This is a genomic window from Thermogemmatispora sp. (assembly GCF_019683635.1).
Classification (GTDB): domain Bacteria; phylum Chloroflexota; class Ktedonobacteria; order Ktedonobacterales; family Ktedonobacteraceae; genus Thermogemmatispora.
On the sequence record NZ_JADGIA010000015.1, the window covers coordinates 1 to 45,728 of the forward strand.

The 45,728-nt window shown below is 59.7% G+C and carries 37 protein-coding genes and 1 tRNA gene; 13 read left to right on the forward strand and 25 right to left on the reverse strand.

From position 1 onward, the window contains the following. Positions 1–518 precede the first annotated feature (518 nt). The gene (locus IRZ31_RS03260; RefSeq protein WP_297149494.1) at positions 519–1,439 is read left to right on the forward strand and encodes an NAD(P)H-binding protein; all 921 of its coding nucleotides are present in this window, start codon (positions 519–521) and stop codon (positions 1,437–1,439) included. Between the two features lie 134 nt (positions 1,440–1,573). On the opposite strand, the gene IRZ31_RS03265 is transcribed toward IRZ31_RS03260, so the two are convergent. From IRZ31_RS03265 to IRZ31_RS03305, 9 genes are all read right to left on the reverse strand, one after another. Next, entirely contained in the window at positions 1,574–2,755 is a 1,182-nt protein-coding gene (locus tag IRZ31_RS03265; protein WP_297149496.1) for a hypothetical protein, read from the reverse strand. Positions 2,756–3,073: 318 nt separating this feature from the next. Then, the gene (locus IRZ31_RS03270; protein WP_297149497.1) at positions 3,074–3,514 is read right to left on the reverse strand and encodes a hypothetical protein; all 441 of its coding nucleotides are present in this window, start codon (positions 3,512–3,514) and stop codon (positions 3,074–3,076) included. Positions 3,515–3,519: 5 nt separating this feature from the next. Continuing rightward, entirely contained in the window at positions 3,520–3,915 is a 396-nt protein-coding gene (locus IRZ31_RS03275) for a hypothetical protein (RefSeq protein WP_297149499.1), read from the reverse strand. 49 nt (positions 3,916–3,964) lie between these two features. Continuing rightward, complete coding sequence (locus IRZ31_RS03280) at positions 3,965–5,131, reverse strand: hypothetical protein (RefSeq protein WP_297149501.1); 1,167 nt, start codon at positions 5,129–5,131, stop codon at positions 3,965–3,967. Between the two features lie 137 nt (positions 5,132–5,268). Next, the gene (locus IRZ31_RS03285) at positions 5,269–5,865 is read right to left on the reverse strand and encodes a hypothetical protein (protein ID WP_297149503.1); all 597 of its coding nucleotides are present in this window, start codon (positions 5,863–5,865) and stop codon (positions 5,269–5,271) included. Between the two features lie 73 nt (positions 5,866–5,938). Beyond that, complete coding sequence (locus tag IRZ31_RS03290) at positions 5,939–6,229, reverse strand: hypothetical protein (RefSeq protein WP_297149505.1); 291 nt, start codon at positions 6,227–6,229, stop codon at positions 5,939–5,941. A gap of 72 nt (positions 6,230–6,301) precedes the next feature. Then, positions 6,302–7,357, reverse strand: coding sequence for a hypothetical protein (locus IRZ31_RS03295; RefSeq protein WP_297149507.1), 1,056 nt, complete (start codon positions 7,355–7,357; stop codon positions 6,302–6,304). 21 nt (positions 7,358–7,378) lie between these two features. After that, positions 7,379–9,535, reverse strand: a complete 2,157-nt coding sequence (locus tag IRZ31_RS03300; protein ID WP_297149509.1) for a hypothetical protein — start codon at positions 9,533–9,535, stop codon at positions 7,379–7,381. Next, positions 9,525–10,016 carry a hypothetical protein gene (locus IRZ31_RS03305; RefSeq protein ID WP_297149510.1) on the reverse strand — a complete coding sequence of 164 codons (492 nt, stop codon included), beginning with the start codon at positions 10,014–10,016 and terminating at the stop codon, positions 9,525–9,527. The genes IRZ31_RS03300 and IRZ31_RS03305 overlap by 11 nt, the downstream gene beginning before the upstream one ends. Positions 10,017–10,614: 598 nt before the next feature. Between IRZ31_RS03305 and IRZ31_RS03310 the strand changes: the two genes are divergently transcribed. The 4 genes from IRZ31_RS03310 (at position 10,615) to IRZ31_RS03325 (ending at position 14,676) form a co-directional block, all read left to right on the forward strand. Further along, positions 10,615–12,150 carry a hypothetical protein gene (locus IRZ31_RS03310; protein ID WP_297149512.1) on the forward strand — a complete coding sequence of 512 codons (1,536 nt, stop codon included), beginning with the start codon at positions 10,615–10,617 and terminating at the stop codon, positions 12,148–12,150. Between the two features lie 442 nt (positions 12,151–12,592). Continuing rightward, on the forward strand, positions 12,593–12,976 hold the full coding sequence (locus tag IRZ31_RS03315; protein ID WP_297149514.1) for a hypothetical protein: 384 nt from the start codon (positions 12,593–12,595) through the stop codon (positions 12,974–12,976). A 147-nt stretch (positions 12,977–13,123) separates the two neighbouring features. Next, on the forward strand, positions 13,124–13,675 hold the full coding sequence (locus tag IRZ31_RS03320) for a hypothetical protein (RefSeq protein ID WP_297149516.1): 552 nt from the start codon (positions 13,124–13,126) through the stop codon (positions 13,673–13,675). 479 nt (positions 13,676–14,154) lie between these two features. Next, positions 14,155–14,676, forward strand: coding sequence for a hypothetical protein (locus tag IRZ31_RS03325; protein WP_297149517.1), 522 nt, complete (start codon positions 14,155–14,157; stop codon positions 14,674–14,676). Positions 14,677–14,743: 67 nt separating this feature from the next. Here IRZ31_RS03325 and IRZ31_RS03330 read toward each other — a convergent pair whose 3' ends face one another. Further along, positions 14,744–15,715 (reverse strand): dienelactone hydrolase family protein, encoded by a 972-nt coding sequence (locus tag IRZ31_RS03330; protein ID WP_297149519.1) that lies wholly within the window; start codon positions 15,713–15,715, stop codon positions 14,744–14,746. A 427-nt stretch (positions 15,716–16,142) separates the two neighbouring features. Here IRZ31_RS03330 and IRZ31_RS03335 point away from each other — a divergent pair, with 427 nt between their 5' ends. The 3 genes from IRZ31_RS03335 (at position 16,143) to IRZ31_RS03345 (ending at position 18,678) form a co-directional block, all read left to right on the forward strand. Next, entirely contained in the window at positions 16,143–17,129 is a 987-nt protein-coding gene (locus IRZ31_RS03335) for an ABC transporter ATP-binding protein (RefSeq protein WP_297149522.1), read from the forward strand. Positions 17,130–17,172: 43 nt separating this feature from the next. Then, a complete protein-coding gene (locus IRZ31_RS03340) occupies positions 17,173–17,967 on the forward strand; it encodes an ABC transporter permease (RefSeq protein WP_297149524.1) in 795 nt (264 codons plus the stop codon). A 264-nt stretch (positions 17,968–18,231) separates the two neighbouring features. Continuing rightward, complete coding sequence (locus tag IRZ31_RS03345) at positions 18,232–18,678, forward strand: Hsp20/alpha crystallin family protein (protein ID WP_297149526.1); 447 nt, start codon at positions 18,232–18,234, stop codon at positions 18,676–18,678. 270 nt (positions 18,679–18,948) lie between these two features. Here IRZ31_RS03345 and IRZ31_RS03350 read toward each other — a convergent pair. Next, a tRNA-Arg gene (locus tag IRZ31_RS03350) sits at positions 18,949–19,020 on the reverse strand. 366 nt (positions 19,021–19,386) lie between these two features. On the opposite strand from IRZ31_RS03350, the gene IRZ31_RS03355 reads away from it, so the two are divergent. The 3 genes from IRZ31_RS03355 to IRZ31_RS03365 all read left to right on the forward strand — a co-directional run bounded on the left by IRZ31_RS03355 (position 19,387) and on the right by IRZ31_RS03365 (position 23,831). Continuing rightward, entirely contained in the window at positions 19,387–20,238 is an 852-nt protein-coding gene (locus tag IRZ31_RS03355) for a helix-hairpin-helix domain-containing protein (RefSeq protein ID WP_297149528.1), read from the forward strand. Between the two features lie 34 nt (positions 20,239–20,272). Beyond that, positions 20,273–22,849: a ComEC/Rec2 family competence protein gene (locus tag IRZ31_RS03360; protein ID WP_297149530.1), complete on the forward strand. Its 2,577-nt coding sequence runs from the start codon at positions 20,273–20,275 to the stop codon at positions 22,847–22,849. Between the two features lie 394 nt (positions 22,850–23,243). Further along, complete coding sequence (locus IRZ31_RS03365) at positions 23,244–23,831, forward strand: hypothetical protein (RefSeq protein ID WP_297149532.1); 588 nt, start codon at positions 23,244–23,246, stop codon at positions 23,829–23,831. Between the two features lie 194 nt (positions 23,832–24,025). On the opposite strand, the gene IRZ31_RS03370 is transcribed toward IRZ31_RS03365, so the two are convergent. The 13 genes from IRZ31_RS03370 to ade form a co-directional block, all read right to left on the reverse strand. Further along, positions 24,026–25,045 carry a site-specific integrase gene (locus IRZ31_RS03370; RefSeq protein WP_297149534.1) on the reverse strand — a complete coding sequence of 340 codons (1,020 nt, stop codon included), beginning with the start codon at positions 25,043–25,045 and terminating at the stop codon, positions 24,026–24,028. A 670-nt stretch (positions 25,046–25,715) separates the two neighbouring features. Beyond that, a complete protein-coding gene (locus IRZ31_RS03375; protein ID WP_297149537.1) occupies positions 25,716–26,210 on the reverse strand; it encodes a hypothetical protein in 495 nt (164 codons plus the stop codon). Positions 26,211–26,535: 325 nt separating this feature from the next. Continuing rightward, a complete protein-coding gene (locus tag IRZ31_RS03380; RefSeq protein ID WP_297149539.1) occupies positions 26,536–26,844 on the reverse strand; it encodes an antibiotic biosynthesis monooxygenase in 309 nt (102 codons plus the stop codon). Positions 26,845–27,150: 306 nt separating this feature from the next. Beyond that, complete coding sequence (locus IRZ31_RS03385) at positions 27,151–29,151, reverse strand: serine/threonine-protein kinase (RefSeq protein ID WP_297149541.1); 2,001 nt, start codon at positions 29,149–29,151, stop codon at positions 27,151–27,153. A 101-nt stretch (positions 29,152–29,252) separates the two neighbouring features. Next, positions 29,253–30,263, reverse strand: a complete 1,011-nt coding sequence (locus IRZ31_RS03390) for a tetratricopeptide repeat protein (protein ID WP_297149543.1) — start codon at positions 30,261–30,263, stop codon at positions 29,253–29,255. A gap of 6 nt (positions 30,264–30,269) precedes the next feature. Beyond that, on the reverse strand, positions 30,270–31,619 hold the full coding sequence (locus IRZ31_RS03395) for an AAA family ATPase (RefSeq protein WP_297149545.1): 1,350 nt from the start codon (positions 31,617–31,619) through the stop codon (positions 30,270–30,272). An 80-nt stretch (positions 31,620–31,699) separates the two neighbouring features. Beyond that, positions 31,700–32,719, reverse strand: coding sequence for a hypothetical protein (locus tag IRZ31_RS03400; protein ID WP_297149547.1), 1,020 nt, complete (start codon positions 32,717–32,719; stop codon positions 31,700–31,702). A gap of 339 nt (positions 32,720–33,058) precedes the next feature. Then, positions 33,059–33,988: a hypothetical protein gene (locus IRZ31_RS03405; RefSeq protein ID WP_297149549.1), complete on the reverse strand. Its 930-nt coding sequence runs from the start codon at positions 33,986–33,988 to the stop codon at positions 33,059–33,061. A 62-nt stretch (positions 33,989–34,050) separates the two neighbouring features. After that, complete coding sequence (thrC, locus tag IRZ31_RS03410; RefSeq protein ID WP_297149551.1) at positions 34,051–35,292, reverse strand: threonine synthase; 1,242 nt, start codon at positions 35,290–35,292, stop codon at positions 34,051–34,053. Positions 35,293–35,443: 151 nt separating this feature from the next. Then, entirely contained in the window at positions 35,444–36,472 is a 1,029-nt protein-coding gene (locus IRZ31_RS03415) for an alpha-hydroxy acid oxidase (protein ID WP_297149553.1), read from the reverse strand. A 97-nt stretch (positions 36,473–36,569) separates the two neighbouring features. After that, on the reverse strand, positions 36,570–39,503 hold the full coding sequence (locus IRZ31_RS03420) for a molybdopterin cofactor-binding domain-containing protein (RefSeq protein WP_297149554.1): 2,934 nt from the start codon (positions 39,501–39,503) through the stop codon (positions 36,570–36,572). A 4-nt stretch (positions 39,504–39,507) separates the two neighbouring features. Beyond that, positions 39,508–40,467, reverse strand: a complete 960-nt coding sequence (locus IRZ31_RS03425) for an FAD binding domain-containing protein (RefSeq protein WP_297149555.1) — start codon at positions 40,465–40,467, stop codon at positions 39,508–39,510. Positions 40,468–40,565: 98 nt separating this feature from the next. Beyond that, complete coding sequence (ade, locus tag IRZ31_RS03430; protein WP_297149557.1) at positions 40,566–42,302, reverse strand: adenine deaminase; 1,737 nt, start codon at positions 42,300–42,302, stop codon at positions 40,566–40,568. A 484-nt stretch (positions 42,303–42,786) separates the two neighbouring features. Between ade and IRZ31_RS03435 the strand changes: the two genes are divergently transcribed. Next, positions 42,787–43,770 (forward strand): ABC transporter ATP-binding protein, encoded by a 984-nt coding sequence (locus tag IRZ31_RS03435; RefSeq protein ID WP_297149559.1) that lies wholly within the window; start codon positions 42,787–42,789, stop codon positions 43,768–43,770. A 2-nt stretch (positions 43,771–43,772) separates the two neighbouring features. Further along, positions 43,773–44,714 carry an ABC transporter permease subunit gene (locus IRZ31_RS03440; protein WP_297149561.1) on the forward strand — a complete coding sequence of 314 codons (942 nt, stop codon included), beginning with the start codon at positions 43,773–43,775 and terminating at the stop codon, positions 44,712–44,714. 24 nt (positions 44,715–44,738) lie between these two features. Here the strand turns inward: IRZ31_RS03440 and IRZ31_RS03445 are convergent. Next, on the reverse strand, positions 44,739–45,728 hold a 990-nt coding region (locus tag IRZ31_RS03445), incomplete at its 5' end, for a hypothetical protein (RefSeq protein ID WP_297149564.1).

Below are 45,728 nucleotides of genomic sequence, written 5' to 3' on the forward strand. Positions count from 1 at the left end.
CGTACTTTACATTATTCCGTCTAAATATAGAAGTATTTGGATCTATATATGATAGATCCCATCTCGTAAAAACCTGCGCTGCGGCCCCCAGGGATAGCCGGAGCGCTCCTTATTGAGGCGTGGAAGAGGGCTAATGTCATCAATTGCAGTATAGAGATTGATGCTGTATACTGTTTCCATGATGGCAATAGCCTGCACGTGTAACTGGAACATTTACTTCCCATATCAGTACCATGTAATGTGATGTGGTGTCTCAATTATAGCCATCGGGTCCGGGAAGTGCCGCTAGCAGAGCAGTTGCGCATCGCAGGTGCGAGGGATGCCAGGAACATGACGCAAAAGTGGTAAGGTTGGATATCATGCCTGGCCATATATCTCTTCTGCTGGAGTGTGACACGCAATTCGGGAGGCGTCGCCGGGGGCAGCCCCTGAAGATGAGCGCGGGATTTCCCTGTCTGATGGAACGGCAGCCAGGAACGGGTTAAAGGTGTGTCCATCTCTTTGTTATGGAGCGTGACATGACCCTTGGCAACGAGATCAATGTGGTGACCGGTGCCTTTAGCTATACTGGTCAGTACATTGCGCGACGCTTGCTGGCCAGTGGCAAGGAAGTGCGCACTCTCACTGGTCATCCCCAGCGTGCCCATCCTTTGAGCGGTCAGGTGCGGGCCTTTCCTTTGGCCTTTGATAATCCACCCCTTTTACGAGAGGCTCTTAAAGGGGCGCGTGTTCTCTACAACACCTACTGGATACGTTTCCCTTATGGCCAACAAAGCTACGAGCGTGCCGTCGAGAATACACGTCGTCTCTTCACAGCGGCGCGGGAAGCCGGCGTTGAACGCATTGTCCACGTGAGCATCAGCAATCCAAGTCTCTCCTCGCCGTTCCCTTACTTCCGTGGCAAGGCTCTGTTGGAACAGGACTTGAGACAGAGTGGCCTCTCCTACGCGATTGTGCGTCCAACGGTGATCTTTGGCCGCGAGGATATTCTGATCAATAATATCGCCTGGCTGCTAAGGCACTTCCCGCTCTTTGCCCTCTTTGGCAACGGAGACTATCAGCTGCAGCCGGTTTATGTGGAGGATATGGCCGACTTGACAGTGCGGGTGGGGCAACAGAGCGAGGATGTCATTGTCGACGCTGCCGGGCCAGATATCTTCTCCTATAGAGAGATGGTCGCACTAATAGCGCGCATTCTAGGGCGGCGTGTGTGGCTGGTGCCGGCGCCGCCGACTCTGGTTTTAGCTCTGGGCCAGTTTCTCTCTCTGTTTGTCGGCGATGTCCTGATCACGCGCGATGAGATCGATGGCCTGATGGCCAATCTTCTGGTCTCGCACGAGGCACCTACAGGCCAGACGCATCTCGCCGACTGGTTACAGGCCCATGCGGCAGAGATAGGCCGGCGTTATGCCTCAGAGCTGGCGCGTCACTATCGCTAAAAGAGGACTGAACAAGGGGGAGAAGGAGCTGGTCCCTTCACTGGTTCCCCGGCTCCCATATCTCCCATGTCTCTCATAGTTCCTACAGTCCTCCTTTCTCCAACCTGTTCATCAGCCACGGCCTCTGTGCCTGGCTACTCTTGATTCGTGTTCTGGCTGCGGCCTGGCAAGACTGACAAGCCGCTTTGTACCTGGCGCATCAGGGCCTCCAGCGAAACCTCTGTGGGAGCGGTACTTGCCTGCTCTTCTTGTTGTGACTCTGCAGTAAGCGAGTGCTCTCCTTCTCCATGCTTCCGGGACTGCTCAGGCTGTAAGCCGTTTGTGGCTGGCCTCACGCTCGACAACGGGAGCGTTTCGCTCTCGTTGAGGGCGCTGAAGCGCGTACTTGCCGGCTTCTGGCGCCGCTGGCGGTACTGTACAAAGCCGCCGAGCAGCCCGAAGAGGAGCAAGCCGCCGACTGTAGTCCCCAGTAGCCCCGGTAGCAGGTGACTAAAAGAAGAGGTCGGACTGGCCGGAGCTGTTGTCTGCGACTGGCTTCCCGGGTTGGTGCTGGCGGTGGCGATCGCCGGCATCCGATTGGTGTTGTTATCAGCGGTGGCCGTTGGCCGGGCAGGCGTTGGCGTTGCGGTATGCGTTGGCGTCGGCGAGGGTGTTGTCGCCGGAGTGGCCTGCGGCATCGAGGTCGACACTGGTATGGGCGCGGGGTTAATCGTAAAAGCGACGCTGGCGCTCAGGGTAGCGGGAGAGCTGCTACCGGCGCTGGCCTTGATTTGGGCTGAACCAGAAAGCCCGTTGGGAATGGTGATGCTGCGCGTGAAGTTTCCCTGTCCATCGCTCGTGACGCTTCCCAGGCTTATGGTGGTGTTACCAGCCTGCAAGACCAGCGTCACCTGTGTCCCTCCGGGCAGGAAATTGCTGCCAGTGACGGTAGCGGTCTGGCCGGCTGTAACCTGCGTTGGGCTGATGCTCAGCGTAGGGGAGGCGCTTGACAGCAGGGTATAGCTACCGGCCACGGTTGGCGTGGCCCCAATGAGGGCGCATATTTTGTAGGTACCCGGGGCCAGATTACCTGGCAAGACCAGCCAGCCGCTGAAGCTACCGCCCTCTACCGTGCCCGGCTGGCTATTGCTCGCTGGTGTGTAGCCTAGCAAGCAATCCTGTTGGCTGTAACCGAGCGCGACCTGGCTGCCATCACTCAGCTGAGTCCAACCCGAACCGCTGACAGTAATCACTGTCCCTGCCGGTCCCGAACTGGGGCTACTGCTCAGTGTTCCGCCGTCCCTGCTCGCGGCCAGCGCTGGGCCAGCGCTGCCCATAGCGAGCAACCAGATTGCTAGTAGCCCGATCAGTAAGAGAGCCGCGCCTCTTGCTGGGCTGCAAAAAAGCCAGGCTCCAGATTGCCTCTGGCGCGGTGGCCGCCGTCTGCGTGTGGGGGCCTGGTTGGTAGCGCCGAAAGTTGCAACTATCTCTCTTGCGTCCGCCATTCTGCCGTTAAAATAGCTCCCGCTGGCGGGAGCCTGGCCGCTATGATGTGCGGTGATTGCGTATAAATCCATCCTTATTCAGTGTAAGGATGCATTTCCCTATGTGTCAAGAAAGCACGCATGGGCCTTGCCAGAAAGGCTATGCCTCGACTATGCCTCGACCAGCTCAATGGTCACCTCATAGCTGAGGCCCCCTGGGGCGCCGCTAGAAAGGGGCACCTGCTGCGTATGCAGATCGCAGGCGCTTTCTGCATAATAGTCGAAGTGCACAGCGATAGGCGCCCCGCCTGCTGGCTCGCTAAAGAGGAGGGTGCGCCCGGTCGAGGAGAGGTAGCTTGTGCGCAGGGCATCGCGGTAGGACTGGCCGCTCAGGCCGGTAGGTTGGCCATCGTAACCGACCAGGTCGTTGAGGCAGAGGATCGTCATGCTCCAGGTCCGTCGGCCCGGGCCAAGATCGACGTAACCCTCGCCCCCGTCGGCGCGCACGCTGGCCCGGCGGATGCGCGGCTGCGTCATGCGGTAGCTACCTGGCTTCACGAAGTAGCCGACTCCATCCAGGATAATCTCGCAGTCCACGCCGATGGTAGGCATACAGACTAGACCTCCTCATTGCGGCAGTGTGTGGGCCTGATAGGGTTGTTTCCCGAGCTGGCTGCTTGAGCAGGCGGATCTTTCTCGATGATGCGACTGGCCTGGGTGCAGAAGCCGCTCTGGTCGTGGATGCTGACCAGCTCGCCATCGATGGTGACGTGGAGGCCGCGCTGCTGCAGAGCCAGGCGGATGGTACCGATAATCTGGCTCAGGCGCAGGTTCTCCTTCTCTAGCGTTGTCAGGCGATCCTTGAGCGTATCAATCTCGTGCTGCATGGCGCTGATGACACGCGCCTTGACCTCGTCGGCGGTGCGGGCAAAGCCATGATGGTAGGCCACAAAGGCGCCCGCAATCAGTGCCAGAGTGATGAGCAGGTTGGTCAGACTAAGCAGGTCCTGCATGGGTGGTGCTCCTTCTTCTTCGTTGGGCGATCAAGCGGCTGGACCCGTGCTAGAGGCGAGCCCAGCGGGCCGGGATATCGCCCCACTGTACACGTGCTGCGCTGGCGAAGTCGCGTTGGTTGCGAATCTCCTGGAGGCGGGCCTCGAACTGGGTTCGGCGAGCGGCAATAGCCTCTTGCCAGGCGCGGGGAATAGCGCTGTCGTCGAGGTGGTCATGCAGCTCTCCGTCCTGAAAGCTGAAGTTGTCGTTCGTGGGCACCTGATACGCCTCCATAGCGTAGAGACTGGCCCCCAGGACAATGAGATCGCGATGCATCTCGGGAATAGTAGAGCCGCTGCTATCGAGCTGGTGCCTGGTGGCGTAGAAGACACGCATGACCAGGGTGTTGTCACGAGGCAGCTCTGAGCTGGAGAGTTTGAGGGTAAAGCTTGGGGTCTGAGAGGCGGGCTGACCCTGCCCGCTACCAGCACTGCCCTGGGGACCGAGATTCCCGCCCGCAGCCAGCGCTGTGCTACTCTCGAAAAGATTGGAATATTCGGCGAAGTCGCGCTCCAGGGGTGGCCAGAGCATGACGCCGCTGGTGTTCACGGTGGGCGCTGGTGGTCTGCCGGCCAGGACGCTATCGGCTGTCGTGTCAAGGTAGCTGGTGCTGCTATTTTCTGCCAGAGTAGTCAGCAGCAGTAGTGTGTTGCCGCCGGCCTGAGTGCGGTAGAGGTTGCGCCCGATGACGTTATGGAAGGCACTGCTGGCAGAGGTGGGCTGCGTCGGCCCGAGAGGGATGTTGCTCAAGCTGACACTACTGTTGTTCGTCACCGAGACACTGATGACGGGGGAGGGGGTGGTCTCGCCACCCTCGCTCAGGAAGGTGACAGCGTATTGATAGAGGCCGGCGCTTAGTCCACCGCTGCTGCCGGGGCTAGCACTCATGCCGCCTGGTGGTGGCTGGAAGTAGCTGCCGTAAGCCTGCAGTGGGTAGATGATGCGTTCAATCCACCAGACTGGATAGACTGGATTCCACGGTTGCGGATAAGGATAAGTCCGCTGGTAGGGGCGTGTGTTCATATCGCAGTAGCCGATATTGGGATAATACTGACTGTAGCGGATGACAGCTTTGTCGATCGCGCGCTCCAGGTCTGCGTTCGACCAGCGCTGATTTGGCCCGGTGGGGTCGAAGAGATCGAGACGCAAGGCATTTTCGATGTCCAGGAGGTTCATTTTGTCTGGCAATCCTCCTTGCCACTTTTCGCTTAGTAGCCTCTGCCCGCGCCGCATGCGGGGAGGACCTCTTTCAGCGAAGCGGCAGCTGACTGAAGTCGCTCCCCGCAACGCGGTGGGGAACAAAACCCGGGCTCCTAGCTGATATAGCCACAGGTGGTGAGTGTAACTGTGCAGGTTGCTCCTACGGCCCGGATGTCGATCTGCCCATTGCTGTCAAGCGGCAGGATAGCCTGACCCTGCCAGCGTGCTGTTGTGGAGAGCAGGTCGCCGCAGGTGACCGTCTGGGCAAGGTTGCCGCCGTGAGGGGCGATGTCCAGGTGAGCTGGCTGACTGCTGGCGCTAAAGGAGATTTTGGCCAGGATGGCCAGGGCGCCGGAGGGGATGCCGCTGCTGCCACCGACCAGCGTGAAGGTAGCGGTGGCTCCATTGCTGATGGCGACGTTATTGATCTGTTGCACGCCGCTGACCAGGGTTAGGCGGCCTGGGGGTGGCGTAGGTAGACCGCTGAGACCGTTGGCATAGGTGGCAATAACCACGGCATCCTGGGGATTGTGTTCGTCGAAGAAGAGCACGGCGCACAAGGCTCCGACCAGGCCGCTGCTCCCGTCGAGGCTATTGGCTACCGGCACGCCTTGGAGCATATGGGAAGTGGCTTCAAAGAGCAACACCGAAGCCTGATACGTGCCTGGGTTGAAGGCCTGGATGATGCCGCGTCTGATGGTTACTCCCATAGCGTTTCTTCTGCTCTCTTTCTGGGGTGAGCCAGACGCCTGTGGACAGCGCTGCCTTCAGATGAGTGGAAGGCTAGGCATCATTGGCTCCCTGACCGGGCTGTGGAGCCGAGTCGGGAGTGCCGCAGGCGTGGAAGCTCGCCGCCGTGTAGCTTGTACCGAGCAAGGCGTTGAAGGCCGCGGCGATGCTGGCAAAGGTCTGGCTGCCCGAGGGGTCAACGCGGCAGAAAATGCCGTCCTGGGGGAGCACTGCATCGCTGGTCGTTTGGAAGATGCACATGGTGCGCGGATTGAAGTAGCTACCCGCCGGCACTGTGCTGCCACCGTTGTAGCGTCCGTAGGCGAATTCGAGGATATCCATCATGGTGTACGTTTGCTCCTTTCTCCGCTATGAGATCTGCTGCTATCAGCTGCTGAGGCTAACCGTGAGTGCCAGCTAGATTTCGAGCCATTTCAGCACGGCAGCCCAGCTGTTGCTGCTTGTTGCCACGTAGAGGGCCAGGCCGTTGCCTGGCGGCAAGATGATCAGAGTGCCGTTGCTGAGGAAGTCGATGGTGGTGTTGGAGACCAGTAGCAGGGTATCGATCTGGCTGCCCACTGGCGTAAGATTGTTATTGCTCATGCTGGCGCTGGCCACGCTGGCGGGGCCGCCGGCCTTGAGGTTGAGCGGTGTGAGGGTAGTACCAAGGGCTGGGTCGCTGCTGGTCAGGTTGAGCTGGTGCCAGCTCGAAGCGGCCTCGGCCACACGTGCGGAGAAGACCAGTAGTGTTTTACCGGAGCTGCTCGGATTGAAAAGGCTAAGCCCGGTGGTGGCTGTGGCCGTGCTGGTTTGCTTGCCGGTAGTGACGCTATAGCCCTGGCCGTTGCCTAACCACTCGTTGAACTGCTGGCGTACAAAGACCGGGTTACTGACGCTGGGCGCGGCGCCGTTCCACTGAGCGATATTGACCTGGGTACGCCCGGCGCTATCGAGCAGGATAGGGGTATCACCAGCACTGCTGCTCTTGCCGTAATTGGAGACGCGGAGTTCATTGCTGCTGTCCAGACCCGGGGCTATGCCGCCGATCTGGGCGACATTGATGGTCTGGTTGGGCACCAGTTGTAGGCGCCCGTTGCCATCGATAGCCAGTAGATTGCTGCCGTTGCCATCGGCCAGTCTAACCTGACCGATCAGATTGCTGCCAGAGGGTAGGGCTGGCAAACTGTTAATGTTAACGATCTGGCGTCCCGCACTGTCGAGCAGGATAGGGGTATCGCCTGGTGCGCTGTTTTTGCCGTAGAGACTCACGCCAAGGCGGTTGGCGCCGGCGCCATCGGCCTGGGGAGCGACGCCGTTCAGCTGGTTCAGGTTGACGTTCTGCTCGGCAGCGGCGTTGAGGGTAGCAGTCGTTTTCAGATTACCCTGGGCGTCGAGCTGCAGGGCCTGGCCCAGACCGGTGGGATTCAAGCCCCCGATCAGCAACGAGCCGTCGCTGTTGAGGTAGCCTGACATAGGGTCCTGCCTCCTGTCTGCCTAGATGCCGCGATAGAGACCGCGATAGTCGACGACGGCGCCGCCGTATTCATGGCGGATCTTGTACGAGATGACGTCCTGCGTAAAGTTCAGGCCGTAGAGGGGCTGGTCCTGGATGAAGAGCACGGGATTGACCTGGCCACCAACGAAGCCAATTTCAATGGTATCGACTTCGCGCGGATCGGCTACCAGGAACCACTGCGTTGGGCTGGTGAGCTGAGGCGAGACGATGGGGGTGACATAGCCCATCATGGGGTTGATGTCATTGTTCGGCGAGCCGGGGATGCCCGCCGAGCGTGTGGCGATCATGGCGCTCCATTCCAGCTCGGGGGGGACAACCAGGTAGCGCGGGCGCAGTCCGATACGCTTGCCGGCGAAATTGGTCTGTTCGCGCATGGCGGTAACCCCGATCTGCATAGCGGCAGTCGAGAGGGCTGCGTTGCCGAGGTTGTTATGCGGGTTGCCCGTTGTAAAGAGTGGGGAACCGTCGTAAATGCTGGGGTTGCCCGAGAGGAAACCGTAGACGAATTCGGCCAGGGTATAGGCGGCAGCAACGGCCAGCTTGGTAGGAATTTGGCGAATGGCCATCAAGTCATCATTGATGATGGTTTCGCGCGAGATGGTAACCAGGTTACCGCGCTTCATGGGGACATAGGTAGCGGCGGTATCAGTCAGGCTGAGAGTGGTATAGGCGCTATCTTCGGCCACAGTCGAGAGGCTGCCAAAGGCTCCCAGGCGCACGCGTGTCTGTTGCTTAAAGTCCCTGATGGGCACAATGGTGCAGAATTTTTGCCACTCTGCTGGCCAGGCCTGGTAGTCTTTGAGGAGGCGCTTGTTCATGGAGGTGCCCAGCAGGTAGCTGAAGGAGGCGGTGGTTGTATCGCCCTCGCTGATGCGCGTCAGCGGGGCGTGCTCTCCGATACGGATCTGACCGAGCAGGCTCCGCTCAGAGAAGCCGCTGACGCTCGGGTCGCCGGTGACACGGGCGTAGGCTTCGCGGATGCTGGTAAAGCCGCGGATGTTGCCGAGGCGACTGGTATCGATCTCCAGCTCGAACATGCGATCGAAGGCGGCCTGAATTTTTTCGGCCTCGGTGATTTGCTCGCCGATCTCGGGACGGGCGTACCCGTGATCACGCACGAGGCCGACAGCGGCCAGCTCAGCTAGCATGCTGCGTTGTTCGGCGATGGCCTCATCTAATTCGGCGACCTCGAAGATGCGCCCCTCGTAGCGGCGGCGAAGGTGCTGCTTGACAGCTTCAGGCAGGTGAACCTCCTGTAGGCGTCGCTCCAGGGTGAGGCGGGCGCGCTCAAGACGTAATTCTTGCAACAGGGCGTCAAACGAGGGAGTGGGGCAGGTGGTCTGCTCCTGCTCGCGGATGGAGCCAGGCAGCTCAAGCTGGTTTTGGGGGGTGCTGGTCTGCCCGGGAGCTGGGGAGTTGATTGGGGTGGTGGTGTCGCTCATGTGGTGACCTCTCTGGAGGGTGATGGCTGACGACGTGTTTGAGAGGGGGGTAGCCTCGTGAGAAGGACAATAGTCGTGAAGGATGCGGCGGATGCTGCCACCGGCGCTGGGACGAGTGACGATATCGCACGAGTTGAGTGCGCTGATGCTGACCACTTCGCGTAAAGGGCGGGCCCCATCCTGGCTCTCGCGCAGCTGCCAGGTGCCGTAGATGTCGATGGAGAGGCCAATCAGGCCCGGCTGACCCAGGGCACAGGCTTCACGGATCAGGCGCCAGAGCCAGTCGGCGGATTCAAGAATGTGCAGGGTGGCGTCGACGCGCCCATGCTCGCCGGGAGGGGGTGGTACATAGCGCGGAGCACGGTAAAAGCCGGCGATGTCGCGCACGGAGCGAGCAACGCTCTCGCCGTCGCTACGGGCGTGGTCGACGTAGGCGTGAGCGTTGTCGAGCAGGGCGGCGAGGCGTTGGAGGATGGCCTCATTATAGTAGTAACCATTAAGGCTGGCTCCACCACGAATGACGGTGACCAGGACATCGCGCTGCTCATCCTGTGGAAAAGTCTGCCCTTCGCGAATGAATCCCTCGATGCGGATGCGCTCCGCGGGCTGAGCAGGGTTGGTGTTGGCGCTCGGCTCTATTTCGGCATGGCTCATGCCGGCCATGTGGGGAAGCATGGGGTGCTCAGCGCTCATGGAGAGCCTCCTGGCTGTCCCAGGGAGGCGACCCTTCAGGCCCTTCGCTGAGCGCTAGCAACAGCGATGCCAGGTGGCGCAAGCGGTGAGTCATGCCGGCCTGGGTAGTGCGCGTCTCATCGTAGTGCAGGGTGGGAGGCAGTGACCGGGCATCGGCACTACGCTCAACCTGGGCGGCTATTTCGGGGGCAAGGGTGGCTGGTGATTCGCCCAGAGTAGGAGCGATCTCTGTCTGTCCCAGGGAGTGCTCGCTGGCGGGAAAGCGCAGGAGATTAGGGGGAAGCAACGGCTCTAGCAGCGTGGGCAAAGGTGGATCGGGCTGATTGGTAGGGGGCAGATCGAGGGGAGCGGAAGCCGGCTGCGCGAAGAAGAGAGCGGAAGGGTCGGCTTTCTCGGGATCAGGGAGCGTCAGCGCGGGCAAGCCAGGCGTATCTGGCGCGAGCCGAGGGAAACGAAAAGCGGGGAGCTGATCATCGGTCATGGAGGGTCTCCTTCCTTCCTCGCTGTGGCAGGGTAGACAAGTCCACAGACGTAGGAGGTGGACAGAATTGGGCGGGCTGCTCTGCCAGCGAGCAGAGAGCCGCCAGAAGTGGTGACAGAGAAGAAATCAGCGATGCAGCCGCGAAGGTGGGGTGAGTGCTGCTTTGCAGGCACACTCGAGAAAGGACAGATCATGGGTGGGCGCGAGAGGGCACACTCACCGTTGCCTTGCCGGGACGTGAAGGGGCACGCCGGAGGCCGTTTCGTGGTTGCATCGTGTGGCGGCAAGCGAGAAAAGCTTACCAAGTGACAAGTATAACTGAGGCTTAGGGAGAAGTCAAGCCTATTCCTGACCGGCTGTTTCACTGCCTCGCCCTCTCTTCTTGACAGGTTGCTTGCCATACTCTATACTTGGCTTAGCTGGCAGTTTGCCACCTGCCACATCCTCGCCTACTGCGCACGGCTTGGGAGACTGCTGCCTTCGTGTCCCTGGCCGTGCCGCATCTCGCTTCTTGTCTCCGCATCAGACAAAGCGTCCTGCTCTGTTGCTTGGGCAGATCTCTATTGTCTGCCATCATCGCCTCAAGAGGAGGTCCCACATGCCACCTCGCTTCTCTTTCCCCGGCTGGCTTCCCAACCGACGCGCTTCCTCAACTCAGCGCTCCAGCGCCTTGGCCGTCTCTGCTACCGGCCAGCCCCCGGTTCTCAACCGTGTCAGTGAGCAACTCAATCCTACCACCTTTGCCTCCAGTCCCGCGCAAGAAGACTGGTACTGGGGGCGGCTTGCCAGCGGGGTGGAGGAAGACTACTTCTGGCGCCGTCTCTCGGACAACTGGTATCAGAAGGACCCTATTCCCTCGACTTATCTCGAACTCCATAACCAGTGCTATGAAGCCTACAATGCCAATCCTCTGGCCTTTGCTATCATTGAAATCACTACCAGCTTTGTCATGGGAAAGGGCGTCACCATCGCCGCGCGCGACCCGCGCGTTCAGCGCGTCCTGCTCGACTTCTGGCACGACCCCGAGAACCAGATGGAGACACGTGTTTATTCCCTCTGCACCGAGCTGGCCCTGTATGGAGAGCAGTTCATCCGTTTCTTTGTCAACCCCTACAATGGACGGGTCACCATTCGCCAGATTGATCCCTCGCTCATCGATGAGATTGAGACCGACCCCGACGACATCGAAAAGCCCTTGCGCTTCCATCGCCGGCCCATCGGACCCTTAGCCAGCCTGCTAAACGACCCTGGCCGGACCGCTGCACTCTCAGCCGCTGCTACGCCAGTGGTGTCTGCCGCTTCTCTTGAAGGGCAGTGGTTCAAGGCGGGCGAAGAGGTTGTACAGTTCGCCATCAATAAGGTCTCCAGCGCTAAGCGTGGCAAAAGCGATCTGGCTACCCTCCTGCCCTGGCTGCGCCGTTACAAGGACTGGCTGACCGATCGCGTGCGCATCAACAAGTACAAGGGAGCGTTTTTGTGGGATGTGCGTTTGCAGGGGGCTGATCGCAAGACCATCGAGCGCAAAAAGATGGAATATAGCTATCCGCCGGAGCCGGGCAGCGTGATCATTCACAACGAGGCTGAGACCTGGTCGGCCATCAAGCCGGAGATCAATGCCAACGAGGCTGCCGAGGATGGACGGGCCATCAAGCTGATGATCGCCGTTGGCGCTCAGCTGCCGGAGCATTACCTGGCTGACGGTAGCTACAGCAATCGGGCTACTGCCGCTGAGATGGGCCTGCCAACCCTCCTTAAATTTCAACGCCGGCAGTTTGTCATGCGTGCCATGTTGCGCACCATTCTCGACCGTGTCCTGCAAGAGGCCTATCGCGCTGGCACACTGTCCCCGGAGGTCGACAGGCACTATGACATCATCTTCCCCGAAATCGAAGTTACCGATCATGCTACCCTGGCCAGCGCCGTGCAGATGCTGGTCTCGGCCCTCAGCGCCGCCAAAAGCCAGGGCTGGGTCAGCGACGAAACCGCCATGCGACTCATCTTCCAGTTTGCTGGCGAGGAGATCGATGTTCACGAGGAAAAGGGGCGCATTAGCCGTCAGCATGATCAGCTCGACGAGAGCGGAGAGGGGCCTGGGGCCGTCAGTGGTTCGGGAGGAAAGTCGCCATCTCTGTGAGCCTCAGCGCTTGGCCTGCTGGGCGCAGAGCCTCGCTTCCTGTCTGCTTTCTGCTCTGCTTACAGGACTTGACACACTTCAGAAAGGAGCCGTGGCCATGTCTCATGCTAGCCCACTTCGCCCGTCTCGGCCTGGCCCTCGCCGCCTGAAGCAGGCGCCTCCTGCCGTCGTCGGCTCGTCAGCTCACAGCCAGCCCTTGCCAGCTAGCCGTCAGTGCCTGGCCTGTGACGCTCGCCATCGCGGCTATCCACTTGCTCGCTCTCACCAAGCTCTCGGCCTCGGCATGCCTGGGCCTGCTTCTCTGTCCTGGTGGACCGGAGGCGAAAGTGACGACCGGGAGCACCGGCTTCCCCTTTGAGGGCCGATTTTACCTGCACATTGTCTGGCTTCGCCTGGCGGGCAAGGCTGATGCGGCCTTGAGAGAAAGGAGACTTATAGACCTATGCCACTTGACGCGCGGAAGGCGCAGCATCTGCTCCAGCTCATTAGTCGCAGTTATGAAGGACGGCAGCGCAGCCTTGTCGCCGTCGTGCTCAGCGGTGGCAGCTATAGCTACCGGCTCGTACAAGGCATTGTACGTTTCCTGCACTGCATTGATCCCCAGATCTACGACAGCAGCGGTCAGCCTCCGCGACCCGAGGCTGACCTGTTGCTCATCGCTCCCTCTGGCACCGATTTCAGCGGCGTCGTTTATCTGGCCGATTGCACTGTAGCCAGCGCTAGCGCTGTGGCTGCTGCTGCCAAATACGAGCTAATCGAAGTGGTGCCTGTGGGTCTTCTCCCCGGAGGAACCCATGTGCGCGTCCTCCTGCGTCGCCTGCGCTGATCTGCCCCCGTGCTCTGTGGTAGCGACAGAAGGAAACGGCGGTGGGATTGCTCCAGGCTCTGCCTTATGGTATGCTCTCATTGAGAGTAAAAGTGTATTGTCGTCCTATCGAGCAGCTCTCTTCTAAGAGGTACAGGGGGGATCTGGATGAAACGAGTCTTGTATCGAGATGGATCAAGAGCAGATGAGGAGAGAGAGCAGATTATGGATGTGGCCTTGACTGTCTATGACTGGATCGGACGGATTCTTGTCATTCCCGCGGTGGTCGCCCTGGCTCTCGGTATCTACCAGTGGGCGCGGGGCGTATTACCTGCCCTCTACCGGCTGGGGTCTGGTTTAGCGCTCAAAGAAATCGCTCTCCTGGCGAAGGGTGACAATGCCAAGAGCATTCGCAGCCTCTTGCTTGATTCGCGCCTCTTCAGCCCGCAAAACCTAAAAGATATCACCTCTCCTAATGATCTGGGAAGTGCCGAACATGCCAGTGTATTGCTTGTTTACTGGGAAGATTGGAAAGATCATATTGATGAAGTTCTGAGCTTCAAAAAGGATCGCATGGCCCTTGTCATTTATGCTCCGCCACAGGCCATTTCGCGTGAGATGCTTGAAAGGCTTGACAGCGTGCGCCATACTATTGTAGCGAACTTCCGGGGACGTCTGCTAAACGATGTCCTGCTATGCCTCGTTACTGCTGGCGACTAGCAAGAACCAGCAGGAATGAGCCTGCCGCAGGGAAATGGCCGGGGTACTTCCGCAGGCGCTCGTAGATGATGCTCGCCATATAGTGTCAGGGAAGGGCAGATCAACCTGGCCACGGTGCTCTGTTGTCCTCCGGGGCTGTGGGCTGCTGTCAACCAGCCTGAAGCCCGGGCCGATGCGGCTGCGGGCAAGCTCCTGGCTTGAGCCTGGGGTCGTTGACTAAGAACAGCTACTAGGTAAGCCAGAGTAGTGGGCAGGCGATAGGCAAGTCCAGATTGTTTTGCCAAGCTACTCGCATCCAGGAGCAAAGAGCCTCAAGGTCAGATTTGTGAGCTGAGAGGCTCTTGCTGGCTTTCTTGCACGGAGGGGGGACTTTCTCCTTTGGAAGAAAGCCTGGTTCCCTCGTTCTATTACAGAAGGACCGAGGTGTTGTCCTGCCCAGTGCCTGGCAGAAAGACCAGGGAAGGAAGGAGGTCAGAGCCATGCTTAGCAGCTCCACGAGTAGATTTCGATCTTCGCTGCGCTTAGCGCCAACCGTGCTCGAACGGCGCCTGGAACTGATCACTCTGCTCCTGCTCCTGCTTATAGCCGTTCTCAGCGGCTGGGGTCTTCTCTTCCTTCCCAGGACTATCCCTATCCACTACAGCCTTAGCGGTTCCATTCATCCCGATCTCAACGGCAGCAAGTGGATTCTCGCCCTCTTCTTCCTGCTGGCCCTGGCTCTTTACGGGCTGCTCAGCTTGCTCAGTCGTTGCTTACAGGCTTTCCACTACCCCCTGATAACCGCTCCCCAGCGGGTCGAGCGCCGCTATCGACTGGGACGTTTGCTTCTAGCTGGGCTAAAGCTCTGTCTCAGCGCCCTCCTGGCTTATCTCTCCTGGATGTTTATCCAGGGAGCCATCAGTGGCCTCAACGGCTGGATCTTCCTGGGTTTTCTTCTCCTGGCTGTACTGCCTCCCTTGCTGGTTCTCCTCTATTTCATCCAGCTTCGGCGCCTATCCTAAGCCTGCTTTAACTGGTCTAGCACGACGGTGCCTTTCTCTTCCCCTCCTCCTGTCAGAAGCGGTCTGCTCAGGGCAGCAGCCCGCCCGGTGGCAGCGGTTTCAACCAGCGGTCTAAAAACAGATAGGCCGCCTCGCGGGCCTCGGAAGGAAAGGCATGGCCGCCCTGGAACACCAGATAGCGAAAGCGCTCCGGGACTCCTAGCTGAATATAAATACTCTGCGCATAGTTCACCATAAAATAGAAACCATCGATTGGAAGCAGCGGGTCCTGTTCGCCGCCAACCATCATGAACGGTGTTGGAGCCAGCGACCCAAGCAAGTCATCCATATCGGCCACATCGAGCAGGCCTGGAATGCAGTTCACCAGAGGCTGGCTGAGGCCATCGCGCAGCAGCGACTTCAGCAATGTCAGCCCGCAGGATGCCACCCCGGCCATCACTCTGGCATCGTACCAGGCCAACCAGAGCGCCTCAAGTCCGCCCAGCGAATGCCCAATCACCCCCAGATTCTGCTTGTCTACTTCCGGGAGCGAGCCGAGAAGATCCAGGCTGCAAGCCAGGTCGTGCAAATACTTCGCCTGCAGCGATGAACCTTTCTGCAAGCGCTTCGTAAACTCAAAGCGCTCATAATTTTCGCCCATCAGCGCCGTCCGCCGTCGACGGATCTCTTCCGGAGGGCGACGTTCCTCATAGCAGAGAAGATCGGGGCACAATACCACATAGCCACGCAGGCAAATCTCTCGCCCATAATGATACATTGGGTCGCCGGAGATCCCTGCTACTTCTCCTTTTCCCAGCTCACATTGCTCGCTATCGCGATGAATGGCCAGAATCGCCGGCCAGCCCTTTTTAGGCTTCTCCCCCTGCGGGCGTAGCAACCAGGCTGGCATGATCTCGCCCGGCTCGACCATGTAGGTGACGCGCGTGCGTGTATATCCGCCCTCATCCACAGGCTCCTCAAAAACTGCCTCCAGAGGCACCTTCGAGGGAAATCTCCCCAGGCGTGCCAGGATCTTCTCTCGCAACAGGCGATTCTCCATCTTTTCTCCTCTCTTTCTACCTGCAAAACCTCACAGCCTGCAACCTGGTCGGTGCAGCATTGAGCCATAGCCGGCGCGGGGCCTCTGCTCTCTGCAGACAGTCGCCCTCTGCGCGCCCGCCGCGGTCTTCCTCTCTGGGCCACTGCCCCTGACGAATCACAGACAGCTCACCTGCTACAGTCACGTCCCCACGCAGCGTTTCTCTCACCCTGCCCAAGCCTCTCATTTCTTGTATAGCAGAAAAGATATGAATTGTATGATATGCATATTGTAATGCACTGCTTGAAGAATTGCAAGCCTGGGGCGACAGTTTCCCCGAACTCACCTTGTCAGAGAGCAGCGGCTGCGGTAGTGTATTATCAATGGGGCTGGCCATGAGAAGCAAGCGGTGCCAGCCTCAGCTGACCACACCAAGGAGAGACCGACCATGATGTCTGCTCATGCGCAGACGACGGGACAGATGGCCGATCTTGCAGCCTCACCCGAGGGAGCAGAGGCGGCCATCGTCGTAGATAGATTCTGCAAAAGCTATAACGGACGACGTGTCGTTGACGAACTAAGTTTCAGCGTGCGACGGGGAGAAGTCTTTGCTCTCCTGGGGCCTAATGGGGCCGGCAAAACCACCACCGTTGAGACTCTAGAGGGCTACCGTCGCCCTGATGGGGGGAATGTACGCGTCCTTGGGCTGGACCCGATCCGGGATGCTACACGTCTCAAGCCGCTCATTGGCGTCATGCTCCAGCAGGATGGCCTTTATCCCATGCTACGCCCGCGGGAAGTGTTGCGCCTCTTTGCCGGCTACTATCGGCAGCCCCAGCCCATTGATCAGCTCCTGGAACGTGTCGGTATCGACCCTGGCACCAAAACCATCTGTCGCCGGCTTTCTGGCGGTCAGAAGCGTCGCCTGGCCCTCGCTCTGGCCCTCGTCGGCAATCCCCAGCTGCTCTTTCTCGACGAGCCTACCGCAGGCATGGACCCCCAGGCTCGCCTGGCTACCTGGGAGATCATTCGCGATCTCAAGGCTCAGGGAGTTACTATCTTGTTGACTACCCACCTGATGGACGAAGCTGAGCGTTTGGCCGACCGCGTAGCCATCATCGATCATGGCCGGCTCATAGCTCTGGACACCCCCGATCGGCTGACTGGCGTTGACAGCGCTACTATGGTACGCTTTGTCGCCCCTGCCGGCCTCGATTGCCGTGCTCTAGCGGCCTTACCTGGTGTCCAACGCGCCGAGGAAGTGCGTCCCGGCAGCTACCTGCTCGAAACGGCGCCCCAAAGCATGCCCGCGGTCCTGGCTGATCTCACAGCCTGGTTGCGCGATCGGGGCATCACCCTGACTGAATTGCGTGTCGGTCATGGCTCGCTCGAAGAGCTATTCCTCCGTCTGACCGGCTCCGAGATGCGTGAATGAGGGGAAAGGCAGGTCCTCAAGCGCTCTTTGTGGAGGTGAAACTATGACAACCCTTGCTAATACGGGCCAGAGTGGGCAGGTGCAGCCACAGCCGGCGCAAGCAGCTCCATTCCTCCGTCAGGTTGGGGCTCAGTTCAAAGCTGAGCTTCTGTTGACCTCGCGCCGCGGTGAAAACATTCTCGTCACTCTCATTCTCCCGGTGATTCTCCTGGTCTTTTTCGCCTCGCTCAAGATCATTCCTGTGAGCACAGGCTCGGTCATCAACTTTCTTTTGCCCGGCATCCTGGCTTTAGCCATCATGGCCTCGGGCATGGTCCACCTGGGCATCTCGACCGCCTATGAGCGGTACTACGGTGTGCTCAAACGCTTAGGGGCGACGCCTCTTCCGCGGAGCGGTCTCATTGCCGCGAAAATTGCCGCTGTGCTGCTGCTAGAGGTGCTACAAGTAGTCCTGCTAGTGGGCATTGCCTTGCTCTTCTATGGCTGGCGCCCCGTTGGTTCGCCCGGCCTGGCCATTCTGGTGCTGGCTCTGGGAACCATTACCTTTGCTGCTTTGGGGCTGGCAATGGCCGGGAGCTTGCGCGCCGAGACAACCCTGGCAGTGGCCAACGGCCTCTATCTGCTCTTTCTGCTCATTGGGGGCGGTATTCTGCCCCTTGACCACCTACCGGCTCCCCTGGCGGCTCTGGCTCAGTATCTGCCAGCTGCGGCCTTCACTCAGTCGCTGCAAGCTGCTCTGACTGCCGGCGCTCCTTTCCCCGGCACGGCCCTGCTGACACTGCTGATCTGGATGATTCTCATCCTGGCGATCGCTATCAGGACTTTCCGTTGGGAGTAGCGCTATCTGTGGGAATAAATGAAATCATCTCATTGTTTTTGTGAGGTGGAAGCCCCAAAAAGAGGGCATGAGCAGGAGCTTCTCAACAGAGAGGTCAAACGGAGCAGCAAAACGGCTGGTGGTCGTCTCTTAGCGAGACGATCCTGGCGAGCCGGAGAAGGAGAAAGGAAAGAGGGAGCCAGCCGTGAAGAGCGGCGGAGGCTCACAAGACCCGAAGCGCAAGGAACATAAGCCTGGCAATCGTGCGAAAGGAGGTGGGCGGCTATGGTCGACATCATCCGCTACGATCCTTTCCGCGAGGTAATCAGCCTGCGGGATGCTATCAATCGGCTCTTTGAGGAGAGCTTTGTGGCGCCTGGCTGGCGCTGGGATGAGGCTTCGGCGACCATCCCCATCAATGTGCGCGAGAATGAGCACGGCTATCAGGTTCAGGCGCAGATCCCCGGCGTGAAGCCTGAGCAGCTGGAGGTGAATGTCACCGGCAACACGCTGACGCTCAAGGCGGAGGTGCCGCGCGAGGAGGTGGAGGAGCAGCGTGGTCAGTGGCATGTGCGGGAGATTCGCAGCGGTAGCTTCGCGCGGACGATTACCTTCCCGAAGGACATTGATAGCGGGAAGATCGAGGCCAGGTACGAGAACGGCGTGTTGACTGTGAACGTTCCCTTCGGCGAGGCGAGCAAGCCGAAGAAGATCCGTGTCAAGGCCGCCTGAACTTGAACGCTGGCTTGTAGCGCACAGACAGACTGAGATCACGGAGACGTGGCCAGTCAAAGCCACAACCCTCACCGTTTTCTGACGACGGTGAGGGTTTTTTATTTCAGCTCTGGATCTGGCAGGACGCCGAGAGGTCGCATATAGCTGGTGCCCGCTTATCATGTCCTCCCCAAAAAAAGACCTGCACAGCCTTGACTCCTGATTTGAGACTGTGCAGGCTTCTAGCTAGGCGATTGGGAGATACCGACAAAAGGATATCGCTACCGGTGTCCCCGACAGGAATCGAACCTGCGCGCCCGGTTCCGGAGACCGGTGCTCTATCCACTGAGCTACGGGGACCTGCTCCATCCACGATTATACCATATCTGTCAACGTAGGTCACCATTTTCACAAGGATACCTACCGCAGGGATACGCTACCGTCAGGCTCTGGCGCTGCTCCTTCTCTTGTGGCCTCCCCTCTCACTGGCTGTTCCCGATCAGGCGCTCGCCTTTCCCGCATGGAGCCGCTTCACCCGGCTTCCCTGATCAATTCCCTCCCTTGACCAGCCTCTCCCTTCTTTTACTGCTTGCTTCTTAACTGATTATTTAATCTGTCCGCTTCATGATTAGATTGCCGCATTTAACTATTGACAGATCGATAAACGCCGTGTTATCATGCCTCCATATTTTCAGGGAACAGGGAATACGTAGAAAGGGTTGGTCTATGGAAAATAGCCACAAACCTCTATCCTCCTCACCTACTCTACCCGTTGGCCTTGAAGGCCATTCGCGATTCTCTGAAGTTATAACCCCCGCTGCGGAGAGCTACGGACGCCGCGAAGAAGAGCTAGCGCTGGCTGAGACACTGAAGCTGCCTGTCCCGGCTGCTCCCCCAAAGGTCAGGCAGCGAGTGCTCCGGGCGGTGGCGCTGGTGCTCTCTGTGGTGCTGGCGGTGACACTCTATCTGCTCTGGCAGGAAGCGGCGCCTGCTGAGGCACCTCTGGTATCAGCTCCATCTGGCGGCACAGCGGCTGCGCTGACACCAGCTTCAGCAGAGGGTCGGGTGCCCGTGGTGACCGCCACAGCGACGGTTGCTCCTGCCACGACACTGACGCCCACTGCCAGTATTGAGGTTTATATTGTCGGAGCTGTTCGCCATCCTGGGGTCTATACGCTGCCCGCAGGGGCCCGCGTCTATCAGTTACTGCAGGCCGCAGGTGGTCCCCTGCCCGAGGCCAATCTGGTAGCTCTCAATCTGGCTGCTGTACTCCACGACGGCGAGGAAATTTATGTAACACGAGTTGGTGAGGTCTCTCCACCCATTGCTGTCAATGGATCAGCACAGGAAGGTGCCAGCTCTGCCTCCAGCAGTCCTGCTGCCCCTTCCTCAGCTCTGGTGAATATCAACACTGCCGGCGTCGATGAGCTACGTCAGCAATTGCATGTCAGTACGACAACTGCTGAGAATATTGTGAATTATCGCCTCCAGCATGGTGCCTATACGTCAGTCGACCAACTTCTCCAGGTCGTGAGCCGCTCGATTTACGACCGAATTAAGAATCTGGTAACGGTCTAAGGGATGTAGAGCTGTAGGGAAAGAGGGGATTGTCATGTCGTTGCTGCTCCTGAGAGAAGCTCTGCTACGGTTGCGGAGGCTACCGCTAATGGTCGCCTCCTCGGGCTGGCTGGCAGGAATAATGCTTGCCTATTGGCTGCAGCTTCCCGCGCGCTGGCTCCCGCTGCCACTCCTGGCAACGGTACTGGCAACCGTTGTTAGCTGGCGCCGCTGGGAGATGACGGGGGGGCTTTTGCTCTTCCTGTCAGCCTTACTCGTTGGTGCCTGGCACATGGCGCTGGCCGATCCTCGTCATGATCCACAGTCTGTGGTCAGTTTGCTGCGTTCCGCTGCGGGGACCAGCGAGATGGTTGTCCGCGGCGAGGTGAGTGCACCTCCTGCCCTGGAGGGCCATGCCCGTCGCCTCACGGTAAGTGTAGCCGAGGTGAGTAGCGATGGCGGCTTGCACTGGCAGCCACGGCATGGCGAGATCGCTGTTTTCACTTCTGGCACCTTGCTCGATGATCCCTATGGTCCAGCTTACGGCGATGAGGTCCTGCTGCGCGGGCACCTCGTGCCACCAGCAAACGATGACGCTCCAGATCTGCAGGCGTTGATGGCGTTCCCTCGCCTCTCGGTCAGGCAGCACGGAGGGAATCCTTTGCTGGCTTTGCTCTATACGCTCCGCTTCCGGCTGGCGGCTTTGATTGCAAGAGCTTTGCCTCAGCCCGAGGCAGCGCTGCTGGTGGCGATCCTGCTCGGCTTACGGACGCCTGCTCTGCAGCCACTGACACCCCTGTTCAATGTGACGGGCACTGCTCATTTGATTGTTCCCAGTGGCTTTAAGGTGACGCTACTCGCCGGCCTGATGGCACTACCGTTGCAGCCCCTGGCTCGCCAGAAGCCTGACGATTGGCGCCTCCTGCCAGCTCAACGTCGGCGCTCTCAGCGCTGGCTGTGGCTGCTCTGTCTGCTCCAGCTGCTGGCAATTGCTGCCTATACAGTACTCAGTGGCGCAGGGCCAGCGGCCTTGCGAGCTGGTTTCATGGGGGCGCTCCTGGTTCTTGCCCCCCGTCTGGGGCGCTACTACCATGTATATAGCGCTCTGGCGGCGACAGCTCTGGTAATGAGCCTTGTCGATCCGTTTATCCTGTGGGATAGCGGTTTCCAGCTCTCGTTTCTGGGAACATTGGGGATTGTACTCCTTGCTCCCCTCTTTACCCGACCTCTGCTGCGGCTGGAGCGTTTCCCGGCTGGTTCGCTGCTGGTAGAGGCTCTGGCGGTCACTCTGGCTGCTCAGATAGCAACCTTGCCGGTCTTCGCTCTGACCTTTGCTCAGCTTTCGTTTGTGGCGCCGTTGGCTAATGTGTTGACGGTCCCTTTGCTGGAGCTGTTGCTCTTGCTGGGAGTAGCGATCTGTCTGCTAGGGGCTGTGAGCTTTCCGCTGGCCGTGGCTGTGGGCTGGCTGGCCTGGTTCCCTCTGCATTATGTAATCGGCGCTGTGGCTCTCTGCGCTCGACTTCCGTTGGCCTGGTTGAGTACGACTGGCTGGCCGCTCTCGGTTCCGCTGGCCTGGGGCTACTATGCGATTTTGGCTGGAGCGTTGGGGGTGGGCTGGCGTTCCTGCCCGTCTTTGTTCGTCTCATCACCTGAGAATGGCCTCAAGCAGGCTGGAACAAATCGATCAAAGCCAGCGAAAGGGCATAGCCGCCATCGGGGCTTGCTGCTTGGAGGACAGGTAGCCCTGGCGCTCTTGCTCCTGCTGGCGACGGGCCTGCGAGCGCTGCTAAGCCGGGACAGCACTGGACTGCTGGTGACGGTCTTCTCGTTAGCGTCCCCTGCGGGAAGCACTGGGCCAGCGATACTGGTCCAGATGGCTCACGGGGGCCTGCTCTTGATCGACGGCGGCCCTGATGCGACGACCCTCGCTCAGGTACTGGATCGCCGCCTGCCCTTGTGGCAACGCCACATTGACTGGCTGGTGCTGTCCACTCCTTTGCTCTCTCACTTAACAGGCCTCCAGGATGCGGCATCGCGCTTTGAGATCGGTCAAGCCCTCGACGGGGGGGTGCTACACCCAGGGGCGGCCTACGCACTCTGGCGTCGTACCCTCCGGGAAGATGGCATCCCCTACCAGACGCTCCGTCAGGGCCAGGTGCTCTCTCCTGGGCCGAATCTGCGTCTGGAGGTGCTCTGGCCTCCATCTCCCCTCCACCGTGGAGGCGATGAGGCGCGCAATAACGCTCTGGTCCTGCGCCTGGTTGCTCCGGGTTTGCGCCTCTTGCTCCTGGGTGAGGCAGCGCAGAGCGCCTATGCGCTCAGTGGCTTGCTAACCGCTCTCAGATCATCCTCTACAGGTCAGGACAATGTGGTGCTGGCCGCGCTGACTGCCGGCCAGCGGCCACCCCCCGCTTTCTCTCGCCTGCTGGAGCAGGTGCATCCATCCCTACTGGTGGTGAACGTGACGGCTCATCGCTCGCCAGCAGCGATGCAAAAGCCCGTTGTGGTTGGGGCTGGCGAGTGGCCCTTTGTTCCTCCAGGCTTGAGCCATACGTTTTTGCTAAGAGCGCCGGCTGCCTTCACAGTGCAGACCAGTTCGACTGGCTGGTCTTTTGGCCTGGCTGCCCCATGATTGCCTTGCTCGGTAGGTCGCGGCTCATTCGGCAAGAAGAGATGCTCTGAAAGCTACCGTCTCTCGGGCATTGTATGAGAAAAATAGATGAGATGAGAAAGGCTCGAACTCTCCGAAGAAGGCTGCTTGGAAACTGCCTCGGTGGAAAGCAAGGATGGCGCTATGTTTGCTACAACTGCCGGGCTGAGCTTCTTGCTGCCACAGAACTACTGAGATAAAACAAAGGCTTGGATCTCATCAGGCTAATCGGTTCTGTTCATCCATCTGCTGCTGATATGGGGGGACGGGACAGGCAATAAGCAACAAGACTATTGCTATCGGGGTTGTCCATGCTATCATAGGGGGAGTCATTGGCAATTAGTCAGGATAGCAAAGGAAGGAGCATCTCCGTCTTATGAGCCGCTGTGAACGCTGTGGCTATGATAGCTCTCACCATGTGGCGATCTGTCCCGTCTGCGGCTCGCTGACCACGGCCTCCGGCGACTATACCCCGGCGGGAGGCCCTGAGACGCCAGGGAGCACAGGCGAGCCATTTTCGTACTATAGCACCAGCGGCTGGCCAGGTTCTAGCCCTGGTTCCCGTGCTGATCCCTGGCCTCAACAGGCTTCCTTGTCGCCTACTCCCTATTCTCCACCTCAGCAGGTCAATGTGATGGTCGTGCAACCGCAAAAGGAGGTGGCACCTCTCATTGTCGAGCTTTTGTTATCTCTTCTTTTGAATATCTACGGCATTGGCTGGCTAATGGTCGGTGAGACCCTCCCTGGGGTGCTGCTCCTGGTCGGCAGCATTGTGGTTCTCTGGCCACTCCTACTGGTCTCCTTGATCTTCTGGCCGGTATGCTGCGGTTTCAAGCTCTTGCTGATTGTGGGACTGGTGATCAATAGCGTGCTGTTGAATAACTATCTGGATCGCCTGGCTGCTCGTCGCTTAATGCCGGTGCCGCCTCCACCGATGCCGCCTCCACCGCAGCGCCAGTGGTAAAACAATTAGATCAGGAAGGAGTATCTCTATCTTCACCTAGAAGACAAAGACGGTAGTGGAGAGAAACAACTGCACCATTGCCCTTGACTCGCTACTGAGCAGCTGGCTCGGGGTTGCCCTGCCCTGTAGCTGTAGCCCTCGATCTCTCTGGTAGAGACCGTCCTCGTAGAACAGTGACGACCTCTGTAGAGCAGTCAGACGGGAAAGGCCAGGCGCCGATACTTCTCTCGCGATTCGAGCCAGGCTTCATCAGAGAGACCCAGCCGCTCGCGCAGTGTCTCAAAAGAGACCCCAGCTCGCAGCTGGCGAACAGCAAAGGTATCGCGCAACAGTTGTAGAGTCACCCGCTTCTTGATGCCGGCTGCTTTGACCGCGCGAGCCAAAATATAGTTGAGATTGCGATCGGTGCAGTTAAAGAGTGTCTCGCCTGGCTGATGTTGGTATTTTCCTAAATACTCTCGCACAATGTCGGTAAACTCGGCTGGCAAGACCAGGCTGCGCTCGCGGTGCTGCTTACCTGTTGAGGGAGGGAAATGGATACTCACTAACGGCTGCTGTGGATTGGAGAGGTCGATGTGCTCTGGCTTGAGAATCATGATTTCTTCTTTTTTGAGACCCGCATGCAGCGTCAGGTAGATCAGGCAGAGGCAGCGCACATCTTCGGCTGCCGCTTTGAGCAGCCGCTCAATCTCTTCCTCAAATAGAAGCTCCGGCAGCGGAGGCAGCGGGCGTTCCAGGATGAGGCTTGCCGATGGGTCTTCACGGATCACCCCTTCGCCTGCCAGCCAGGAAAAGAAGTTCTTAAGAAAGGTGACACGCCGCGCCATAGTCTTGGGAGCTGGCGTATGATCTTTGTTGCCAAATTTTAACTTCATGAGCCAGTCGATGAGGTCCTCTTTGGTGATTCTACCAACCGGTGTCTCTGGCCCCATGAATTCGGTGAACATCTTGAGGTCAGAAAGAAAGCAGGTAACGGTATAGTTCGATTTTCCCCGCAGCTTCAGCTCCTGCTGATAGGGTAAAGCGCAGGCTGCCAGACTGGACTGCTCTGTCAAAGGCTGAGTACGCACCAGCGGGGGAAAGGGGACCTCACGCGGGTCCGCTGGCTGCGTGACGACCTGCGTAGCTCCAGGGAAAAGACCAGCTTGTACCACAACGGACTCTTCTTGCGCTACGCTCTCCGTTGGCCGCTTCTTCTGACTATCCTCGTGCATGAGCTGCTCTCCAGTGGTAGTTTCATGCTCTGAAGCTGTTCTTTTTGTATTTCATTATAGCAGGAGAAGCCAGCACTGTTCAACCTTCGCACTCGCTTCCTGTGACTCCTTTCCCCTGCTCGTTGTTCCTCAAGTGAGGAGGGCTTGCGCTCCTCTCGCAATACCCGCAGAGGATGGTTCTTTGACCTGAAGGAGACGCCTGCGTGTGCTGTTCTGTTCACGGTGATCGTTGTGGCGAGCCTGGCCTCACGGTGCGCGTGATCTATAGACCTGACGGTGGCGGCAGCTCCTTGCTAGCAGAGGCAGGGGGAAGGTTTCAAGCACAGGGTCTGGCTCTGGATGGGGAGTCATTGAGGCAATCTTCCGTTCCCCAGATAGGGGGAAGGATACCAGTCACTCTCTTGGTGGCCTGCCCCCTGCAAGGGCTTCACTCAAGGCATACCGCAGCCGTGGAGAAGAAACAAGAGACCTCACCCGAATTGTCCTGGCATTGTGGAGGAGCAATCGGCTGAGGTCTTTAGCTGATAGGCGCTGTCTTGCTGTAGTGCTAAAAGAGCGCCAGGCGGTCCTGGCTCTGACGTAGAGTAGACCGGCCAGCGACACCTGACCACTCATCACTCACTCAGGCCAGGCGCTCAAACGGATGAGGCGTGTCAGGTGGTCCAGGCGATTACTCTGGTTTGCTCTCTTGGCTTTCCGACTCCCCTTCTGCTTCCAGGCTACCTGTCTCCTCTACCTCTTCCTCGCTGTCCACAGAGTAAAGGGGTACCTCCAGATCCTCTGGCTCGAACTCCTCATCCACCTCCTCGCTCTCCTCAGCGCTGACCACACGCCCCCAGTCGCTGTAGCGCGCCGGTCGGGACTCCTTCCAGACACGGATGGTGGGCCGCATCGTAGGGAAGGCGCGTAGTCCTTCTGGCGCAGCCGGACCTTCGAGCTGCGGCTCGTAAGCTGGCGCGCTCTCGCGCACAAGTACTTCCTCTCCCCAGGCCGTGGCTTCAAAGCCCAGGCGACGCAGGTCCATAACCATGCCGGGCCAGGTATCCTCTGGGGCAATGGCCCACCATTCGCGTCCCCACAGACGCACCGGGCGAACGCGTAGAGGCCGATTCAGATCCCCCAGAGTGGCTAGTAACGGCGAGCGCTTGCGTTCCGCTTTTTTCATAGCTTGTCAACCGTCCTTCCCAGGACTGAGACCACCTGCTCTGGCCTCTTCTCCTGGTACTGCGTTGCGATGGAGCAGCGTCGTGCCTCAATGCTGCTGCTAGGCAAGACCAGGAGAGTCGGATTCTGTATCCTTCCGCTATTTACGATACCACATAAGCCGGGCTATTGCCAGTAGGGCGATGCCTGCCGCCCTCGCTGTCACTCCGTGCTGCGCGCAAGAGAAAGCGGTTGACATCGCCCTTGTGTTATCAAAGCTCAGACTAACAGGACCGCTTGTCTGGCCCTGAAAGCCAGGTCAGATGGAGCTAGGTCGCCTGCTCTGGCTACCTGCTTTGTACTGGCAGCCCCAGATAGGCCACTATCTCGCCGTCATGCCACTCCGGTGGTCCCTCTAGCCAGCGTAGCATCTGCCGATAACGCTGATCCTGCTCCTCGCTGCGAGCGTTGGCCAGGTAGGCTTCTTTGTCGCTGAACGCTACTGCAATATAGCACTCGCGGCCATCGGCATCCATGCGGTAGACAAGCGTTGCAACGGTTCCAGGCACATGCGCCTGCTCAAACTCGCGTAGCTCTGCCAGGAGCTGTGCCTCTGCTCCGGGCTTGATCCGACAGTGGGCGATTGTTCCGTACATGGAATATTTTCCTTTCAGTCTGACTGCAATCAAGGACATTGCCGCATCGGATACCGGGCCGATGCTGTTGTTGTACCCCGTAACCCAGGCCTGTGGCAAGCACAGCTATGGGCACTATGACGCGACCAGAAAAGCGAGACGCCGCCAGCCAGCTTTCGCTCAAGCCAGCTTGGCGGCGCGTCTCTATCCTGGCCAGGTAGCTTCCTGGCTGGCTGCCGTTGGCCTGGCTCGTCCCGCCAGAAAAAAGGTCGAGAGGCATAGCACCGGCAGGCGGCGCTGTCCTAGACGGCAGTGGCTGCTGATGGCTCAGCTTAGCGCGTAGATAGCCAGGTTGCTATAGACCACGTTGGCATCGTTCTCGCCCGCTGTGCCAAGAAAACCGATATTGCCTTCTGTATAGCTGTTATCGCTAACTGTGGTCAAATAAACGTTGTTGGCATAGAAGGAGAGGCTACTCCCGTTGGCGATGATCTGCAGCGTATTTGCTACACCAGTTCCAGACTGCAGGGCTGGGGAGGTGGTCCAGTCAGCGAAAGGTTGTTCGAGGCCCCCGTCGAATCTGGCGATCCGATAACGGCCCTGGCTGTCAACCTCGAAGAGATAACCTGAGGAGAGGCTGAAGAGGTTAGGGTGGAGGCGAATGAAAACGCCCCCCGAGGCGCCGCTGAGGATCTTCATCTGCACGCTGAGGGCGATATTCCCGTAACTATAGTTCGCTTCATGGCAAATACGCTGCGTTGTTGTCAGGCTAACAGCCTGAACAACGTGGTAGCCATCGCCTCCAAAGAGACAATGGCTGCTGCGGTCCCAGTTAGCTTGCCTGGTCGCCGGATTATCGGCGTTGGTCAGCGCATCGCTATAGACCAACCTGCCGGCGGTGGCGGTCTGCCAGACCGCCGCGGTCGCGGTAGCCTGGGCCTGGGCGGTGGCCGTAGCCCCGGCCATCGCTGTACGCGTGGCTTGCACCTGAGCCTCGACGGTCGCAGTAGCCTGAGCCTGTGCGGTAGCGGTCAGGTTAGGCGTGGCTGTGGGTGTCTGCTGCTGTCCGCTGGACTGGCCGCTGGAGGCCGTGGGACTTCCGTTCGTTCCCTGATGTGGCGAGGAGAAGAAGGCCAGTGCTAAGGGAATGGAGATGGCAAGGAGCAGGACGAGGGCCAGGCTGGCAATGAGCAGGCCCCGGCGCGAGGAGGCCGTGCCTGCCTGTGACCGATATTGCTCATATTGTCTATAATACTGCTGCTGTCCATAGTCAGGATAGCCTGCACCCAATGGAGGCGGCACGGTTGCTGCAGCGTTGGTTGACCCAGGAAGAGGGTAAGAGGTTGGTTGAGGCGGAGCAGGTGTACCAACGCTACCCATGCTGCGCAGCACCAGTGGCTGTGGCGCCCCTGCCCCTGGGGGGCCTGCGCTATGGGTGCTGGCCTGGGCCCAATCCTGGTACTGCTGGGCTGTGGCTCCTCTGGCCAAAGCCCGGCTGCTGCTGGCTACGGCCTGACAGAATGCCTCAGCCAGCTCGCTGGCGCTGCTATAACGTAGCTCGGGCCGCTTCTCCAATCCTTTGAGAATCACTTGCTCGACTGCGGGACTGATCTGGGAGGCATAGAGGTGCGGCGGCGGAGGTGGCTTGCTGATGTGCATCGTGACGACCGCGATGGGATTCTCTGCGGTGAATGGCAGGCGCCCGGTGACCATCTCGAAGAGCAGGACCCCAAGCGAGTAAAGGTCACTACGTACGTTGGCCCGGTTGTCCCCCTCGAACAACTCCGGCGCAACGTATTCGACGGTTCCAAGCACGTTACCGGTGCTGGTGAGCTGCGTGGCGTCGCTGGTAGTGCGCGCGATGCCAAAATCGGAGAGGTAGCAGTGCCCGTCGGCGTCGAGCAGCACGTTAGAGGACTTGATATCACGATGGATGATTCCCTGACGATGGATGTAGTCGAGGGCCGCGGCAATCTCGCGCAGACTGCGGCAGGCTTCGCTCAGCGGAAGCGGCCCCTGCCGGATGCGGGCCCGTAGCGTTCCTCCTTCCATGAAAGGCATCACAATGTAGTACCAGGTCAGGCCATCAATCTCGCCCGAGCCGGTGTCATAAATCGGCACCAGATGCTCGTGCTTGAGCGAGGCCATCAGGCGCGCCTCGCGGATAAAGCGTCGCAGCAGCTCCTCGTCTTCTCGCTTGAATACCTTGATCGCCACGGTGCGCTCAACCGCCAGGTCGTAGCCCTCATAGACATCGGCCATGCCTCCTTTGCCAATGAGCCGACGTAATTCATAGCGTTCGAGGGTCTTTCCCTCCAGACCTGCCATGCATCTTCTCCCGATTGAAGTCTCACGGTCTTGGAGAATGCTATCTTGCCCGCCGCTAGGGGGCATCTCCCTATAGATACAACGGTTGACCCTCCCTTTCGTTACTTGATCCAACCGCGCTTGATAAGAAAGAGCAAGAGCGGTGGCATGACGGCACGGTAGATCATGAATAATCCGAAGGGAGCGATAATCAACAAACCGAGGCAAATCAGGACAATAGCTATACTTAATAACTGAGGATTTCCCTTTGTAAAAGCGATGTCTGAGATATTTTTGATTAAGAAGAGGATTAATCTCCCTATGACGAGGATGAAGAGTGCCGCCCCACAGCCGAAACCCCTTCTGAGGGAGGGTGACAGGCGCTGAAGAACAGTGCGATAGCTGAGAATAGGCTGGTAGAGTGGGTGGGCCGCCCGGATAGCCTGTAGCAGGCGCTGCTGCGTCGTTTTCTCTTCAGGGTCCAGGCGGACTGCCTCCTTGAGAAGGTGCAGGGCCTGCTGAGGCCGGGCCTGGTAGTTGAGCAGGAAATCGCCGTAGTCACTGAGGATCGCGGCATTCTGTGGGTCGAGTGCCAGAGCGCGAAGGTAGGCTTGCTGTGCCAGGGCCAGATTAGCATCGATGCTGGCCTGGTGTGCGAGCAGGGCCTGCAGGCGGGCCTCTTCGGGATCGAGCTCCACGGCTTTGTAGACGTAGGGGCGAGCCTTGTCTGCATCGGGCCACGGCTTGAGTGAGAGATAGCTTGCTCCCAGAAAGTAGTAGGGCCAGGGATTAAGCGGTTGAAGCTCTCTAGCCTTCTCCAGCTCGGTCTGAGCGAGCAGTGGTTGCGATTTCGCCAGCAGGATGATCCCATACAGCAGATGGTGCGTGCTGGACTGAGGATCAAGCCGTAGGGCTTCTCGTATGGCGTCCTCAGCCTGGGCGTATTCCTTGTTCCGCATGGCCGCCACTGCCATCAGGGCCAGGGCATGGGGGTTCTCTGGCTGAGCGTGCAGAACCTTGCTCATCAGCTCCAGCGCCAGCTGTGGCCGCTTGAGGTTCAAAGCGACAATGGCTTTCCTATAGTTCTCTCTGATCGCCACGTCGTCCTGGGTCGTCTTCGTCTCTTCGCTCATGGTCATTTACCACTTGGCCTTTTGCATGAAGCGGAGCACGTCGTCGTAGAGACCGCCCTCGTTGCTGTAGGTGGCGTAATTTTTGGCGGTGGCAAACCATTCAAGCGTCGAGGGACGAACCTGTTTGAGAGCTGCTAGCAGATCGCTGGTGCGCAGGGGGCGTGGCTGGCCCGTTTTGAGCGCTTCGCTCAGCACGGCATCTGTGGCCCGCTCACAGACAGCGCGAATATCGGCGCCGGAGAATTTCTCCATCTGCCTGGCGAGCTGGGGGTAATCGAGGCCCTCGGTAGGCTTCTCCTCCAGGAGGAGGCGCAGAATCGCGCAGCGCGCTTCCAGGTCCGGGGGCGGTACAAAGAGGATGCGGTCAAAGCGCCCAGGCCGGCGCAAGGAACTGTCGACAAACCAGGGGCTATTCGTCGCTCCTAGCACGAGGATCTCACTGTTATTCGTGGAGATGCTGTCTAGCTCTAGCAGCAGCTGATTGGTGAGGATGCGGAGACCGTGGAAGCGCATTTGTTGCCGGCTCCCTCCGAGGGCATCCAGCTCGTCAATGAAGACAATCGCCGGGCGATTGCGCCGTGCCAGCTCGAAGATTCCGTGGAGGTTCTTCTCGCTGTTCCCGATGTACATATCTAGAATATCGTGTATGGCAATGTTAATGAAGCTACACTGGCTCTCTCCCGCTGTGGCTCTCGCAAGAAAGGTTTTTCCACATCCAGGAGGCCCGTAGAGCAAGATGCCGCCGCCAATGCGCCTCCCAAAGCGTTGGAAGAGATCGGGTTGCTGGAGCGGATAGAGAATCTGCATACGAATCTGCTCTTTGATGTCCTCCAGGCCGCCGACGTCCTTGAAGCTTATGGTGGGCCTCTCAACGACCTCCTGGTCGGCCTCCACTTCCTCTTGTACTGCTGCAAAGCGCAGCAGGCGCAGCTTGCCTCTGATCACTATGCCTTGTCGGGCCAGCTCCTCTTCGTAGCTGCTCTCGCGCAGGCTCTCGTCCGCCTTCAGGGCCTGGTCGTAGTAATGGCCTGCACGTCCGTACTCCTGGCGCGCGAAGGCATTTTTGGAAAGGAGCAGGTAAAGCTCGGGAGTGGCCTGTTGCTCTAGAGCGGTCTGTAAAAGCTGCTCCGCGCGCTCGAAGTCGCCGCGCTGATAGTAGGCACGCCCGAGATTAACGCGGCTCGCGTGATCGTTACTGCGCTCCAGTACGGCCTGGAACTGCTCAATCGCTTCCTCGATCCGGCCCAGTCGCAGCTGTAGCTCGGCCAGATGTCTTCGTAGCGGAACGTTCTCAGGGCTGACTGCCAGCGCTTCTTTGAGAATCTCAATAGTCTGTTCGTCTTCCTGGTTGCTCATCGCTTTGCTCTGCCTCACTGAGACCCTGGCTTGAGAAGGATCAAGCAAGAAAGAGGGGTGTAGGCTGTCTGGCAGACAGCCTACACCCGTACGTAGATCTGCTGCTGCTCATCGTAGCGATAGACTTCGTTCCCCTTGTGGAAGGTCAGATTGCCATGCGCGTCCAGGCTGAGCCAGAGAAGGACGCGGGTCCCCTGGGGGAGATGCAGAGGAAGCTTCCAATGATCGAGGCTGCTTGGCCCGACAACGCCGAGCAACCAGGCTCCTCCATCGTCATCGATGGTATTCGGCTGAAATTCGTCGCAGGAGGACGAATGGTCATCGTAGGTGTCGTTGATCTGAATTTGACAGGCGTGCAGAGTAGCGCCGTTGAGCGAAGTCTGAGGGTTGGCATAGGGGTAGTTGCTCATCCCGGTAACATGTGCCAGCGGATAGGTAGCGAAGGCCCAGATCCAGGAACCGTTCTGCACAGGCACGCTGGTCGTAGCATCGACATTGACCACGACGCCCGGAGCGATACGCACCTGCATAGTGCAGCCCTGTGAGCAGTCGATCCCCTGGTCTGGTGGAGTCGGCACGGGAATGAGCGGCGTCGGCAGAACCTGGGGTGGTGTGGCGGGCCGCACCTTGAGGATGATTCCGCCGAGAGCCATCAAAGGATACTGCGGCGAGAGCCGGACGACCATCCCTGGCTGGAGCTTGTGGCAATCTTTGCCGATGGCTGAACTCAAAGCCCTCACGGTCTCCGGTTTGGCATCACTGAAGATCTGACTGGCGTCCATCATGTGCATTTGAACGGTCAGGATCTCGTCGCAGTTGTCCCCTTCCTGTACAGTGTAGAGCACAGAGCCTGGCTGTGGCAAGGCCTGGGCAAAGGCCGGATAGGGTGTCGGCACCGGCGTCGTTGGTACCCCAAGCGCGTAAAAAAAACCGCTGATAGCCGGCATGATGCGATCCCCCAAGTGGAGGCTATAGCTGAAAACGGGGGTGACAATCGCCCCAAACAGGATCAAGAGGAGCAGCAGCTTCCAGGGTATAAGACGCAACAGCGAGCGAAGTGTGTCGCTTGCTCGCAGGCGTGAAGGCATGCGACTGGCCATAAGGTGCTCTTCCCCTCACTTCATGCCATCTCTTGGCATGGTGCTATTATAGCAGGACTGCTCTTTGCTGGCTATCAAGGGGGACTGGCAGGCTCCTCTTGCTGCGAAGAATAACCCCTATTGTTATTCTACACTGGCGGCTATGCTTGCTTCTACCAGGCGGTTAGGCCAGGAGCTTGCTGGACCAGGCCAACACAGACCGGCTGATCGGAGGCTGGGCAGGAAGCCAGCTCTGCTGGGCAGCATCTAGCTCTCTGCCCCGGTTTCTGATCAAGCGGGCGGAGCGGCCCCCGGCGACCGCTCCAGAGAGGATAACTCTAGTTATCCTGCTCTCTCTGCCTAGGGCAGCACCCAGGTTCCAGTGCGCCCGGCCAAAGCGCGCCCGATAGCCTGGGGACAGGTCAGCAAAGCTGCGCCGCCACCGCGCTCCAGGTAGCGGATGACGGCGCGAATCTGCGCTTGCTGGCGCTTGTTGGAGAAATGTCCATCGGCCTCATATTGGCGCAGCTCGGCCAGGGTGAGCATATCCAAAGGATATGCTTCTCCCGTCTGCTGGGGAAAGAGGACCACCCTCTCGGCTGTCGTGGTGATCAGGAAAAGGTCGGCGTTCAGCTGCGTGGCCAGGAAGCTAGCAGCTAGATCGCTATGGAGTCTGGCCTTCACCGGGCGGAGGCCTCCCTCTCCATCGCGTACCAGCGGGATGCTGCCGCCAGCGGCGGCAATCACAATGAAGCCGGCCTGGAGCAAGGTTTTGATGGCCTCCTGTTCAACCAGCTCCCGTGGCTCCTGCCTGGTCCTGATCTCTATCTTGTTGCTTGCTGAGCCGGTCGTACATGCCTCTGTCTCCTCCGTTGTCTGGGCCTCGGCTGGAGGCCATCTGACAGGCTGGGCGAGCGTTGTCTCATCGTCGCCTGGGCTGACGATGAGCCGCGTGAGCAGACAGGCACTGCGGCGATTCAATCCCCGGTGTTGCAGCTCATTATCCAGGGCCTGCTGAATCAGATAGCCCAGTCTTCCCTGAAGTTCTGCCAGGAAGCTCGCAGGGAACCACTGGGAAGAGAGCGGGGACCCGTAAGGAAGAGGCTCGCCTGGCCGATCAAGCAGGGGGCTGTTGTCGTGGGCAATGACCACGTTCCAACCGTTGACGACCAGGTCGACAACATACTTCGCTGAGGCACATATGGCCTCGATCTGCCCAGGTCCGTCCCTGTCTCCCTCGTCTTCGATGAGTGAGTTACCGCCTATGGCAACGACAGCCAGCTTGCTCATTGAACGGGTATCCTCCTGGGATAGTTCTCTCCACTGGCCAGCGGGCATCTGCCGCTGTGCGCTCAGGCGCTGGCTTGCAGCTCCAGTGATTGCAGCCCTTCGCTGCCTCTGGCGAGCGTAACAAGCTCGTCCTCGCGCTGCTCAACTGTCTCATCGCTGCGCTGACCGCTAGCCGTGGCTAGCAGGACTACCATCTCGTGGCGCTTAATCTTGCCTTCCTCAAGCAACTGCAGCAAGGCCGCGTAGGAGGCTGCTCCCGCTGGTTCAACGAAGATACCGGTTAGGGCGGCCAGCTCTTGACGGGCCTTGAGCAGGGCCTCATCGCTGACGGTGATCCCGAAGCCGCCGCTCTGACGCACGTGTCGCAGCGCCATTGCTCCATTGTGGGGATGACCGACAGCCAGGCTCTCCACCTGAGTTGTCGGAGAAACGATCTCTGGCTGGCGCAGGGCCTCGTTCCCCAGGGAGCGCACGAAAGCCGGCGCACCTTCTGTCTGCACGGCGATGAGACGCGGAATCTGGCGAACGATGCCGAGCTGACGCAGATCTTCGAAGCCGCGGTAGATGCCGCTGATCAAGCCGCCATCGGCCACGGGCACCAGAATAGCGTCGGGAACAGCGTGCCCCAATTGCTCGGCGATTTCCAGGCCAACGGTCTTGAGTCCCTCGACAATATAGGGGTTGTAGCCGATATTGACGTTGTACCAGCCGAGTTTAGCCGTGGCCTCCACGCTCAGGTCAAAGGCATCGTCATAGCTGCCGTCGACAGCAAAGACCCTGGCCCCGCATAACTGCAGGACCCCGGCGAGCTTGCGGGCACTGCGCGAGGGGAGGAAGAGCTGACAGCTCAGTCCCAGCGCCGCCGCTTGCTGACTCAGCGCCAGGGCGCTGTTGCCTGTCGAAGCGCAGACCAGCTTACGCTCCTCTGGCAGGGCCAGACTGGTCGCGACAAATGCCCCACGGTCGGCATATGAACCACTGGGATTGCGCGTTTCGTCCTTCAGCCAGAGATTGCGCATGTTCAGGTGCTTGCGTAGTCGCTCTGCCGGGTACAGCGGCGTGCCCCCGACGATCAGCGGCGGCAAGCGATTGCCGTAAGGAATGGGTAGGAAAGGACGATAGCGTCGAATTGAGGGATCACGGCTCTCGGCATGGTAATTCCAACGAATCTGGTCGTAGTCATACTGAACTAAAAGAGTGCCCTGGGGACCGCAGTTCGGGCAGGTATAGGCAACGCTGCCCGGAGTATAGCTACTGCCGCAGAGAACACATTCCAGCTTCAGAATATGGCTCGCTAACAGCATAGAACCTGTCCTTTATGAATATGCAGTAAGTTGAGATGTGTTGTTGTTTGTATGGCTGGAGAGCGCGCGACTGCGGCTGGCTGCCAGCCTTGTTGAGTGTGGCGAGAGAGAGGAGCTTGCTCTGTTGCTCCACTGGTCCCACCGCTTGCTATTATGACACATGGGGGAGCCTGACGAGGGAGCGATCGATGCTGGTCAGGTGAGGACAGCCTGCCAGGGCCATCGCTTGCTCCAGCTCGTCGCGCAGCATAGCCAGGACGTCGGCCACCCCCTGGGCCCCGTTCACGGCCAGGCCCCAGAGAGGGGGACGCCCAACAAGAACCGCCCGCGCTCCCAGGGCCAGTGCCTTGAGGATATCGGTGCCGCGTCTGATCCCTCCATCCAGATAGACCTCGCAGCGTCCTGCCACGGCATCGACGATCTCCGGTAGGGCCTCAATGGTGGCGGGCACGCTGTCGAGCTGGCGCCCCCCGTGATTAGAGACAATGATGGCGTCGACGCCGTGCTCACAGGCCCGCTGGGCGTCCTCGCCTGTCAGAATACCTTTCAGAATGAGTGGCAGGCGAGTAAGCGAGCGCAGCCAGGGAATGATCTCCCAGGTACAGGAGGGATCGGGCAAGTCACCCTCGCTCTCATTCTCAAAGTTGGCCTTGCGAATGCTGCGGCTGAGTGGATAGCGCGCGGTGCGCTCTTTGTTTCCCCAGCGCGGCGTGTCAACCGTCAGCACCAGGCCCTGATAGCCGGCGGCTTCTGCCCGCTCAACTAGACGCTGGGCGGTCGGGCGCGTCGTGATATAGAGCTGAAACCAGAGTGGTCCGCCGGCGGCTGCGGCTACCTCCTCCAGGCTGCGGCTGGCTGAGGTACTCACTACCAGCAAAGTGCCGGCCAGGGCGGCGCCGCGGGCCATCTCGCACTCTCCTTCTGGATGAGCCAGGCCTTGGAAAGCCGTTGGCGCGATGAAAATGGGCATTGGCAGGCTCGTACCAAGCACTGTTGTTGTCATGTCAATCTGACTGACGTCAACCAGGACCCGTGGTCTAAGTTTGATGCGCTCAAAGGCGCTGCGGTTGGCCCGTAGCGTCGCTTCGTCGTCGGCTCCACAGGCATAGTAAACCCAGGAGCTGGTGTCGATACGCTCACGGGCCAGGGCTTCGTAGTCGAAGACGTTAATCAGATCCATTGGACTTTCTTCCTTTTGCTTCCTCGCTTGCTCATCTGCCGCTTTGTCAGGCCGATCACCGTAAGGGTGGTCGGGTGCTGGTCGGTGGTGACACTGCTCAGGCTGGCCTTGCTGCCTGCTGCCTGACTACGTAGAGGGCGCGCAAGACGCGCTCGGGAGTCAGCGGGAGCTGGCGCAGGCGCACGCCGAGCGCGTCAGCAACGGCGTTGGCCAGGGCCGGGGCCACTGCGGCGATGGCGATCTCGCCAATGTCGCGGATGTCGAACGGGTCGGAGCCGTCGCCCTCCATAAGGACAATGCTTGTCTCGGGCATATCGCGAGCACTGAACATACGGTAGTCGTTCAGATTAGTCGTCAGCAAGTTCCCCTGCTGATCATACACCATTTCCTCGCACAGGCTGTAACTGAGTCCTTGAGCAATGCCACCCTCGATCTGCCCCTCGGCAAGAACAGGATTGACGATGTGGCCGCCGTCGATCGCTGAGACAACCTTGAGCACGCGCGTCGCGCCTGTCGCGGTGTCGACTTCAACCTCGACACCCTGGGCAGCAAAGGTAGGAGCGTTGCAGGCAGCGTTCCAGGAGGAAGTGGCACTGATCGGCGTCGGTTGCTCGCCGTAGAGAGCCTGCAGCGCTACCTGAGAGAGGCTGAGGCTCTTACCTCCTGGGGCGTTGATCTGATAGTCGGCCAGGGAGAGGCTCTCTGCTGGCACCTTGAGCAGCCGAGCGGCAACGCTGAGTAGTTGCTGCCGAACCTGCTCTGCTGCCTGTCTGACGGCGTGAACACAGGCGTAGATGGAAGAGGAGGGGTCGCTGCTCGTGTCAAAGGGTGTGCTGTCGGTATCAGGAGGGTGAATGAGAATATCTTCGGGACGTACTCCGAGAACCTCGGCGGCGATCTGGGCCAGGATGGTATGACTGCCGTTGCCGTTCTCAGGGAGGCTGATGAGCAGATTGAAGGAGCCGTCCTCGTTGAGCTTGAGTGTAGCGCTGCTCAGCAAGGATTGGGGAGAGGCGGGCAGGTGCATGGCCAGAGCGATGCCAACACCGCGTTGGATGCGCCCGCTCTGACTGGGGCCGCTCTGTCCTTGTCGACGTTTCTCGCGCCAGTTGAGCTGCTCTTCGACAACCTGCAGACAACGAGGCAAACCACAGTGTGTGAGTCGTATCTCTGCCGGGTAGGGGGAAGCCAGACCTGTCTGGGGGATAGTGGACTCGTAACTGGCTTTGGCCAGGGAGAGGAGCGGGAGGGTTTCCCCCTCCTTGAGCCAGTTTTTGCGTCGCAACGCCAGGGGGTCCATGCCCAGGCGACGCGCGATCTCGTCCATGTGGCTTTCAAGGGCAAAGAGACCTGCCAGGGCGCCGTTACTGCGGAATGCGCCAGCAGGTGGCAGGTTGGTATAGACCGCCTGGGCGCTGTAGCGTAGGCTCGGGCAAGGATAGAGAGGCAGGCTGTTCAACCCGCTTCCCACAGAGACGGAAGCGGCCTGGCCCCCGTAGGCGCCAGCGTTGACCAGGACCAGCATCTGGTTAGCGATGATGGTACCGTCACGCCGGAGGCCGGTCTTCAGGCGGATGATCTGGCTCGGCGCCACACGGCTGCTACGAAACTCGTCCACCCGGCTGTATTCAAGGCGCACGGGGCGATCGGTGGCCAGGGTGAGCAGAGCGCAGAGGTCTTCGACAATGAGATCGTGCTTGCCCCCAAAGCCTCCACCCACACGTGGGGCAATAACCCGAATCCGTCGCGGCGCTAGCCCGGTCAGTGCTGCCACAATGCGCCGCACGTGATAGGGCACCTCGCTGCTGGTACGCACGACGAGACGGTCATCCTCATCCCAGTAGGTAATAGCGACGTGGTTTTCCAGGGCTGCATGCTGGCTCTGGGGAAGAACATATTCGCCTTCTACGATCAGCTCAGCACTGGCAAAGGCCCGCTCAATGTTGCCCTGCTCGAACTGCACGTGAGATGCAATATTGCGATTGGCGTCGTAGATGCCATACGACTCCGGTTCGGGATGCAGCCGTGGTGCCCCCGGCTCTAGGGCCTGGCGGGGATCGAAAACGGCGGGCAGCGGCTCATAATCGACCTTGATCAGCTTCAGCGCCTGCTCAGCGATTTCCGCTGTCTCGGCGGCGACGACTGCCACGCGGTCCCCCACGTAGCGGACGGTATGGTCCAGACTGTACTGGTCGTGCGGCCCAGGCTCAGGCCAGGGTTGACCGGCACTGGTGTAGGGAATGCGAGGAATGTCTTTGTAGGTCAAGACAGCGTGCACTCCCGGCAAAGCTCGCGCCTCTGTCGTATCGATCTCCCGAATGATGGCATGGGCGTGGGGGCTTGTGAGCAGGCGGGCATGCAGAAGACCGGGCAAGTCACAGTCGTCAGCGAAGGCTGGCTTGCCTGTGACGAGCTTGATGGCGTCGATCTGGCGCTCTGGTCGCCCCATCATAATGTGCACGCGCTGTACTCCTGCGCCCGTCTGCTCGTGTGGCTCCAGTGGGGCGCGTCCAAGATTCCAGGGGCGCGTACGACCACCGCTATCGGGGATGCTAATCGGCTCGATGTCCTCGCCACGGAGCAGGGCGGCGGCGCGCTGTACGGCCTGGACAATGCGGTTGTAGCCAGTGCAACGGCAGAGGTTCCCCGCCAGCGCTTCGCGGATCTCTTCCTCGCTAGGGTTGGGGTTACGTTGCAGGAGAGCGTAGGCTGAAAGCAGCATGCCTGGGGTACAGAAGCCGCAGTGGACAGCGCCGGCGTCAATGAAGGTCTCCTGTAGAGGATGGAGGCGGCGAAGCGAGCCTAGCCCCTCGACCGTGGTCACCGTTGCTCCGGCTGCCTGCATGGCGAGCATGACGCAGCTAGGGCGTGGCAGACCGTCGATGAGCACTGTGCAGGCGCCACAGTGCCCATGATCGCAGCCGTGCTTGACGCTGTAGTAGCCTTCGCGCCGCAGAACGTTCAGCAGCAACTCGTTGGGAGCGACATCGAGGCTCTTGATCACTCCATTGATGCGTAGTTCTAGTTCCATGAGATTACGCTCTCCCTTCCGAGGACGTAATATCGCGCCAGCGGGCTATGTTCGCGGCTTCTTCGAGGGCGCGATAGGCCAGATTAGCGCCGCAAACACGCCGATAGCCCGGGCTGGCCCGGAAGTCGGCGGGTGGACGGAAGTCGGCCAGGCCAGCCTGGACAGCCGTGGCCAGCAGGCGCAGGTCCTGGACAGGTTGACCTTCCAGGCGCCGCTCAAGGGTGGGCAGGCGCTGTGGCTCCATATTGACTCCGCCGAGGGCCAGGCGCACATTGCGATAGCGACCATTTTCGACCTCCACCAGGGCGGCGGCAGTGAGCAAGGCTGTATCAACGGCGCTCCGCCCAACCCGTTCCAGGGCTGTGCCCCAGCCGCGGCCTGGGGGAGCGATCTGCACTTCGATGATCAGTTCCTGGGGGCGACGCTCCAGTAGGAGCCGGTGGTAGGGGACGCGCCGCTCCTGTTTCCCTTTGTAGGTGACACCTGAAAGTGCGAGACCCGGGCGCTCTGGCGTGCCGCCGCGCAGATCGACCTGGGTTTTCTGGCCGGAGCGCAGGACAACCTCGGCGTCGACGACAGCCAGGGCTGTGAGCAGATCGGCCTGGGCGCTGGCCCCGAGTGCTAGCGTGCCTCCCAGGGTGGCCGCGTTGCGAATGAGAGGTGAGGGAGCGGAGTACTGAGCTGCCTGAGCCAGCAGCCCACCCAGAAAACTCTTGAGCAGTGGCGCCTCCGCCATGCTCTGCAAGGTGGTCATGCTTCCGATGCGAATCCCGCGCTGGTCTTCTGAAATATAGGCCAGGCCCAGGTCACGCAGATCAACTACGGCCTGGATGCTTTCCTCATTCTGGCCCAGCAGGTAGGTGCCCCCGGCCAGGGGAACCGTTTTGATGTCGGGACGCGAGAGCAGAATGAGGGCATCATCAACGTCCTCGACCCAGTGATATTCAAGTAGATTTGGCAGCATGCTAGAATCCTCGGACTTTCCTTGCCTCAAGGCCCGGCTGAGCAAGCCAGAAGCCGCTGGCTCGGCTTGCCTGCGTGCTGATCTGATTGATGGGTTGGCTAACTTTGCAGTGGCACCCGTGCAAAGCGCTCAACGTCGATCAGTCCTTGATCGGTGAGCTTCAAGGCTGGAATAACTGAGAGCGAAAGGAAGCTGAGGGTCATGCAGGGATGCTCTAAGGTGCAGCCGAGAGTGGCGGCGGCTTCGTCCAAGGCCCGCAGGCGGGCGACTAGCTCGGAGATAGGAGCGGCGGAGACCAGGCCAGCCAGAGGCAGGGGAACGCTGGCCCGCAGCTCGCCGTCGACGACGAGGGCGAAACCCCCTCCCATCGCTGCCAGGGCCTGGGCGGCCTTGAGAATGTCGTGATCGCTGACGCCGGCAATGACCAGATTGTGGGCGTCGTGGGCGACGCTAGAGGCGAGGGCGCCACGCTTCAGCCCCAGACCCTGCACGAGTCCCAGGCCGACACGCCCGCTGGCATGGTGGCGCTCGATGACTACCAGCTTCAGGAGATCGCGCTCGGGGTCAGCCACGATCTCGCCGTCGCGCAAGGATGCCTCTAGCTGCAGGTGACGGGTGACAATCTGCCCTGGCTCGATGCCGATGACTGCCACTGGCCCGGGCCGACCTGTGATGCGCAGGTCCTCCTCGCGCAAGGCGGCGATTCGGATAGTATTGCTGAGATCCTGTGGCTGACCGGCTTCTGGCTCAATTAGCAAGCGCCCTCCCTGGGCAACCAGCTGGCCGCTTTTATAGACCGACTCCACCTGGAACGTTCCCAGATCGTCAAGCACTACCAGGTCGGCCAGCGCCCCTGGCACAATGGCCCCGCGGTCGCTGAGACGGAAATATTGGGCCGTGTTGTAGCTCGCCAGGCGAATGGCCTCCACCGGGTCCAGACCCAGCTCGATTGCCCGCCGCACCATCGAATCGATGTGCCCGCGCTCCAACAGATCCAGCGGATCGCGATCGTCGGTGACAAAGAAGGCGCGCGGTGGGTGCAATTCCTGTATGAGCGGAAGCAGGGCCTCCAGATTGCGGGCCGCCGAGCCTTCACGGATCATAAGCCACATGCCCAGGCGCAGACGCTCGCGCGCTTCGGCGGCTGTGGTACATTCGTGGTCAGACGAGATGCCGGCGGCGGCGTAGGCGCAGAGATCCCTCCCTTGCAGCCCTGGGGCATGGCCATCGACGACTAGGCCGTGATTCAGGGTGGCAGCAATTTTGGCCAGTACCTCCTCGTCACCGTTGAGGACGCCTGGCATGTTCATCATCTCGGCCAGCCCAAGCACCCGCTCCTCCCTGAGCAGGGGCAGCAGGTCGTTGGCCAGCAAGGGGCGATAAGGCGTCTCGTACTGCGAGGCGGGAACGCAAGAAGAGAGCAGCACGAAGGCATCCAGTGGCAGGCCACGCGCTGTCTCTAGCACGAAACGAATGCCGGCGACTCCGGAGACATTGGCGAACTCATGCGGATCAAGCATCACTGCCGTGACGCCGCGAGGGACGACTAAGCGGGCAAACTCTGAAAGGACCAGCATCGTGCTCTCAATGTGCATGTGCCCATCCATGAGTCCCGGGGCAAGCCAGCGTCCCTCAAGGTCGCGCTCTTGCTGGCCGCGGTAGTCACCTCTCGGTTCGCTGATGCCGGCAATCCGCCCGCCGGCAATGGCAATATCGGCGGGATAGCATTCGCCACTGCAGACATTGACGAGTCTGGCGTTGCGCAGGACCAGATCGGCAGGCTCCTCTCCTCGGGCCATACGAATGCGCTGCCGCAGTCCTTCCACCGTGTACATCCAAGAACCTCCTGGCCGGAAAATAGGCTGCTTGAGGCTGTTTACGTGCCTCAGCTGTTGGGGATCAGTTGACACCTCTGGAGAGCGGGCGTGCTCCATGTCGTCTTTGCTGCTTGTCTGCTTGATTGATCGCTGATCCATCCGCCACCGGCTGGGCATCCCTGCTGTCACGCCTGCTATTGCCGCACATGGTAGCAGAAATATGGCCTCTCGTCGAGGGGGAGAGGCCCCTTTCAAAGGGGGAGAGGCCCCTTTCGGATGAGCCTCCTTTCTGAGGGCGCTGTCATCTGAACTACTGGTGAAAGCCAGTTGGAATGCTGCCTGTAACGCGGAGCCAGGCTCAGCTGAATTTTTTCCTGAGTGGCGAAAAAGGGGCACGGGAGGAGTAGCTAATTATCTTTGTTGCTTCTCCTTTGTCCAATATTCCTGCCCTTCATTGATTATGGACAACATACTACTCATTAGAAGCAAGGAATAGGACAAGATGTCTTGGAATGTACAGACTGCCGTGGCACCCCAGGCTGGCTACACGGCGCCTGCTGATGGCCTGGCGTTACGTACGCGTGGCCTCACCAAGCGCTATGGCCAGCGTCTGGCGGTGGCTGATCTGAATCTGGAAGTCAGACGTGGCGAAATTTTTGGCTTTCTGGGACCGAATGGGGCTGGCAAGACGACTACTATCCGTATGCTTCTGGGCTTGATTACACCCACGGCTGGCAGCATCGAGATCCTGGGGCAGGACCTGCGGCGGCAGCCGAAGCTGGTGCTGCCGCGTGTTGGCGCCTTGATAGAGACGCCGGCGCTCTATCTCCACCTGTCAGCCCGGGATAACCTGCGGGCAGTAGCCAGCTCGCTCGGAGGAGTCTCTGAGCGCCGCATTGATGAAGTTCTGGATCTGGTGGGTCTCAGGAGCCGCCAGAACGATCGTGTTAAGACCTACTCTCTCGGAATGAAACAGCGCCTGGGCCTGGCTCTGGCCCTCTTACATGATCCCGAGCTGCTGATCCTCGATGAGCCGGCCAATGGTCTCGATCCCGCCGGTATTGTTGAGATGCGCGATCTCCTGCATCAGCTCGTTGCTCAGGGCAAAACGATCTTCATTTCCAGCCATCTGCTCAGTGAAGTCCAGCAAATCTGTACGCGCGTGGCGATCATCAGACTGGGACGGCTGGTGACGGAGGCCAGCGTGGAAGAGCTAATCCGCGGACGTGGTGAGTTTGTCGTACGCGTGGAGCGCCCCCAGGAGGCACTGCGGCTTGTGCGGGCTCAGCCCTGGGGAGCGACGGCCCGTCTCACTGAGAAGGGTGAGCTGATAACGCCTGCCCCTGGCGGGCGCGGGCGCGAGTTGAATCGCTGCCTGGTCGAGGCGGGCCTGATCCCCGACTCACTGGCTCCTGTCACCCTGGATCTGGAGCAGGTCTTCCTGCAACTAACTGGCGACGATGTTGCTATGGGAGGAAAGATTTAACGATGATGAAAGAAACCATGCTCTTCTCTGGAGAGCGCAGCGATCGGGGACAAAGCGAGGTCGCTGTGAGGATGCTACAGCCGCGCTTCTGGGGACTGGTGCGCGCCGAACTGCTCAAGCTCTCGCGCCAATGGGCCACCTGGATTCTACTGGTGCTGGTGCTCTGTTTTGTCGCTGGCGTCTACTTCATTGAGTTGGCGCTCGGTTCTGCTTCTCTCAAGGATGAGCTTCAGCGTGATCCGCTGAGCTATCTTGAGATCCAGCTGCGCGGCCTGGATATATTACGCGTCTTTGCCGGCGTCTTCCTCATCGTTGTGGCGGCTCGCTGTATTGGTCTGGAGTATCAGCTTGGTACCATTCGCATTCTCCTGGCGCGTGGGGTTGGGCGCCTCCAGCTCCTTGGGGCGAAGCTCCTGGCCCTGTTACTGGTTGGTGTTTTCACGCTTGCGCTTGGAATCGCAGAGGTGGCCATCTGCTCCTGTCTTCTTACGCTTCTCCAGGCGGGCAATCTCGACGCTCTCTCGGCGGTCAACGCCGCTTTCTGGCACGATGCTGGCCTCTACACGCTGAGTGTCGCCAGTAGTATGGGGGTCTCGATCCTGATGGCTGTGGCGCTGGCAGTGATCGGGCGCTCGCAAACCTTCGGCTTGAGCGCTGCCCTGGGCTACTTCCCAGCAGATAACTTTCTGGTCTATCTGCTCTACCTGGGCTTCAAACTCACCAACAACCAGTTCTGGAAAGATGTTTCTGCCTACCTGCTTGGCCCCAACCTTAACGTCATGGGTCTCGTCGTCACCAATGGACATCTTCCCTCAACGGGAGCACAGCCTTTGAACATGCAGCTGGTCGACGCGCGCCACATCTGGCTGCTCCTCCTCGTCTATGCCCTGGTGTTTCTCACCATCTCACTGGTGCTGACGCGGAACCGCGATGTCAAGGAATAGGTAGCCTGGCCTCCTGTCCTGCCGTCAGCGCTCACCAAGCAGCCATCTGAGGCGAGCCACGCCAGGCGTATCGCCATAGGGGCTTGCCTTGAGGCGCTGGTACAGGAGGCCCAGGTGAGCCAAGGCTCGCCGGGCGTTAAGGGTCCGTGCTTCGCCGGCGGCCTGGATTGCCAGAGTGGTCGCAACTTCGTAGTCCTTCAGCAGCAGGTGGGCCAGGGCCCGATAGATCACAATGAAGAGTCGGCGCGTCGTGAATAGCGGCTGTGTATGCTGACTGGCCTGATCTAGCTCGCCAAGGGCCTGGCGCGCCTGCCCCAGAGCCAGCAGTGTTCTGGCACGGTTGAGGTGGTAGTAGCCGACATCGGCAGCCAGAAGGTAGGGATCATCATCCTCTCTGGCTGGGCTTAGCAACTGGCCCGCCTGGTCGAGCAGTACCAGCGCTTGCTTGCGCTCTGGCTCATCTCTGGCCAGGTGGGCCAGAATGTGTGCGGCCTCCTCTAGTACAAAGCGTTGAACAGAAGGGCAGGTCTCGGCTAAGCGTTCGAGGGCCTCTCCTGCATGGTGGCGAGCCGCCTCCGCTTCTCCCAGCTCGAAATGAGCAATCGCCTGCCCGATCAGGGCATTGGCCAGCAGATCGCGATGGACGCTTCCCGCCGGTGGCCTGCTCTGGCCTCTGGTCTGCTCCCAACTGCGGGCGATGGACAGGCAGTGCTGAACGAATGGCAGAGCGCTCGCTACACCATAGAGGTCAGCCAGCCCGTCGGCCACTAGTTGGGCGTAGTTAAATTCCAAACGTAAGATATTTCCTAACAGTTCATTTTGAACAAGAGGTAAAAGCCGCTTCAAGTAGGTGAGACGGCGCCAGGCTCGTGTCAGTAGCTCCGGCTGGCGACTGGCCCGAAATTCGGCGTAGAGTTCTGCTTGCTGGCGCTGGTAGGTGATCAGCAGAGGCTCCTCGCTATTCTCGCTGATGAGGAGGGAGGTGGGTGAAGGGGGAAGGGGAAGACCTGGGGC

Bases quoted from the DNA above. Each gene is read 5' to 3' on its own strand.
- IRZ31_RS03420 (WP_297149554.1), bottom strand. From the start codon at position 39,503: ATGGAACTAGAACTACGCATCAATGGAGTGATCAAGAGCCTCGATGTC.
- IRZ31_RS03390 (WP_297149543.1), bottom strand. From the start codon at position 30,263: ATGAGCGAAGAGACGAAGACGACCCAGGACGACGTGGCGATCAGAGAG.
- IRZ31_RS03400 (WP_297149547.1), bottom strand. From the start codon at position 32,719: ATGGCCAGTCGCATGCCTTCACGCCTGCGAGCAAGCGACACACTTCGC.
- IRZ31_RS03425 (WP_297149555.1), bottom strand. From the start codon at position 40,467: ATGCTGCCAAATCTACTTGAATATCACTGGGTCGAGGACGTTGATGAT.
- IRZ31_RS03305 (WP_297149510.1), bottom strand. From the start codon at position 10,016: ATGACCGATGATCAGCTCCCCGCTTTTCGTTTCCCTCGGCTCGCGCCA.
- IRZ31_RS03295 (WP_297149507.1), bottom strand. From the start codon at position 7,357: ATGTCAGGCTACCTCAACAGCGACGGCTCGTTGCTGATCGGGGGCTTG.
- IRZ31_RS03330 (WP_297149519.1), bottom strand. From the start codon at position 15,715: ATGGAGAATCGCCTGTTGCGAGAGAAGATCCTGGCACGCCTGGGGAGA.
- IRZ31_RS03405 (WP_297149549.1), bottom strand. From the start codon at position 33,988: ATGAGCAAGCTGGCTGTCGTTGCCATAGGCGGTAACTCACTCATCGAA.
- IRZ31_RS03370 (WP_297149534.1), bottom strand. From the start codon at position 25,045: ATGCACGAGGATAGTCAGAAGAAGCGGCCAACGGAGAGCGTAGCGCAA.
- IRZ31_RS03310 (WP_297149512.1), top strand. From the start codon at position 10,615: ATGCCACCTCGCTTCTCTTTCCCCGGCTGGCTTCCCAACCGACGCGCT.
- IRZ31_RS03375 (WP_297149537.1), bottom strand. From the start codon at position 26,210: ATGAAAAAAGCGGAACGCAAGCGCTCGCCGTTACTAGCCACTCTGGGG.
- IRZ31_RS03285 (WP_297149503.1), bottom strand. From the start codon at position 5,865: ATGGGAGTAACCATCAGACGCGGCATCATCCAGGCCTTCAACCCAGGC.
- IRZ31_RS03265 (WP_297149496.1), bottom strand. From the start codon at position 2,755: ATGGGCAGCGCTGGCCCAGCGCTGGCCGCGAGCAGGGACGGCGGAACA.
- IRZ31_RS03325 (WP_297149517.1), top strand. From the start codon at position 14,155: ATGCTTAGCAGCTCCACGAGTAGATTTCGATCTTCGCTGCGCTTAGCG.
- IRZ31_RS03435 (WP_297149559.1), top strand. From the start codon at position 42,787: ATGTCTTGGAATGTACAGACTGCCGTGGCACCCCAGGCTGGCTACACG.
- IRZ31_RS03395 (WP_297149545.1), bottom strand. From the start codon at position 31,619: ATGAGCAACCAGGAAGACGAACAGACTATTGAGATTCTCAAAGAAGCG.
- IRZ31_RS03275 (WP_297149499.1), bottom strand. From the start codon at position 3,915: ATGCAGGACCTGCTTAGTCTGACCAACCTGCTCATCACTCTGGCACTG.
- ade (WP_297149557.1), bottom strand. From the start codon at position 42,302: ATGTACACGGTGGAAGGACTGCGGCAGCGCATTCGTATGGCCCGAGGA.
- IRZ31_RS03380 (WP_297149539.1), bottom strand. From the start codon at position 26,844: ATGTACGGAACAATCGCCCACTGTCGGATCAAGCCCGGAGCAGAGGCA.
- IRZ31_RS03300 (WP_297149509.1), bottom strand. From the start codon at position 9,535: ATGAGCGCTGAGCACCCCATGCTTCCCCACATGGCCGGCATGAGCCAT.
- IRZ31_RS03355 (WP_297149528.1), top strand. From the start codon at position 19,387: ATGGAAAATAGCCACAAACCTCTATCCTCCTCACCTACTCTACCCGTT.
- IRZ31_RS03315 (WP_297149514.1), top strand. From the start codon at position 12,593: ATGCCACTTGACGCGCGGAAGGCGCAGCATCTGCTCCAGCTCATTAGT.
- IRZ31_RS03360 (WP_297149530.1), top strand. From the start codon at position 20,273: ATGTCGTTGCTGCTCCTGAGAGAAGCTCTGCTACGGTTGCGGAGGCTA.
- IRZ31_RS03335 (WP_297149522.1), top strand. From the start codon at position 16,143: ATGATGTCTGCTCATGCGCAGACGACGGGACAGATGGCCGATCTTGCA.
- IRZ31_RS03345 (WP_297149526.1), top strand. From the start codon at position 18,232: ATGGTCGACATCATCCGCTACGATCCTTTCCGCGAGGTAATCAGCCTG.
- IRZ31_RS03320 (WP_297149516.1), top strand. From the start codon at position 13,124: ATGAAACGAGTCTTGTATCGAGATGGATCAAGAGCAGATGAGGAGAGA.
- IRZ31_RS03365 (WP_297149532.1), top strand. From the start codon at position 23,244: ATGAGCCGCTGTGAACGCTGTGGCTATGATAGCTCTCACCATGTGGCG.
- IRZ31_RS03440 (WP_297149561.1), top strand. From the start codon at position 43,773: ATGATGAAAGAAACCATGCTCTTCTCTGGAGAGCGCAGCGATCGGGGA.
- IRZ31_RS03385 (WP_297149541.1), bottom strand. From the start codon at position 29,151: ATGGCAGGTCTGGAGGGAAAGACCCTCGAACGCTATGAATTACGTCGG.
- IRZ31_RS03415 (WP_297149553.1), bottom strand. From the start codon at position 36,472: ATGGATCTGATTAACGTCTTCGACTACGAAGCCCTGGCCCGTGAGCGT.
- IRZ31_RS03340 (WP_297149524.1), top strand. From the start codon at position 17,173: ATGACAACCCTTGCTAATACGGGCCAGAGTGGGCAGGTGCAGCCACAG.
- IRZ31_RS03260 (WP_297149494.1), top strand. From the start codon at position 519: ATGACCCTTGGCAACGAGATCAATGTGGTGACCGGTGCCTTTAGCTAT.
- thrC (WP_297149551.1), bottom strand. From the start codon at position 35,292: ATGCTGTTAGCGAGCCATATTCTGAAGCTGGAATGTGTTCTCTGCGGC.
- IRZ31_RS03280 (WP_297149501.1), bottom strand. From the start codon at position 5,131: ATGAACCTCCTGGACATCGAAAATGCCTTGCGTCTCGATCTCTTCGAC.
- IRZ31_RS03290 (WP_297149505.1), bottom strand. From the start codon at position 6,229: ATGATGGATATCCTCGAATTCGCCTACGGACGCTACAACGGTGGCAGC.
- IRZ31_RS03270 (WP_297149497.1), bottom strand. From the start codon at position 3,514: ATGCCTACCATCGGCGTGGACTGCGAGATTATCCTGGATGGAGTCGGC.